This window comes from Salinicoccus sediminis (genome assembly GCF_000986795.1).
Taxonomy (GTDB): Bacteria; Bacillota; Bacilli; order Staphylococcales; family Salinicoccaceae; genus Salinicoccus; species Salinicoccus sediminis.
Map to the genome: position 1 here is coordinate 287041 of NZ_LAYZ01000024.1, position 57671 is coordinate 344711.

45 protein-coding genes, 2 pseudogenes and 1 riboswitch (2 of these 48 only partly in view) are annotated in these 57671 nt (G+C 43.7%); of the genes and pseudogenes, 14 read left to right on the plus strand and 33 right to left on the minus strand.

What is annotated here, in order from left to right; genetic code table 11:
* On the plus strand, positions 1-926 hold the 3' portion of the coding sequence (locus tag WN59_RS13330; RefSeq protein WP_052747396.1) for a LysM peptidoglycan-binding domain-containing protein. It extends 1345 nt beyond the left edge of the window; only the last 926 of its 2271 coding nucleotides appear in the window; its start codon lies off the left edge, out of view; it ends in the stop codon at positions 924-926.
* 111 nt (positions 927-1037) lie between these two features.
* Here the strand turns inward: WN59_RS13330 and WN59_RS10015 are convergent, their stop codons facing one another.
* The gene (locus tag WN59_RS10015; RefSeq protein WP_046516693.1) at positions 1038-2201 is read right to left on the minus strand and encodes a CDP-glycerol glycerophosphotransferase family protein; all 1164 of its coding nucleotides are present in this window, start codon (positions 2199-2201) and stop codon (positions 1038-1040) included.
* On the minus strand, positions 2194-2598 hold the full coding sequence (gene tagD / locus WN59_RS10020; RefSeq protein ID WP_046517273.1) for a glycerol-3-phosphate cytidylyltransferase: 405 nt from the start codon (positions 2596-2598) through the stop codon (positions 2194-2196). Before tagD ends, WN59_RS10015 begins: the two co-directional genes overlap by 8 nt.
* 172 nt (positions 2599-2770) lie before the next feature.
* Here tagD and WN59_RS10025 point away from each other — a divergent pair, with 172 nt between their 5' ends.
* The 4 genes from WN59_RS10025 to WN59_RS10040 are packed head-to-tail and all read left to right on the plus strand — an operon-like array spanning position 2771 to position 7043.
* The gene (locus WN59_RS10025; RefSeq protein WP_046516697.1) at positions 2771-3952 is read left to right on the plus strand and encodes a CDP-glycerol glycerophosphotransferase family protein; all 1182 of its coding nucleotides are present in this window, start codon (positions 2771-2773) and stop codon (positions 3950-3952) included.
* Positions 3953-3988: 36 nt separating this feature from the next.
* Positions 3989-4810: an ABC transporter permease gene (locus tag WN59_RS10030; protein ID WP_046516701.1), complete on the plus strand. Its 822-nt coding sequence runs from the start codon at positions 3989-3991 to the stop codon at positions 4808-4810.
* 12 nt (positions 4811-4822) lie between these two features.
* Entirely contained in the window at positions 4823-6169 is a 1347-nt protein-coding gene (gene tagH / locus WN59_RS13920; RefSeq protein ID WP_046516704.1) for a teichoic acids export ABC transporter ATP-binding subunit TagH, read from the plus strand.
* Positions 6170-6215: 46 nt separating this feature from the next.
* Positions 6216-7043: a WecB/TagA/CpsF family glycosyltransferase gene (locus WN59_RS10040; protein ID WP_231577208.1), complete on the plus strand. Its 828-nt coding sequence runs from the start codon at positions 6216-6218 to the stop codon at positions 7041-7043.
* Between the two features lie 742 nt (positions 7044-7785).
* Here WN59_RS10040 and WN59_RS10045 read toward each other — a convergent pair.
* Positions 7786-9408: a sigma 54-interacting transcriptional regulator gene (locus WN59_RS10045; RefSeq protein ID WP_046516712.1), complete on the minus strand. Its 1623-nt coding sequence runs from the start codon at positions 9406-9408 to the stop codon at positions 7786-7788.
* 215 nt (positions 9409-9623) lie between these two features.
* Between WN59_RS10045 and iadA the strand changes: the two genes are divergently transcribed.
* Together iadA and nhaC are read left to right on the plus strand one after the other, a co-directional pair.
* Positions 9624-10772, plus strand: coding sequence for a beta-aspartyl-peptidase (iadA, locus tag WN59_RS10050; RefSeq protein ID WP_046516715.1), 1149 nt, complete (start codon positions 9624-9626; stop codon positions 10770-10772).
* An 18-nt stretch (positions 10773-10790) separates the two neighbouring features.
* Entirely contained in the window at positions 10791-12209 is a 1419-nt protein-coding gene (gene nhaC / locus WN59_RS10055) for a Na+/H+ antiporter NhaC (protein WP_046516718.1), read from the plus strand.
* A 109-nt stretch (positions 12210-12318) separates the two neighbouring features.
* On the opposite strand, the gene WN59_RS10060 is transcribed toward nhaC, so the two are convergent.
* The 5 genes from WN59_RS10060 to WN59_RS10080 all read right to left on the minus strand — a co-directional run bounded on the left by WN59_RS10060 (position 12319) and on the right by WN59_RS10080 (position 16592).
* Positions 12319-12714: a hypothetical protein gene (locus WN59_RS10060; RefSeq protein WP_046516721.1), complete on the minus strand. Its 396-nt coding sequence runs from the start codon at positions 12712-12714 to the stop codon at positions 12319-12321.
* A gap of 21 nt (positions 12715-12735) precedes the next feature.
* The gene (locus WN59_RS10065) at positions 12736-13476 is read right to left on the minus strand and encodes a tyrosine-protein phosphatase (protein WP_046516725.1); all 741 of its coding nucleotides are present in this window, start codon (positions 13474-13476) and stop codon (positions 12736-12738) included.
* A gap of 213 nt (positions 13477-13689) precedes the next feature.
* Entirely contained in the window at positions 13690-14358 is a 669-nt protein-coding gene (locus WN59_RS10070; protein ID WP_046516728.1) for a hypothetical protein, read from the minus strand.
* Positions 14359-14449: 91 nt separating this feature from the next.
* A complete protein-coding gene (locus WN59_RS10075; RefSeq protein WP_046517275.1) occupies positions 14450-15637 on the minus strand; it encodes a Bcr/CflA family efflux MFS transporter in 1188 nt (395 codons plus the stop codon).
* Between the two features lie 220 nt (positions 15638-15857).
* Positions 15858-16592: an MBL fold metallo-hydrolase gene (locus WN59_RS10080; protein WP_046516731.1), complete on the minus strand. Its 735-nt coding sequence runs from the start codon at positions 16590-16592 to the stop codon at positions 15858-15860.
* Positions 16593-16729: 137 nt separating this feature from the next.
* On the opposite strand from WN59_RS10080, the gene WN59_RS10085 reads away from it, so the two are divergent.
* Positions 16730-17209, plus strand: a complete 480-nt coding sequence (locus WN59_RS10085) for a pyrimidine dimer DNA glycosylase/endonuclease V (RefSeq protein WP_046516736.1) — start codon at positions 16730-16732, stop codon at positions 17207-17209.
* Positions 17210-17428: 219 nt separating this feature from the next.
* On the opposite strand, the gene WN59_RS10095 is transcribed toward WN59_RS10085, so the two are convergent.
* The gene (locus WN59_RS10095; protein ID WP_046516743.1) at positions 17429-17857 is read right to left on the minus strand and encodes a hypothetical protein; all 429 of its coding nucleotides are present in this window, start codon (positions 17855-17857) and stop codon (positions 17429-17431) included.
* 183 nt (positions 17858-18040) lie between these two features.
* Between WN59_RS10095 and WN59_RS10100 the strand changes: the two genes are divergently transcribed.
* The gene (locus WN59_RS10100; protein WP_046516746.1) at positions 18041-18988 is read left to right on the plus strand and encodes a hypothetical protein; all 948 of its coding nucleotides are present in this window, start codon (positions 18041-18043) and stop codon (positions 18986-18988) included.
* Here WN59_RS10100 and WN59_RS10105 read toward each other — a convergent pair.
* Together WN59_RS10105 and WN59_RS10110 are read right to left on the minus strand one after the other, a co-directional pair.
* Complete coding sequence (locus tag WN59_RS10105) at positions 18979-19776, minus strand: cytochrome c oxidase assembly protein (RefSeq protein WP_046516753.1); 798 nt, start codon at positions 19774-19776, stop codon at positions 18979-18981. The genes WN59_RS10100 and WN59_RS10105 overlap by 10 nt on opposite strands.
* A 3-nt stretch (positions 19777-19779) precedes the next feature.
* Entirely contained in the window at positions 19780-20247 is a 468-nt protein-coding gene (locus WN59_RS10110; protein WP_046516757.1) for a DUF2243 domain-containing protein, read from the minus strand.
* A 233-nt stretch (positions 20248-20480) separates the two neighbouring features.
* Here WN59_RS10110 and WN59_RS10115 point away from each other — a divergent pair, with 233 nt between their 5' ends.
* Both WN59_RS10115 and WN59_RS10120 read left to right on the plus strand, forming a co-directional pair.
* Positions 20481-22361, plus strand: coding sequence for a glycosyltransferase family 2 protein (locus tag WN59_RS10115; protein ID WP_046516759.1), 1881 nt, complete (start codon positions 20481-20483; stop codon positions 22359-22361).
* 114 nt (positions 22362-22475) lie between these two features.
* On the plus strand, positions 22476-23309 hold the full coding sequence (locus WN59_RS10120) for a hypothetical protein (RefSeq protein WP_046516761.1): 834 nt from the start codon (positions 22476-22478) through the stop codon (positions 23307-23309).
* Between the two features lie 76 nt (positions 23310-23385).
* On the opposite strand, the gene WN59_RS10125 is transcribed toward WN59_RS10120, so the two are convergent.
* The 6 genes from WN59_RS10125 to WN59_RS10150 form a co-directional block, all read right to left on the minus strand.
* A complete protein-coding gene (locus WN59_RS10125) occupies positions 23386-24717 on the minus strand; it encodes an LLM class flavin-dependent oxidoreductase (protein ID WP_046516764.1) in 1332 nt (443 codons plus the stop codon).
* 71 nt (positions 24718-24788) lie between these two features.
* Positions 24789-25541 (minus strand): 3-oxoacyl-ACP reductase, encoded by a 753-nt coding sequence (locus WN59_RS10130; protein ID WP_046516767.1) that lies wholly within the window; start codon positions 25539-25541, stop codon positions 24789-24791.
* Between the two features lie 143 nt (positions 25542-25684).
* A riboswitch (TPP riboswitch) is annotated at positions 25685-25787 on the minus strand.
* A 128-nt stretch (positions 25788-25915) separates the two neighbouring features.
* On the minus strand, positions 25916-26905 hold the full coding sequence (bioB, locus tag WN59_RS10135) for a biotin synthase BioB (protein WP_046516770.1): 990 nt from the start codon (positions 26903-26905) through the stop codon (positions 25916-25918).
* Positions 26906-27146: 241 nt separating this feature from the next.
* A complete protein-coding gene (locus WN59_RS10140) occupies positions 27147-28769 on the minus strand; it encodes an amidohydrolase (protein ID WP_046516774.1) in 1623 nt (540 codons plus the stop codon).
* Positions 28766-30205, minus strand: coding sequence for a sodium:solute symporter family protein (locus WN59_RS10145; RefSeq protein ID WP_046516777.1), 1440 nt, complete (start codon positions 30203-30205; stop codon positions 28766-28768). Before WN59_RS10145 ends, WN59_RS10140 begins: the two co-directional genes overlap by 4 nt.
* Positions 30206-30339: 134 nt before the next feature.
* Positions 30340-30717 (minus strand): hypothetical protein, encoded by a 378-nt coding sequence (locus tag WN59_RS10150; RefSeq protein ID WP_052747397.1) that lies wholly within the window; start codon positions 30715-30717, stop codon positions 30340-30342.
* Positions 30718-30835: 118 nt separating this feature from the next.
* On the opposite strand from WN59_RS10150, the gene WN59_RS10155 reads away from it, so the two are divergent.
* Positions 30836-31918 carry a glycosyltransferase family 4 protein gene (locus tag WN59_RS10155; protein WP_046516780.1) on the plus strand — a complete coding sequence of 361 codons (1083 nt, stop codon included), beginning with the start codon at positions 30836-30838 and terminating at the stop codon, positions 31916-31918.
* 44 nt (positions 31919-31962) lie between these two features.
* Here WN59_RS10155 and WN59_RS10160 read toward each other — a convergent pair whose 3' ends face one another.
* Together WN59_RS10160 and WN59_RS10165 are read right to left on the minus strand one after the other, a co-directional pair.
* Positions 31963-34260 (minus strand): acyltransferase family protein, encoded by a 2298-nt coding sequence (locus WN59_RS10160; protein WP_046516783.1) that lies wholly within the window; start codon positions 34258-34260, stop codon positions 31963-31965.
* Between the two features lie 146 nt (positions 34261-34406).
* The gene (locus WN59_RS10165) at positions 34407-34844 is read right to left on the minus strand and encodes a hypothetical protein (RefSeq protein WP_046516787.1); all 438 of its coding nucleotides are present in this window, start codon (positions 34842-34844) and stop codon (positions 34407-34409) included.
* Between the two features lie 215 nt (positions 34845-35059).
* Here WN59_RS10165 and WN59_RS10170 point away from each other — a divergent pair, with 215 nt between their 5' ends.
* Positions 35060-37000 carry a hypothetical protein gene (locus WN59_RS10170; RefSeq protein WP_046516790.1) on the plus strand — a complete coding sequence of 647 codons (1941 nt, stop codon included), beginning with the start codon at positions 35060-35062 and terminating at the stop codon, positions 36998-37000.
* Between the two features lie 212 nt (positions 37001-37212).
* Here WN59_RS10170 and WN59_RS10175 read toward each other — a convergent pair whose 3' ends face one another.
* The 14 genes and pseudogenes from WN59_RS10175 to WN59_RS10235 form a co-directional block, all read right to left on the minus strand.
* A complete protein-coding gene (locus WN59_RS10175) occupies positions 37213-38670 on the minus strand; it encodes a hypothetical protein (protein WP_046516794.1) in 1458 nt (485 codons plus the stop codon).
* 499 nt (positions 38671-39169) lie between these two features.
* Positions 39170-40236: pseudogene (locus WN59_RS10180) on the minus strand (IS30 family transposase).
* A 204-nt stretch (positions 40237-40440) separates the two neighbouring features.
* Positions 40441-42396 (minus strand): hypothetical protein, encoded by a 1956-nt coding sequence (locus WN59_RS10185; protein ID WP_046516797.1) that lies wholly within the window; start codon positions 42394-42396, stop codon positions 40441-40443.
* 503 nt (positions 42397-42899) lie between these two features.
* Positions 42900-43964, minus strand: a pseudogene (locus WN59_RS13555) (IS3 family transposase).
* 171 nt (positions 43965-44135) lie between these two features.
* A complete protein-coding gene (locus WN59_RS13335; protein WP_052747399.1) occupies positions 44136-46286 on the minus strand; it encodes a glycosyltransferase family 2 protein in 2151 nt (716 codons plus the stop codon).
* On the minus strand, positions 46273-47130 hold the full coding sequence (locus WN59_RS10195) for a GW dipeptide domain-containing protein (RefSeq protein WP_046516802.1): 858 nt from the start codon (positions 47128-47130) through the stop codon (positions 46273-46275). Before WN59_RS10195 ends, WN59_RS13335 begins: the two co-directional genes overlap by 14 nt.
* Before the next feature lie 15 nt (positions 47131-47145).
* Positions 47146-47670 carry a hypothetical protein gene (locus WN59_RS10200; RefSeq protein WP_046516807.1) on the minus strand — a complete coding sequence of 175 codons (525 nt, stop codon included), beginning with the start codon at positions 47668-47670 and terminating at the stop codon, positions 47146-47148.
* Positions 47671-47684: 14 nt separating this feature from the next.
* Positions 47685-48491, minus strand: a complete 807-nt coding sequence (locus WN59_RS10205; protein ID WP_046516812.1) for a hypothetical protein — start codon at positions 48489-48491, stop codon at positions 47685-47687.
* 37 nt (positions 48492-48528) lie between these two features.
* A complete protein-coding gene (locus WN59_RS10210; RefSeq protein WP_046516815.1) occupies positions 48529-51144 on the minus strand; it encodes a glycosyltransferase in 2616 nt (871 codons plus the stop codon).
* Between the two features lie 51 nt (positions 51145-51195).
* Positions 51196-52296: a hypothetical protein gene (locus WN59_RS10215; RefSeq protein WP_046516818.1), complete on the minus strand. Its 1101-nt coding sequence runs from the start codon at positions 52294-52296 to the stop codon at positions 51196-51198.
* Positions 52297-52329: 33 nt separating this feature from the next.
* Positions 52330-54018 (minus strand): heparinase II/III domain-containing protein, encoded by a 1689-nt coding sequence (locus WN59_RS10220; RefSeq protein WP_231577211.1) that lies wholly within the window; start codon positions 54016-54018, stop codon positions 52330-52332.
* 111 nt (positions 54019-54129) lie between these two features.
* Entirely contained in the window at positions 54130-55383 is a 1254-nt protein-coding gene (locus WN59_RS10225; RefSeq protein WP_046516821.1) for a nucleotide sugar dehydrogenase, read from the minus strand.
* A 25-nt stretch (positions 55384-55408) separates the two neighbouring features.
* Positions 55409-56047 (minus strand): AAA family ATPase, encoded by a 639-nt coding sequence (locus WN59_RS10230; RefSeq protein WP_046516824.1) that lies wholly within the window; start codon positions 56045-56047, stop codon positions 55409-55411.
* 11 nt (positions 56048-56058) lie between these two features.
* On the minus strand, positions 56059-56577 hold the full coding sequence (locus WN59_RS10235) for a hypothetical protein (RefSeq protein ID WP_046516827.1): 519 nt from the start codon (positions 56575-56577) through the stop codon (positions 56059-56061).
* A 90-nt stretch (positions 56578-56667) separates the two neighbouring features.
* Between WN59_RS10235 and WN59_RS10240 the strand changes: the two genes are divergently transcribed.
* On the plus strand, positions 56668-57671 hold the 5' portion of the coding sequence (locus WN59_RS10240; RefSeq protein WP_046516831.1) for a DUF6270 domain-containing protein. It continues 199 nt past the right edge of the window; only the first 1004 of its 1203 coding nucleotides appear in the window; the start codon lies at positions 56668-56670; its stop codon lies beyond the right edge, outside the window.

Below are 57671 nucleotides of genomic sequence, written 5' to 3' on the forward strand. Positions count from 1 at the left end.
CAGCTCAGGAAGCCGCCGAGCAGCGTGAAGCTGAAGAAGCGGAAGCACAGCGTCAGGCTGAGCAGGAAGCGGCGGAACAACGCGCGGCTGAAGAAGCGGAAGCGCAGCGTCAGGCCGAGCAGGAGGCTGCCGAACAACGCGCGGCCGAAGAAGCGGAAGCACAGCGTCAGGCTGAGCAGGAAGCGGCCGAGCAACGTGAAGCTGAAGAAGCAGAGGCGCAGCGTCAGGCTGAGCAGGAAGCGGCGGAACAACGTGCGGCCGAAGAAGCGGAGGCACAGCGTCAAGCTGAACAGGAAGCGGCGGAACAACGTGAAGCCGAAGAAGCAGAAGCGCAGCGTCAGGCCGAGCAGGAGGCTGCCGAACAACGCGCGGCTGAAGAAGCAGAGGCACAGCGTCAGGCTGAGCAGGAAGCGGCGGAACAACGCGCGGCTGAAGAAGCGGAAGCACAGCGCCAGGCTGAGCAGGAAGCGGCGGAACAACGCGCAGCTGAAGAAGCGGAGGCGCAGCGCCAGGCTGAACAGGAAGCGGCTGAAGAGGAAGAAGCTGAAGAGGAAGCTCAGGCACCGGCACCTGCATCATACGGTGAGAACTGGTACCTCGACGGCGACTGCACTTGGTACGTATATGAGCGTCGTCAGCAAATGGGCAAACCTGTCAGCAATCAGTGGGGCAATGCTTCCAACTGGGCAAGTGCTGCCAGAAGCCAGGGGCTTAATGTCAACAACTCCCCTTCTGTCGGTGCCATCGTACAGTCCAATGCATGGACTAACGGCGCCTGGGGCCAAGGTCATGTTGCTGTAGTTGAAAAGGTCAACTCCGACGGCTCGATTCTCGTTTCTGAAATGAACTGGAGCGGCGGCCCTGGTCAAAAGACAATGAGAACCATCGATGCCTACGAAGTTTCTTCACATAACTTCATCCATTAATATCAGATATATAAAAAGGGAATCACTTTGGCGTGATTCCCTTTTGCATGGTCCCAGGTCTCGTCCACGAAACCTTCGCACATCATGCCACAAAAAAGCAGCCCTGAGACTCTATCTCGGGGCTGCATCTTTGTATAGTGTGGTCACCAGTTTTTCTGTGGATCTGCCGTCGGCGTATTTGTTCCATGTTTCGTCGAAAAGAAGGACTTTCTCCAGCCGGAATGCTTCGCGGCGGATGACGTCGATCATTTCGCTGGAATGGTAGACGACGGGCCCGGGGACGAACGTTTCGTAGTCGAACCAGATGCCGCGGGTGGTGACGTATTCCTCGAGGTCGTACGGATAGAAGATCATCGGCCGGCCGAGTATTGCGAACTCGAACGGGATGGATGAGTAGTCCGTGACGAGGATGTCTGTGATGGCGAGCAGTTCGAAGATGTCGTATCCGCGGGAGACGTCGGTGACGAAGTCGTCGTCCCATTCGCCGCCTGATGTCACGGCGGGATGGAGTCTCAGCAGCAGGTGATGGTCTTCGGACAGCCCTTTTTTGAGGTTCTTGATGTTCAGCCTGAGCTCATCGACTTTGAAGCGCCCTTCCCTGAATGTCGGTGCGTACAGGATGACCTCTTTGCCCTTCAGGTGCGGCAGCTGCCGGTGGAGTTTGTCCGTGGCGCGCTGCATCCTGTCTTCATTATAGAAGAAATCGGTCCGGGGCATGCCGGTCTTGAGCAGGTTCTCGTGGCTGATGTCGAATGCCTCTTCGAAGATCCAGCCCATGTCATCGGAGCTGACGACGACTTTATGGAAGTTTTCATAAACTTGTTTGAACCGCTTCTGTGCGGACGGTGTGCGTTCGATGGTGGCCTTGTCCTTGAAACCGAACAGTTTGACCGCCCCGTCTGCGTGCCAGAGCTGGATGCATGTCTGCTCTTCCCTGAAATCGCATGAAGCGAGCACGACCTGGTAGTTGTCGACGAAGATGTGCTTGGCGGTGGCGAGATGATAGAGCCCCCTGATGCTCCCCGGGATATTCACGGGCACGAAGCGGATGGTGTTCTTGTCATCTGCGTTCCTGAAGGTATAGGTGCACCTGGAATCTTTCAGTAAAACAATTTTGGATGAAGTGCGCTCATGCACTTCATCCAAAACGTACTGAATATTATCGCCGAAAGATGCAATCATCACTGTCTTCTTCTGTACCGGAAGTGACCTGAACAGATTGAAGATCACTTTCGTTATGACCAGATACAGATTGATTGCCGCTTCCCTAACCATGCTTCTTGGACAGCTCTTGCTTCGTCTTCGTTGTGGATACGCCGCTTGTTCTTGCGAGGTATACGACTTCACAGTATTCCTTCAGGAAGTCAAATTCGCCTTTCCAGTCGTCGCCCATGACGAACACGTCGATATCGTGCTTCTGGACGTCTTTGACCTTCTGGCCCCAGTTGTGCTCAGGAATGACTTCGTCCACGTACTTGATCGCTTCAAGGATCGCTTTTCTGTCTTCATATGAGTAATAAGCTTCTTTATGCTTGAGTTTGTTGAATTCGTCGGATGATACAGCGACTACCAGGTAGTCCCCGCGTTCTTTGGCACGGCGAAGGATATTGATGTGTCCCATATGGAGCAGATCGAATGTGCCGTAAGTGATCACTTTTCTTTGTGGTTTCATTTCTCTTACATTTTGGTTTTTCATTTCTATTCCTCCCAATATACCTCTCTACCTTTGGTATAATGTCCCTGTGGACATGGTATAATTGTAAAGATAAAGTTAATCTTTTGTAAAGATTATTAATGATTATAACATAAAATCAGAAAAAGTATAAATCTTAGGTGTGATTCAAGTGAAATATTTAAAAAAAGCAGCATTTTTTCTCTATCGTAAACTGTTCGCATTGTGCGGCAGGACAGTAAAAAAAGACCATAGGCTCATCATGTTCGAAAGCTTCCTCGGCAAGCAGTACAGCGACAACCCGCGGGCGCTCTACGAATACATGTCACTCACCCATCCGGAGTACACGCTCGTCTGGAGCGCGGACAGGAACAATACCCATGTGTTCGAGGAAGCGGATGTTCCCTATATCAAACGCTTCTCTCTGCCGTGGATGATCCAGATGAATAAAGCCACCCTATGGATTACGAACAGCCGCCTGCCGCTGTGGATACCAAAACCCCATGGTACAACATATCTGCAGACATGGCACGGTACACCCCTTAAAAAACTGGGTACGGATATAGAGACGGTCCATATGCCGGGGACGGATACAGAAAGCTACCGCAGGAACTTTACAAAGGAAGCGTCCAAATGGGACTACCTCGTCTCCCCCAACCGCTATTCATCGGATATATTCCGCCGCGCATTCGGCTTCGGCGGGAAAATGCTCGAGACGGGCTATCCGCGCAATGATTTTTTATTCTCGGGTAATGATGCCGGAGTTACAGACAATATAAAGAAGGCGCTCGGCCTGCCGGCGGACAAGAAGATCATCCTGTACGCGCCGACGTGGCGGGATGACAGCTTCCACACCCGCGGGAAATACAAGTTCGACCTGCAGTTCGATGTGGAAAAGATGCAGCGTGAACTCGGCGATGACTACATCATCATCCTGCGCCTGCATTACCTTGTAAGTGAAAATCTCGACATAAAGCAGTATAATGGATTCTTGCATGATTTCTCAAAGCATGGGGACATCCGCGACCTGTATGTCATCTCCGACATGCTGGTCACTGACTACTCGTCCGTGTTCTTCGACTATGCGAATCTCAAGCGCCCGATGATCTTCTATACGTATGACATCGACCAGTACCGCGACAAGCTCCGCGGCTTCTACTTCGATTTCGAACGGCTGGCACCGGGGCCGCTCGTCAAGACGACGGACGCATTGATACGGGAGATAAAACACCCGGATCCGGACAGGTTTGATACGGAGGAATTCCGGGAAAGGTTCAGCTATCTCGAGGACGGCGCGTCTTCACAGCGCGTGATGGAGGATGTCATTTGTCATTTGAAAAAGAAAATTGTATAATTCAACAACGATGAATGGAATGGTTGTGAGAAAAGAATGAAATCCTTATGGATCGTCCTGCAGGAACAGATCAAAAACTTCTACCTTATAAGAAGGATGTCCCTGTACGACATGAAAAGTAAAAACCAGAATAACTACCTCGGCATTGTGTGGGAAGTGCTCACACCGGTGATCAGCATCATGATCTACTGGTTCGTCTTCGGGACGCTGCGCCAGCGGGAACCGATTGAAATGGGCGGTACGGAAGTACCGTTCTTCTACTGGCTCGCCATCGGCTTCATCGTCTGGACGTTCTTCTTCCAGGGGAGCATCGAGGCATCGAAGTCCATATACCGGCGGCTCAAGATGCTGTCCAAGATGAGTTTCCCGCTCAGTGCCATACCGAACATTACGATATTCTCCAAGTTCTATACGCACGTCATCATGCTGTTCCTGGCGTTCCTGGTGTTCCAGCTGGCAGGCTACTACGTCAACATATACTACCTGCAGCTGATCTATTTTGTAATCGGGACCTATGCCCTGATATTCGCCTTTTCACTGATCACATCGACACTGTCGACGCTCGTGCGTGATGTGCACCTGCTGCTTAACTCACTGCTGCGCATGCTGCTCTATGTATCGGGCGTCCTGTGGCCGCTGTCGCTGCTGTCGGATTTCCCGCTGATCATGAAGCTCATGCAGCTGAATCCGCTGCTGTACCTGATCGAAGGGTACCGTTCCGTGTTCTTCGGGACCGAGTGGTATATCGTGACGCACTGGGAACAGTCACTCTACTTCTGGGGTGTCATCTTCCTCATGATGCTCATCGGCGCCACGCTCCATGTGATGTTCAGACGGAATTTCATTGACTATCTATAAGAGGGGATTCGTATGACTAAAGCAATCGTAGCGAAAGATGTCGCTAAAAAATATAAAGTGTATGACAGCCAGAAAGAGCGCATACTGGATCTCGTCAGCCCGAAAGCCCACGGCAGGGAGTTCTTCGCCTTGAACGGCGTCGACTTCGAAGCGGAGAAAGGTGATGTCGTCGGCTTCATCGGCATCAACGGCTCCGGCAAGTCGACCCTGTCCAACATACTGGCAGGCATCGTACCCGAATCGCGGGGCGATGTACAGGTCAACGGCCAGACAGCGCTGATCGCGGTCGCCGCCGGGCTGAATGAAGACCTGACGGGCCGCGACAACATCGAACTCAAATGTCTGATGCTCGGCTTCTCAAAGGATGAGATCAAGGAGCTCGAGCCCGACATCATCGAGTTCTCCGAGCTCGAGAACTTCATCGACATGCCGGTCAAGTCCTACTCCAGCGGGATGAAGTCACGTCTCGGATTCGCCATCAGCGTCAACATCGATCCGGATGTCCTCATCATCGACGAGGCGCTGTCCGTCGGGGACAAGGCATTCGCCGAGAAGAGTCTGAAAAAGATGATGGAATTCAAGGACCAGGGCAAGACGATGATTTTCGTCAGCCACTCCATCGGCCAGATGAAGCGGTTCTGCAACAAGATACTGTGGCTCGAATTCGGCCGGGTGAAGGCATTCGGCGAAGTGCGCGATGTCCTGCCGCTCTATGAATCCTTCCTGTCCAAGTGGCGTTCCATGACCAAAGAGGAGCGGAACGACTACCGCCAGAAAGTGATGGACCGTGACCCGGCGGATGCCGAGTACAAGAAATACGGCAACCTGACGCTGCTCGATGACGACCAGGACCTGGAGGGCTCCCACGGCTACACCATCCGGCCCGTCAGCCGCCTCGCCCACCTCAAGGGCGACAGCACGGACATCTTCGAATCTCCGGACAGCGACGACCGTAAAGAGCATGCACATAAATACAAAAAACGTGTGTACTATGTCAAACGCGAAGCAACGTATCATTTCGAAGTCTTCTACCTGCTCAGCACGAAACCGAGCGGAGAAGATGGTGTCATCGGCTGGATCCGGGCGGATGAGACATCGTCACATGCGCTGACATTCGTGGATCGGGACAAAAAGGAATTCATGCTGAACGATACCGGATTTGCCGCAAGCGAACCGTGGGGCGGCCCGGCCCAGTACATCCATGAAACTTTGGAACACCACGCCGGCATGAAATTCCATGTGGATCAGACGGTGCTCGTCGGGAACAACGTCTGGTACAGAGGTCTGATCGAAGGCGACGAAGCGCCCGTGTGGACACACATGGACAACGTCGTGGCGGAAGATGAAGAGAATCTATAAGGGACACCGGTTTTTATTATTAAAAATATAGATATAAAAGGAAAAGATGAACGTTTACATGTTCACGGAAGGAAGCGAGGTGAACGCGATGGGCAGAACCTATAAGACGGTGACAGTGATGGATATCGACTTTTTCAACACGTCGATGAATTCATTCCTCAGGCACATCGTCTACCCTGACCTGGCGAATGAAAGCAAAAATTTCATCGTCACGGCCAATCCCGAATTCGTCATTGAGACGCGGGATCATCCCGAATTCAAGAAAGTTGTGCAGTCGGCCGATTACGTGCTTGCTGACGGTGTGGGCATCGTCAATGCGGCGATGCTGATGGGCCGGCCGCTGCCCGAGCGGGTCAGCGGCATCGATGTGATGTACCGTATGCTCGACCATGCCGCGAAGAACGGCTACAGCGTATTCTTCCTCGGCGCATCGGAGGATTCGAACAAAAAAGCTGTGGCGAACGCCGAGAAACTCTACCCGGGGCTCAAAGTGGCCGGGCGCCACGACGGTTATTTCGATCCGGCCGACACGGAAATCGCCGATATGGTCGTGGAAAGCGACCCCGATATCGTATTTGTCGCACTCGGCATGCAGCGCCAGGAAAAGTGGATCGCAGACAATATCGACCGCTTCGACAAGGGCGTGTTCATGGGCGTCGGCGGCAGCTTCGACGTCCTGAGCGGTAAAGCCCAGCGCGCACCGAAAATCTGGATCAGACTCCAGCTCGAGTGGCTGTACCGGCTGATCCAGGAACCCAAACGCATCAAACGCGTCATGCGCGTATTCGAATTCATGCTCCTGCACACGCCGGTCATCAAGCATCTGTTGCGGATGTTCGGCTACAGCAAGACGCGGCCGCGGGGTAAGTCGTGATTTCGTTGAAAATATGTGAGAGTGGCACCTGCCCAGTTGCGGACAGGTGCTTTTTTGTGCGGATTTGGGTATTTTGTGCGGGTTGGGGAGGTACGGATTTTATTCGTAGATGAGAAACGGGCGTTTCACGTACACGGAATGATTTCGTAGATGTGATACTGCACTTTCACGTACACGAAACGGTTCCGTAGATGTGATACTGCACTTTCACGTACACGGAATGATTTCGTAGATGTGATACTGCACTTTCACGTACACGAAACGATTCCGTAAATGCGATACTGCACTTTCACGTACACGGAATGATTTCGTAGATGTGATACGGGCGTTTCGCGTACACGAAATGATTCCGTAGATGCGATACTGCACTTTCACGTACACGAAATGATTCCGTAGATGTGATACGGGCGTTTCACGTACACGAAACGATTCCGTAGATGTGATACGGGCGTTTCACGTACACGAAACGATTCCGTAGATGCGATACGCCTCTTTCACGTACACGAAACGATTCCGTAGATGTGATACGGGCGTTTCACGTACACGAAACGATTCCGTAGATGCGATACGCCTCTTTCACGTACACGAAATGATTTCGTAGATGCGATACGCCTCTTTCACGTACACGAAACGATTCCGTAAATGCGATACGCACCTCCCGGGACGTCGATTCCGAACCCATGTCCCGAGAACTCACAAAAAAGACCAGGCATTCTCATATCTGGTCCCTTCTAAAAACTGTTTATTTTTCACTCATCAATTCCAGGAACTTCTCACCTTTTTCTGAGATGGTCGTACCTGCTCTCCCGATTCTTACATTCAAAAGGGCAAGTTCGTCTAAAATTTCAATTCGGAGCCTGAGCTGCTGATCGGTCATTTTTATATCGTCTTCCAGCAGCAGTCTCCTCACTTTCCTCCTGCCGTAAGAGGCGTTTTCTTTCTTACCTTCGAGATATATCTCAAGCAATTTGATACTCTCGGACAGAAATCCGTGCTTCTCTATTTTATCAATTACCGCTTCAGTGTCCAGGAAGTCAGAATCTTTTTGCGGATTGTCAAAGTTCCTCGTAATACCGCTGAAGAAGATGGGCAACGAATCGAGTTCTATATACTTCCGGTTAAGGCAGACACAGTATGAGATAAGGTTATAGAGTTCCCTTACATTGCCGGGCCAGTCATACTGTATGAACGCCTCCTCCACCCTGGCCGAGAATTCCATATCTTCCCTTTTGAAATGACTCTTGAAATCATTGATCAAAATGAGTATATCTTCTTTCCTCTCTGCAATGGACGGCACCTTCAGAATGTGCGATGAAAGATATGAGTATAGTTTCTGGCTGATGATTTCCTCTTTGTACAGTTTCATAAGATCATCAATCGATGAAGTGATGAATCTTACCGCAGAACATCCTGTTTTTTCATCAAAATGGTCAGCGAGCCTGTTCTGAAGCTGATACGGCAAACTGTCGATATTTTTGATATACATCGTTCCTCTGCTGATTTCTGCCATGATTCCCGGATGCCCCTCTTCCTTGTCACCGAACAGCTCCGCTTCGATCAACTGCGGATCTTTGGACGCTGCATTATAAATATGAAAAGGGCTATCTTTGAGAACCGATTCATTATGGATCATTTCTGCCAGCATCTGCTTCCCAGTACCTGTTTCACCAATAATATGTATGTTGTTGTTCGACGAGTTTGCCATCTGCCGGGCAAAGTTGACCGTCGCTTCCATCGCCCTCGATTCAGTCGGGATTTCAGAAAAAGTCCGGTGTTTGTTCTGGTCAATTATGTTTTCCGGTTCTTTCTCATTGTTTTTGGCCGTCATGTGCACCATGGTCTTGATATAGTACTGCATCAGCAATGCATCAGTTACCTGCAGTTTGAAGCGCCGCTTCAGATCAAGGACTGTTTCAATCGAAATGACACGCGGTCCAATATCAAAAGTCTGGTAGACCTCTGACGGAATCAGCCTGTCTTCACCGGGAGTGATGATAAAGTCAAACTCCTCGGGAATGGGCTCGTTCACCAGGTAAGGGATGAATTCATGTTCGCTCAGCACATTTTTCAAGTCTTTGACTGTCTCCTCAGTCGTACCTGGATTATCATTGACCACAAGGAACCTTGACCTTTCCCTCATGGTTATGACCTGTTCCAGCCTGACTATATTGATGGTCCTCCTGGAAATGATCACTTCACATGAATCCGGCAGGAATGGTTTCACAATTTCCCTGATTTCATGTGAAGATAACAGAACCAGACCTCCCTCTGAAACTTCTGAATATGTCATATCCTTAAGGGTGATACCTTTAACGGCGATATTTCCTCCGAATATGTATTCCATCTGCTTTTTGAGTGAATTCATATTCTCTTCCTGAATACCAATTATGTATAGTTTCTTCTCCAATTGACGCACGCCCCCATAAAATCCGGTGTTACCCTATTTTACACTGTATGGAATAAAAGTCATATTCCTTTTAATCAAATTAATAGGTTGTATTAGGTTGTATTATTCCATGGAAAGGTGTACAATCCTATTATTCAAACAATTTTGATGATTTTAACAACTAGGAGGATACCATGTTTACATTGATTAAAAACGGAGATATCTATGCACCTGAACACTTTGGAAAGACATCTTTGCTGCTGAGCGGTAAAACCATCCTGAAGATTGGGGAGATTGATGAGGAGAAACTCTTTTCTTTATTCGACGTGGAAGTGGTTGATGCATCGGGCATGATCGTCACTCCCGGTGTCATTGATCCGCATGTTCATCTAATCGGCGGCGGAGGTGAAGGGGGATTTGCCACCCGCACACCTGAACTCCAACTCAGCAATGTTATAAAAGCAGGGGTCACCACAGTGGTCGGCTGTCTTGGCACGGATGGGACAACGCGTCACATGACTTCCCTTCTTGCCAAAGCACGCGGGCTCGAAGAAGAAGGTATCACAGCCTACATATATACCGGTAATTACCATATTCCCACTCCAACAATCACCTCTTCTGTCAAAGATGATGTCATTTTGATAGACAAGGTAATCGGGGCAGGAGAAATTGCGATTTCAGATTCCAGATCTGCGCAGCCTTCTGTGCACGAAGTCGCCAGGCTGGCAGCTGAAGCACGGATTGGCGGGCTGCTAAGTAAAAAGGCCGGGGTCACCCATTTTCATGTGGGCATCGGGAAGGACCGTCTCAAATTTCTGAGGACACTGATTGAAGACTATGAAATCCCGCCGGCCAATATTTATGCGACACACATCACGCGCAGCACTGAACTGGTTGATGAAGCGATAGACCTGTCACACAAAGGGGCATACGTAGATATCACAGCAGACGGGCAGACAGCGGAATGGATCGAATACTTCAAGAACAACGATGGTGACTTCACGCACCTCACCGTTTCATCAGATGGCAACGGCAGCCTTCCCGTCTTCAATGACAAAGGGGAAATGACCGGATTCGGCGTTGCATCACAGGAACTTTTATTCAAACAGATTACCGCTTCTGTAAAAGATCTCGGAATCCCGCTGCCGGAAGCCCTATCCCTGGTCACAGCGAATACTGCGAGTGCTCTCCGACTGGAGCATAAAGGGCGTGTGCAGGAAGGGATGGATGCCGATATCCTTGTTCTGGATGAAGACACACTTGAAATTGTTCATGTGTTCGCCAATGGCCGGCACATGCTCAAAGATGGTGAAGTGATTGTGAAAGGAACTTTTGAACAGTAAACACTGGGGGAAAATATTATGAAGAGAAAACCGACCTTATTGGAATCGTTTCTGCCTATTATTGTCATGCTGCTGCTTTTGGCCATCGGCTATGGGGTATATGGACTGAGCCCGGAACCGCTCCTCATCCTGTCGTCCATATTCGCCGGATTCATTGCAATGCGCCTCGGCGTCAATTGGGAGGAGATGCTGAAAGGAATCCGAGAAAAACTGGATATGGCAATGCCGGCAATTCTCGTATTGATCTCGATCGGGATACTGATCGGGACATGGATGACTGCAGGCACCATCCCAATGATGATCTACTACGGGCTTGAACTGATCAATCCACAGTTCATCGTTCTAATCGCATTCATCGTTTCGGCCATCATTTCCATAGTGACCGGCACTTCCTGGGGATCCGCTGGAACAGTCGGTGTCGCCCTAATGGGAATCGCCACCGGCCTCGGCGTCTCGCTCCCTGCTACAGCCGGGGCGGTTGTAGCGGGGGCTTACTTCGGTGATAAGCTTTCACCTTTGTCAGATACCACCAACCTCGCGCCGATTGCAGCAGGCAGTAAACTGTACGAGCATATCAGGCACATGTTCTACACCACCTTTCCCGCTGCCATCATCTCAATGATCATCTACCTGATTGTCGGATTCAATATATCAGCAGACGATGCCACTGCTCCTGAAGAGATGACCAGCATGCTGACTACATTGGATGATATGTTCAAATGGAATATACTGCTGTTGCTGCCGGCAGTCATGGTACTGTATGGATCCATCAGGAAAAAGCCAACACTGCCGACAATCATCTTTTCATCTATAGTGGCAGGTGCAATCGCAATCTTCTACCAAGGCTTGTCATTCTCTGATGTATTCGCTTCTACGGTAACAGGATTTGATGTATCGATGATAACTAAAGAGGGCTTCAATCCCGATGCAGTTCCCACCCAGGTCACCGAACTCGTCACCCAGGGCGGCATGCAGTCCATGACCAGCGTCATACTCATCGCATTCAGTGCGTTCGCTTTCGCAGGAATCATCACAAAATCCGGCGCGCTTGATGTCATCATGGCGACGCTGCTTAAAATCGTCAAACGGACTGGCGACCTTATACTGTCCACGGTACTCTCCTGTATTACAATGGCACTCGTCACAGGTAATTCCTATCTGTCCATCATTGTACCGGGCGAATTGTTCAAAGATACTTATACGGATAAAAAACTGCATCCAAAGAACCTCTCCCGGACACTTGAAGATTCCGGCACAGTGATTGTCCCTCTGATTCCATGGTCATCCGCCGGGGTATACATGGCCGGTGTACTCGGCGTTTCCACGCTAAGTTATGCACCATGGGCCATCCTCTGCTATACAGGCTTCATCTTTGCAATCATCCTGGGCTACACCGGAATCGGTATCGAAAAACTCAAAACAGAAACTAATGATTAAATTTATCCGGAATAAAAGGAGCAGGACTCATTCATCAAATTGAGTTCTGCTCCTTTATGGCTCGGCTTACGTGTAGACGAAACAATTCCGTAGATGTGATACGCTCCTTTCACGTACTCGAAATGATTCCGTAGATGTGAGACGGGCGTTTCGCGTACTCGAAATGATTCCGAAGATGTGATACCGCACCTCCCGGGACGTCGATCTCAAACCCATGTCCCAAGAACACCTCTCCCGGGACGTCGATCTCGAACCCATGTCCCGGGGACACCTCGCCCGGGACGTCGATCTCAAATCCATGTCCCAAGAACACCTCTCCCGGGACGTCGATCTCAAACCCATGTCCCGAGAACACCTCTCCCGGGACGTCGATCTCGAATCCATGTCCAGAGAACACCTCTCCCGGGACGTCGATCTCAAATCCATGTCCAGAGAAGACCTCTCCACGGACGTCGATCTCAAACCGATGTCCCGGGAGCTCACAAAAAAGACCAGGCATTCTCATGCCTGGTCCTCAACACAATATTTATCTGATCCGCTCGGGGTCTTCGACCACAACGGGTTCATCCGCAAAAATTTTACGGGCGTTGTCCTTCAGTTTTTCGGACACCTGTTCACCCAGGCGTCCGTCGATGGTTTCGAATGCTTTCCTGAGCATGAACGGCCGCACTTCTGCGTGATGGGCATCGCTTGCGACGATATGGATCAGTCCGTTTTCGATCATCTTGAAGGCTGTTTCCTGCAGCTCTTCCCCGAAGTCTCCTGTGACGGAAGCGGCGGTCACCTGGGCGAGTGCGCCTTTATTCACCAGTTCCAATAAAATCCCCGGGTCACTCACGATCTCCGCACACCTTTCCGGATGGGCGATGACCGGCGTATAGCCGTTCTCAACCAGCTCATCGATGACCGTTTCGTAGAACGGCGGCAGCTCGGTGAACGGCATTTCGACCAGTATATACCGGGAGTCGTTGAGCGACGTGTCGAAACCGGTTGTGAGATCTGCGATGATATTCTCGTTGATGCGGATCTCCTGGCCGTGATGCACCTCGATGTCGAGATCATTGTCGTCAATCAGCTTCTGGATTTCCGCAAGCTTCTCGATGACCGTACTTTTCGGTGTCATGTACGGTCCGGCATAATGGTGCGGCGTCAGCATGACATTCGTGATCCCCTGGTCGATCGCCTGGTGAAGCAGATCCAGTACCTCCCGCTCGCTCGCAGGACCGTCATCCACGTTCATCAGCAGATGGTTATGAATATCTATCATTAAAGTCAGCTCCAAAATTATATTATTACACATTATATGATAACATTTTGTGATATAAAGTTAAGCTAAACGCACTGTTAAGATATTGTAAAGCCCATCGGACCGCTATATCGGGTTAACATGGTCAAACTCTCGGTTTGCCATACAATCTAACATATAGGCAATCCAAAACACCGCCACTCGAAAAGTGGCGGTGCCATTAAATTCAATACATTATCCATTCTCCAGCAGCTCATATATCTGATTCCAGTCCTGGTTCAGGTATTCCCGCATGAGATAGATGGTGCTCAGGATCAGTTCAGTACCTTCGGACTGTTCGAATTCAACATCATATTCTTCCATGAAGCGGTTGATTTCCCCGATGAATGGATCGTATTCCTCATTGTCCAAAATCCCTGACCGGTATACCCTCTCCTTCTCGGCATACAGAAATACCAGGAGCCTGTTCGTGGACAGCGGGAAATCGTCCTGTGAATCATCATATTCCAGGGCGTAGAAGCCGGTGGATAAGGTATTCGCAATCGATTCATTCTTAATCGAGGACGTTTCTTTGAGCGGGATTTCATATAACTTCTCGCTAACTTCTTCGATATTTCTGAGCTTCTGATTCTCGAATTCATGTATGAAGACGTGAGTCTCCTCAAATGTAATGACATTTATCGTGAGCATGTAGTCGACATCGACCTGCGTAATACTGCTCAAAATATTTTTGCCGTCCGCTTCAAGTGTAATCACCTTAGGCTCATCGGTGAAAGAGTCGACATGGCCGTCATATGAGGCGAATCCGTCGATCAGAAACATCGCCCGGCAGCTTTTTTCCGTTTCGATATATAGATTATCTTCTTCTCTACTGAGATCAAGCAATAGTCTTAGATCGTTCATGTGTGCCACCTCTGTCTCTTTATTTTATACCTCTTCCTCCATACCCTCTTTTACAAAACTTCATCTGAATGAAATACATCCGTGTACAAGTCTATTTGATCAATTTGAAATATGCGATCAGACCGATCGATGAAGTACTGAACAAAATGACGCCCATCGGTACTGCGGAGGCCTCATTGACACCTGCCAGCGGGGAAAACAGAGCACCGAGCAATAAGGGCAGCATACCCAGAACGGCACTGGCGCTCCCCGCCCGGTGTCCCTGTTCGGACATGCCGAGCGTAAATGTACTGGTGATCGTCATCCCCATCGTCGTCATATAGATGAAGATCAGTATCACAATGGCCGCCAGGGGTCCTTCTATAATCGTCATGATAAGCAGAATAAAAGTTGCGCTGACCGCAATGATGACCGCAGTCTTGAGCAACTTTTTCTCATGGATGACACCGCCCAGGCGTCCGATGAGGAAACTGCCGATAATGATGGCGATGCCGTTTATTCCAAACAGTATGCTGAAAGCCTGTGGTGAGACGCCGTAAATCCCCTGGTAGATGAAAGGCGTGCCGGACACATATGCAAAGCTTCCGCCGTGGACGAATCCGACGAGCACTGCGTAGCCGATGAATGAGCGGTCTGTAATAAGTCCGCCCATTGTGCGGAGAGTGGCAGCTCCTGAACTTGGTATCCGTTGCGCGTGAGGCAGCGTCTCCCTGAGGCTCACGGCCACAATGATCACAATCAGGATTCCCAGAACAGCCAAAAACAGGAATATAGTATGCCAGCTGGCAAACGGCAGCAGTAATATGCCGCCGCCCGCTATCGGTGCAGCCATCGGTGCAACGGCATTGATGACCATCAGGAGAGAGAAGAACTTTGACAGTTCCCTGCCGCTGAATACATCACGGACCACCGCCCGGGAGAGCACGACTCCGGCTGACGCTGTGAATCCCTGCAGGAACCGTGCAGCAATCAGTACATGGATGTTCGGTGCCAGTGCACAGATCAGCGAGGCGACCACAAACAGCGAGGTGGAGACGAGCAGGGGCCGCTTCCGCCCCTGTGCATCACTGAGCGGCCCGATGACGACCTGCCCGAATGCGAGACCGAGCAGACAGGCAGTCAGACTGACCTGTACAAGTGATGGACTGGTTCCCAGATCCTGTGCAATGCCCGGAAAACTCGGCAGATACATATCAATATTGAGCGGTCCCATGATGGCAAGCAGCCCGAGGAGTAAAGCAAGACCCATCCGTTTCTTTCCGGTGGGGTTATGTAGTATATAGTCATTATTCTGTTTGTTCATTGTATCGCCTCCGAATCAATTCTATGATACGGGGCAGTTTAGCACAATAAAGAAGTTTATCTGTAAAAAATTAAAAGTGAATGTCCCTCCACTTCACTTTGTATAGAAACATATTTTCAGATGTACCTATAGAACTTTCAGTTACATAAAAGTTCCGACCTGGAATCTGCCAAATTCCGGACGGAACGATACTTATTCACACCTCTATCTCCATGCCCGCTTCGGCCAGCACCGCTTCCCCGGCACCCGATTTGCGGAATGAGTCCGCCAGTTCCTCCAGATTGCCGTAATGCGGCAGATGGGAAAGCACGACTTTGCCTGCGCCGGACCGCTCTGACAGTATACCGACATCTTCAGAATTCATGTGCCCGATCCTTTCGCCCTCCTCATCTTCGTACAGACTGCATTCGGTAATCAGCACATCCGCACCTTCGGCAAACTTCGCGAGACTCTTCCTGTAGTTCGTATCCGCCGTGTACACCAGGCACTTCCCGTCATCATCCGTGATCCGCAGGGCATATGTCTCTACCGAATGCGCATTTCTATGGAACACGATACAAAACGGCCCGATCTGGAAAGTACTGTCCTCCCCGTACGGGCGGAACGTATTGTGCTTCACTTTATCCACCTGGCGCTCCACATCATCATCTGCCGGACCGTATACATTCAGATTCCTGTCGACCCTGCCCAGCTGGGTATTGATCATGCGCGCGAACAGGAAAGACCCAAGATCACACGAATGGTCATAATGGTAATGCGAGATGAACACATGGTGCAGGTCGTTCAGATCCACATAGTTCTGCACATGCGCCGCCACCCCGCTCCCGGCATCCAGCAGTATGCAGAAGCCGTCCTTCTCCACCAGATAGCCCGAAGTCGGCTCGTTCCGCTTCGGAAAACCGCCCCACATGCCGACGATCGTACACTTCATATCAATCCGCTCCTTTTTACCGTTTACTGGTCAGTACCCTTATTCCGTGGAATAAATGTCATATTTCCATCTGAAAGATAATCTGTTGTCGATAAATTTCCGTTGCTATAGAATGGAGGGAACGAGGAGGAAGGACCATGCAGATATTCAGAGTCTCACCCGATCACGGGACAAGCGCCCGGCACCTCGATAACAGACGGCTGTCCAAACAGGTGCTCGAGCTGTACCAGATCATCCGTGTCAACCTCAGCCTGATCGGTGTGCTGGATACGAACACGCAGTATCAGCACCACCCGATTGTAAAGCACGTCTACAACTCCGGCATGCCCTATATAACCGACACCGCCCGGCTGCTCCACGCCTGCGACAGCGAGCACCGGCGGCGTGGCGGAAAACGCAGTGCGCAGTTCAGAGCGGATCTGGATGCGCTGAAAGCGCTCGTTGAGACCCGGGCCCCGGAAAATATTTGGAGCCACGACCCGCTTCCGCCCTTCTACGCCTACGGGGATGCGCGCATATACGGCGAAGCGGCATACGGGCACTACAGGGAGCTTCTATGTGAAAAATGGGAGAAAGACAAAGTCGCTCCGAGATGCAGCGTAAGGTATGACCCATAAAAAATACTCCAACAGGACCTCATTTAGTCTTATTGAAGTATTCTTCCGTTACTTTCAATTGTTTTTTCAATATCTCTTTCCACAGATGTCCTTTGACTTCCCCTGTCCCCCTGGACACTTTCGTTCTTTTGACTTCCCCATTGTCCATTTGCTTCCTGAAGTACCAATGATGGGTTTTAGTTTTATATTCTTCCCATCCATCTCTCCGACAAAACCTTTCTATTTCTTTCCAGGTCGGCACTGAATCAGGGATTTTACTCCTTCTTTATTATCTTGAGACAAGACTTTCAAGATATAGGGAAAATGGGAGCGCCTGTTGGGGGAGTTAAAGTACATATTGAAATTATCTTGATACTCTTCAGCATAATCCATCAGCTCTCCAGTCAAGAAATCCAATGCCTCTGATTTTGTCTGACCGTTCTCTACCAGGTCGAATCCAGACAAAGAGGCAGTGACAGAACCATCATTCTCTGTATAAAGTTCAGCTTCAAAATCAAAAGCTTCTAATATCGAATCAAGATGATCTGTGTTCAAAGCTGCCCATTCATCCCTATTCCTTTTTACAAAACGGGGGCCGTAACGGATAACCTCATCATTGAAGCGGCTCCATTCCTTCCTGACATCAGTAGCATTCAAAGTTTTCTGCATGGTAATCACTCCTCTCACACTTATCATACCACCAAAAGCACATAATGTACATTACGTACGTTTTTGGAGTATCATGCAATTTCTTAATGAAGAGTGACTGCCTGAATCGTCTGTTTCCCTCCAATGCATATACAGATATCATTGAGGTAAGACGACAAACGGTCTAGACAAGGAGGCAGTGTCATGAACAAGATTATCGGCATCATCATTGTATTACTGCTGATTGCAGGCGGCGTATATTTCTTTGTGGCGGGTCCGGCAGACGACAGTGAAGAACATGTTGAAAATGACACCGGTGAGACGGATGAACCGGCTGGGGAAGAATCCTCGGAAGAGACAACAGAACGGGACACTGCGAAAACAGCTGAGGAGGCATCCTCAGAAGAGGACACTCATGAGAGAACGGAGGAGGGAACAGAGGAAGAGCCCTCCGAAGAGGACAGCACTGAACCCGGGGCTGACCGGAACACTTCCGGCAACAACTACACAGCCGCAGAACAATGCATCATGTCGGAGCTGACAGAATGTGAGGGTGTAGCCACCGCCGACCGGTTCCAGGCATACAAAGATCTCGTTGCCGACAGCACACTGCCCCAGGCACCGGGAAGCGGATGTCTCCCATGTGCCGTGAAGTATTCATTCGAAGTGAAATACGGTGAGTCACGGGACATCGAGGCGGAACCGGCTGAAGAACCGCAGGACGACCAGACCTACACAGGCAGCCCTGAATCTCTCATCATCACCTACCTGTTTTCACTCCCGGAGTATTATAACGGGGCGAATGAAAGGACGCTTGACTATCTGCTCCCGGGTTCCGATGCATACAACCAGCTCGTCGACAACAAGGCATCAGGAATCTTCAGCGACCACATGACCTACTCCGTCTTCATCGAAGAGACGGAGACAGTATCGAATGGCAGGTACAACGTCTATGCCTCCAGGGAATATTCACACGAAAATTCCGGCGGCGTCTATGAAGCATACGTAACATACGAAGTCGTCGGACGTGACGGGCAATACTACATCAGCAACTACAGTGAGCTGGATAACGTCCCGGTCGAACAGGCGCAAACTTCATCAATAATCAAAAAGAAGCGCCCGGCATTAACTAGGTGCTTCTTTCAACCCTGAACATCCTCACGCATAACTTTTCCCTCCCGCGGTGCAGTACGCCTATACCATTGGTAACACAGTATGATGATTAGAGCCAGGTCGACAATATCGCCGCCGTAGTACATTACCATCGCTCCGGTCTCTCCATCCTGTCTGATGACATCTTCCGGTGGAGAGGCATAGATGAGTTTGGATAGAATCTTGTGGAAGCCGAGTGCGAGTACGAGGATTACTGCCCTGTAAAGGAAACTGTGCCGGCGGGATGTGAGGTCTATATAGACGATCGAAATGGTAAACAGATAGCCGGCAAGGAATACATGGATGTGGACAAGCGCGTAAAGCCATAGAGCACTGTGCATCAAAGTGAACAGACCGGTCATATACAAGATATACAGACCGCCGATATTCAATATGGCTGCAACAAGCGGGTTGGTGATGAATTGGACATAACGACTTTTCAGCAGTCTGCTCAGATTTCTTGCTGCAGGTACACTGATTGTGCGCATGAGCAACGTTACCGGCTTACTGAAGACGAGCAGGAGCGGTGCAAGCATGCCAAGCAGCAAGTGGCCGATCATGTGTCCGGTAAAACTCTCATGCGCCATATGTGCAAGCGGTCCTGTAAGTGTCGCAGCAGCAACGATGATTCCTAAAAACCAGAATAGGTAACGGAACTTCGGCCATTTTTTATGCTTTCTGCCGGATATGAAAGCAGCAACCGGGTACAGCAGCAGTGCTGAGAGCACCAGTATGAGAACCAAAGCTTCAAGACTCGTAAAATCGACCGTTCCCATATGGACATGCATGTTCTATTCACCCTCCCGCCTGTTTGACCTCGCAAATAAAATAATACCGCATACAAGTAGAATGACACCCGTCACTGTCCACCCAAGGTCATAGGGCCATATGTCATCAACCCCATACCGGACCTGATGGACCCGGAGCAGCTTATGGTTGACGACGCCGTCGGCCAGCTGGAAACTGCCGGCACCGATCAGTACTGAACTGATGAACCGCCGCAGGCGAAGGGTGTATCGCCTGCGCAGATCGGCAAACATGAACAATCCGGCAACGATGGCGAATAAGGCGAACGCATTAAGCAGCCCATCGCTGAAAATCCCGACCTGGGTCGTAGAATGATCATAGAAATGGTGCCACTGCAGAAGCTGGTGAAAAATGATCTCGTCGATAAGTGCCATCAGACCCACCCCGAAAAACACACCCGACCACGTATTTGTGGATGCACCGGGGCCATTTGAAGCATGACGGTCAGCCATTATACCATTCCTCTCCCTGAACATCGTGTTTAATAAAATTTACCCGCATTGCATATATGTTAAAAGCGAAATGTGCATTTGCACACTTCCCCCTCCATTTACCACCTGCTGCTGCATGATTATCCCCGGAATTCATATGCAATTTTCATATTTATAGTGTGAACATTCTTTGACACGGGTATAAAGACTAATATCTTAATATGATATGGAAAATCCAAGGAAGGAGACAAATCATGGAAAAGAAGGTCAGTATCATCATCCCCGTCTATAACAAAGAAAAATATCTGGACCGGTGCATGCAGTCCCTGATAGACCTTGATATGGATAAGGATACAATGGAAGTGATCTGTATAGATGACCTGTCGACGGACGGCTCCCTTCAGATCATCAACAGATATGCCGAAAATCATGATTTCATCAGAGTGATCGCCCTTGACGAGAACTCCGGCAGCCCCGCCCGGCCGAGGAATATCGGCATGTCAGAAGCCCGCGGCACCTATCTCGCCCTGCTCGACGCGGATGACTGGCTGGACAGTGTTGGATTCCCTGCACTTCTCCAGCAGATGGCAGACAATGATGCAGACATCGGGTTCGGTCAAAGTTACAAGCATACCAGCAAAAGTGTCAGCAGAATCGCCCGCTTTGCATCCCACAAGGAGGCTGACGGCCTCGTACCCCACAAGATAGAAAAGATATTCAGGGCCGTCGGGCCACCCGGAAAGATTTTCAGGAAGTCCGTGGTGCGGGAATACAATATCGGCTTCGAAGATTTGAAATTCGGCGAGGATAAACTGTTTTTTGTCAATCTCATCGCGAGATGCCGTAACGCCTCCATGACACGGACACCGGTATACCATGTGGACCGCCAGTCTGACAATGCGTCACTGGTCAAAGAAACAAGCGCCCTCGATAAGGCATCCATAAATATTGAAATACTTAAGAAAATACTGGAAATGGACATTCCCGAGCCGGCAAGGAAGGATGCAATCACCCGCATAGTGGAAGTCGATATGATACGCCGCTTTTTCCATACCCGGACGTTCCTCAAAAGCTTCGAGAAGGAAAGATTCTTTGAGCTGTTCGATGAATTCGAGCGTTTATTCCCAGAGAATGGTCTTGATATCAGAGATCATATCCAGATGGACCGCTTCAAAAATATCTACCACCTGTACAAAAATGCAGAGCGTGACGACTTCATCGAATACATTGAATATCTGGTAGATGATAAAAAGAGGAGCCGGTATATCAAAGACAACGTCGTGCATGCCCGGCTCCCCGGCAAATTCTCCGGCCTCATTCCAATCACAGAAGAGTGTCATGCGGTGTACGGTGGCACCCATCAGATGGACGGGGAATACTATGATATCATCCAGATTTACAGACGGCCGGACGTCACGATCAACAATGTATATATGACACGGATATCCGACGAAACCGTGGAACAGGCAATCGATTTCGAACTGCGGGACGATAAGATCCTTATCAAAACGGAAGATATGGTAATGGACGGCACTGATATCAATCTCCGCCTCATATTCGACGGCTATAAATCCGCATTGGTCCATGCCACCCCGCCTAACGGAAGTGGACATTACCTGCAGAACAGGCAGAATTTTAAGACAGAATTCAAAGAAGTGAAATCCGGATCAATTGTGCCGTCTGAAGACTATATCACAGTACTCCCGGAAAGTGTCGTGAACGTGAAAACCATCAATTCCTACGGAGACGAAGAATTCGAAACGGTCATCACTGAGAACATCACAGCCGGCACCAGGTTCGATATCGCTGGAGTGAGCCAATCCAAAAACGGGACGCCCCGCCTTAAAACCACAGACGGAACATTAATCACCGCGAACAGGAAATTCGTGAAAAAACTGGACGGGACCCACACTGCCGGATACCTCACAGACAGACCGGAGAAAGTGAGGATCATAAAAAAATGCAGGATGTATGATTCCAAAGCCTTTAGTAACGCCCCGGTCAAAACACTGGAGGTTGGGGAAGAATTATTCGTCTCCGGTATCGTCTACACAAACAGTCTGACCCCCCGGCTGAAAATCAGGGACAGCTACTTTGTGACTGCAAACCTGGATTATGTGCAGGCAGTGCGGTAGACAGCCGTTCCATTACAGAAAATACCAATGGGTTTTCATTTCATAAGTCAATGAACCATGTGTTAGTATATCTCCATAACTGAAACCGACATCACCGGGTAAAGGAGAATATACATGGCTGAATCGCAGAAAAACATCGAATATGAATCCCTTGAGAATATTGAATTCCGAAATGATGAGATACAGGAACTGAAGATCAGAAAAGGAAACCACACCTACTGCCTGAAAATCCATCCAAAATCATCACACGACAAATGTATGATTTTCAGCAACGGTGCAGTGGACCCGAAAAAGAATGAACCACCGATCTACATGCGAAGCAGCTGGACAGAAGACATTGATGCATCGACGGTATTCATCGATGATCCGACGCTTCACGGTACGAAGCTGAGGCTCGGATGGGGACAGGGCAGCCGGGAAGTATTCCATCTGGAGGAAATTGCGGATATATTGAAAATCCTGTTAAGTAAGATGGCTGTGACGGCTGAAGACACATACTTCTTCGGTTCATCCGCAGGAGGATTCATGTCACTCTACTACTCCATTTTGATGAAGGGCTCGACTGCCGTCGTGAACAATCCGCAGACGAAGGTGCTCAATTATTTGAGGCCGTTTGCCAAAAGTGTGATCAGGCACTCATACGGCATCGATGAGATTGAGAAAATGGAAGAGTCCCTGCTCTACAGGCTGGATATCGCGGAAGCAATCAGACACCATGGGTACTTCCCCGAAAAGATCTACTACTTCCAGAACCAGAGCTGTGAGGGAGATATTGAAAAGCAGCTCAATCCGTTTTTGGACACACTGAAGGGATACGGAATCGATCCTAAAGGGCTCAACATCATCAGCTATTTCGATGAAAAGCTCGGGCATAACCCGATCCGTAAAAATGATACGGTGAATATCATCAACAAAATATTGAACGGGGAACTTGCCCTTCCAATCTAAAAGGCCGGTTCCCCGTAGAAACTTGTCCGTCAGCCCACCCGGCTGCCGGACTTTTTTCGACAGCAAATGGCTGCCTTCATTGTCGTTTTAAAGTGCGGGGGCATGGCAATCCTAAATGTTCACGCAAAGTATCACCTTCATACTCTGTCCTGAATAAGCCCCTTTTTTGCAGTTCAGGTACAACGAGACTCACAAAATCTTCCAGACTGCCGGGGAGTTCAGGCGGCATAAGGTTAAATCCGTCAGCCACACCGGCATCATACCACTCCTGCATCTGATCCACGATCTCTTCAGGTGTGCCGATCAGTGTGAAGTGGCCGCCCCCTGCATTGAGATACCCCAGCAGATTCCTTACAGTAGGCTGTGTATCGTTGATGATTTCAAGTATCGTTTCATAACGGCCGACAGGGCCGCTAAAGGCCTCGACCGGAGGCAGCTTGGGTACCGGTTCGTCCAGTTCCCAATTTGAGCAGTCCTGCTGCAGGAAGAAACCCAGTTGTTTCAAAGCTGTTTCAACGGGGAGTTTCTCATCCAATGCCGCCTTTTTGGCCAGGGCTTCCCCATGGGTACGGCCAACGAATGTGACCAGTCCCGGGAATACTTTGATATGTCTGTCACCCATTCCGCTCCGCCTGATTCTATCGTCCAATTTTTCACGGAATCTTCGGGCCTGTTTTAAATTCCAGGAGACAGAATAGACGGCATCAGCATATTTCACGGCTAATGAAATACCTTGTCCGGATGCCCCTGCCTGCATTGATACAGGCTTCCCCTGCGGACTTTTCGGCGTAGTGGATGGCCCGCGCACTTTAAAATACTTGCCCTCGTGATGAAAAGGATGGATGTTTGAAGCATCTATCAGCTTTCTTTCATCCCGCTGATGCAGAAACCCGCGACTGTCCCACGAAAGAAACAGCTTGTCCATCAGGGCCGCGAATTCATCTGCCTTTTCGTACCGTCTGTCATGGCACGGCAGATTTTCCATGCTATGATTTAATGCTTCTGCGTCCGTCATTGACGTCACAAGATTCCATCCCACACGCCCGCCTGTCATATGGTCCAGGCTTAAAAGCTGACGGGAAGCTGTGAAAGGATTGGAAAAAGTGCTTGAAATCGTTGAAACCAGACCCACATGACGGGTCACTTGGGAAATGGCGGTCAGATTGACTATAGGGTCAAACCAAAACGCCGGCATATCACTGGCGCTTTTACCCTGGAATGACTGGCTGTCGGCAAAGAACACCGCATCAAAGCAGCCTTTCTCCGCCAACCGGGCCAGATACTGGTAATAGGAAACATCCCCAATGCGCTCAATGCTGGAATCCGGCATCAGCCAGGCTGCCTGATGATGCCCGCACCCATACAGCAAAACACCTAGATGCAATTTCTGTTCTTTGGCCTCTGTCATCTATCTACACCTCAATATATTGTTTATGATCACTGCTCTTCCTAAAGGCTTATACACGGCAATCCAGCCGGTCAGTTCATTGTCAGACCGCCATCCACAGTAATATTCTGACCTGTAATACCGCTCGCATCTTCCGAAGCCAGATGGACGACCATATTGGCCACATCCTGCGGGGTCGTAACCCTCTGCAACGGCGTTGAGCGGGCAATGAGATCGAACACTTCCGGTGTCGTAACAGCGCTGGCATCCGTCTCCTTCAATAATCCGCCTGAAACTACATTCGCTTTTATGCCGTACGCACCGAGTTCAGAAGCAATATTACGCGTGAAGCCGATCAGTCCGGCCTTGGCAGTCGTGTATTCATGATAGGGTACGACGGGATTCTGATATAAATTGGTGCCGATACTTATAATGTCTCCGCTCTGTCTGCTGATGAATTGCGGCATGACACTCTGGACAACATTGAACGCCGCTTTTAACGTACCGTCCAGCTGTTTCTGATAATCATCCCAGGTGAGTTCTGTGAAGGCCTTTTGTTCGTCCGGATTAAATTTGAAGCCCACCAGGGCATTGTTGACGACGACATCAATTTGACCGAAATATTCCGTCCCCTTGGCTATGAGCCCCTCTGCTTCCTCCCGGTCTGTTACATCAGCCTGGATTGCAACAGCATTCTCCCGGCCAATCTCATGAACAAGCTTTTCAGCAGCTTCTTCACTTTTGTAGTAATTGATGACCACCCGGAATCCTTTTTCGGCCAACGTCTTTGCGACAACTGCTCCCAGACCCCTGCTGCTGCCCGTTACCAATACTGTCCTACTCATCATAACAACTCCTATGTCTCTGATTTTGATGACACTCGCATAAAAAGCGCCAGAGAATATAAAAAACGCAACCTTCCCCAGGGAAAGCTGCGTATAAACAAATAGTTACATATTAAGAACAGGGTACCACCATTCTTCGAGTATGTATCAGTGCCGCACTTTCCTACGCTAGTTTTAGCTAGTTCAGGTTCAAAGGGTCCGGGCTTTGCCCGTCTCAGCCTGCAATCGGCTCCCCCAGCGATATTTTATTGTCTCTTCTCCCCAGACATTATCATAATACCGGGGGCGTTACAAATAAGTGCCTTGAATGACGGCCGGCCTTTCACGGATTAAACCGCTGGATGATATATCCCCGGTATGCTTTACCCGAAACGTTAAATCGGCCTGCCACTGCCCACATAGTCAATTTCAAACCCCAGATCCTTCAGCATCTGGTGATCTTTCGTCCCTTCCTGCCCGGCTGTGGTCAGATAGTCCCCGATAAAGACGGAGTTTGCTGCATACAGGCCAAGTGGCTGCAGACTGCGCAGGTTCACTTCCCTGCCCCCTGAAATGCGGATCTCCTTAGTTGGATTGATGAAGCGGAAAAGACTCAGCACTTTCAAACAATACACCGGGGTCAATTCATCAGTCCCCTCGAGCAGGGTCCCTTCCATCGCATGAAGGAAGTTCACAGGTATGGAATCGGCATCCAATTCTTTCAGTGCCAAAGCCATCTGTATGACGTCCTGCTTCGTCTCCTTCATCCCAACAATCACGCCGGAGCACGGTGAGATGCCTGCTTCTTTCACTTTCCCGACTGTTCCAACACGGTCCTGATAGCTGTGACTGGTTGTAATCGCATCGTGGTGGTTCTCTGATGTGTTGATATTGTGATTGTAACGATCGACACCGGCTTCCATGAGCTGCTCCGCCTGACCAGGCTTGAGTATTCCCAGACAGGCACATATTTTCAAATCATACTTTTCCTTTATCTCTTTGACGGCACTTGTGACCTGGTGCAGTTCACGGGTGGTTGGACCCCGGCCGCTGGCAACGATGCAGTAAGTGCCTGACTGCAGCTGATATGCTCTTTTAGCCCCTTCTACAATTTCATCTTTCTGCATCATCCGATACTTCTCGATAGGATTGGTAGAATCCCTTGATTGGGCACAGTATCCACAATTTTCCTGACATGCCCCGGATTTCGTATTGATTATCATATTCAATTTGACTTCATTTCCATAATAATGCTTCCGGATTATGTACGCACTGTTCAGCAGCTCCAGAATTTCTTCATCCGGACATTCCAGAATCTGCATCGCTTCTTCATTTGTAATATCATACCCTTGTATCACTTCTTCTGCCAATGCTTTAAAGTCCAATGCTATGCGCCCCCTGTCCAGGGAATATTCTCCCTGCTTATTGTCAACCATACAATTATTAAGGTTAACAATAAGATGGTGGACCGTCAATGATTATGTGCAAAAGGATGCACAGCCCATCCTGTGATATGCATTGCACGCTAACCCTTTCACCTTTGTGCCTAAATGCAGACTTAAAAAAAGGCACCCCCTGAAAGCAGTTTACATTTCAGCCGCCTGCTTCGGGAAGTGCACATCATGTTCAGGACCGGGGAGCCCCCTGGTCGCCGCTTCTGCTGCCGTATACGATTTTCCCGTTCACGATCGTCATCTCGACCAGATCATCGGTCAGCTCTACATCATATCCAAGCGGATTGTCATTCAATACGACAAAATCTGCATATTTGCCCGCTTCCACACTGCCCTCTTCATCCTCCGTGCCATTCAGACGTGCGGCGTCCAGTGTCATTTTCCGGTAGGCTTCGAGGCGTGTCAGCTTCTGGTGTGCACCGAGCACGTCACCCTTGCGTGTCTTCCGCTCCACCGCAAAACGGATGGATGCAAGCGGTGATATATCGGTGACGGGACAGTCGGAGTGGATGGTGAACGTCATGCCGGCATCTTCCGCCCATTTTACCGGGTCCAGGTTCTGCACTCTTTCAGGACCCAAAAAGTACTTCTTATGGATATCGCCGAAATGATATACATGGTTGATGAAGAATGAACCGCCGATGCCGTTATCCACCATTTCCCTGATGTCTTCCCGATTGACTGTCTGGAGATGCTCGACCCGGTTCATGGCTTCGGCCGTCTTTGAACCTTCGGTATTTTTGTATGCCTCAATCACTGTCCGCGCGGCAAAGTCGCCGTTCGCATGGGTAATCAGCGGATAGCCCAGACGCTGGAAATGTCCAAACAGTTTCTCGAGTTCCGCCTGCTCAAGCTGCAGATCGTCTGACGGGGTACCATCATGATACTCTCCCCTGATTGAAGCCGTATGCAGCTGTATGGAGCCGTCACTGAAGAACTTCGCCCCTTCAAGCGTGCTGAATCCGCCGCCCAGGTCTTCCAGCCGCCCTTTCAGCTCATCGGCGGATATGCCTTCCTGCTCCAATAACTGGTACAGGACCGCCCAGCGGGTACGCATCTTCTGCGGCCGCTCCAGGAACTTGAGCATCGCCCTGTAGTCATCCATGCCGGCAAGTATCCCGACACCCATCTCGGTCGAGTTGGTGATGCCGCGAGCGAGATATTCATCCACCCCGGCCTCGATATCATCCGCCAGCGTCCCCGGATCGATTTCAGGGACCACGGCCTTCACTTTCTCCATCGCGGGGAATTCGTATAAAACACCGTTCAGCAGGCCATCTTCATCCCTGCCGTATCTTCCCCCCTTCGGATCCGGGTCGTCGAGGGCGACACCCATCAGCCCGAGCGCCTTCGTATTCACCGCCCCCATATGCAGCGAGCTGTGCTTGATGTAGATCGGAACATCCCCTGATATCCGATCGAGGTCGAAGCGGTCCGGATGGCGCTGTTCCAGAAGGTCATATTCACTGTAGCCGTAGCCCTGTAGCCAGCCGTCAGTAAGCAGCTCATCCTTACGCGCCTTAAACTGCGCCACTATATCCTCGATGCTCCCCACATTATCGGCCGAACAGTTCAGCTGACGGCGGAAACTGGAAAACATGATCAGGTGGCTGTGCGTATCGATGAACCCGGGGGACAGGTATCCTCCTTCCAAGTCAAGCGCATCTTCATCATGGACGGTACCCGTCTGCCGCTCTACCTTCCGTATCCGTCCGCCGGATACTTCAACGGTCGCCGTATACGTGCCGCCTGCATCCACATCCACTACATTCGCATTGATTATCTTTTCATTCATTCTTTTGCCTCCACATCCTGTATGTCTTTTACCAGTCTATGCCTCATCGCAGTCCTGACCACTTCCGATTCACCGTGTTTTGTCAGCAGGCTGACTGCCACCACTACAACGAGAGAGAATACATAGCCCGCCAGTGCCTGGTCGAACGGCAGCCCGAGGAACGGGTAGACCAGTATGAACACGAGGGACGCCAGCATGCTTGTGATGACGCCCTTTTTCGTCACCCGGCGCCAGAACATGATCGCAAGGAACGGGAACACGAGGATCACGCCGTTGACCATCAGCGCCCAGCGGTACGCATCATTGATGTTGGTGATGAAGGCCGCCGCCCCGGTGCCGAGTACCGTGATGATGACAACCGAAACCCTTGAGACAAGGAGCATGCGCTCGTTAGTCGCCCCCGGATTGACCATCACCTGGTACAAGTCACGCGTCAGGTTGCTTGCCCCCTGCAGGTTGAAACTGGTCGCCCCCGTCATCAGTGCCGCAAGCAATGCCACGAAGATGATGCCCGCCACCGGCGCCGGCAGCAGCTCATTCGTCACGTAGGAAAACACCAGATCCTGCTGCATATCGAGGTCGACGAACTGTCTGGCAGATACGCCGATCAGAAACGGCAGAACCGCCACGACAGCCACGATCACATGTCCCGTAATCCCCGCATAGAGTGCCGTCTTCTCGTCTTTCGCTGCAAATATCCGCTGCCACGTCGACTGCCAGACCAGATAGAACGGCCCGACAGACAGGGCATAGAGCAATGTGTCCCCTACCCCTTCTGCACTCACAGGGCTCAAGTATTCAAACGGTGTATTGGCAAAAAGCTCACCCAGTCCTCCTACATGCATCACAATCGTCGCTGTCAGGATGATCAGTCCGAAGATGATGATCAGTGCCTGGACCGCATCCGTAATAATTGTCGCCGGCAGCCCGCCCATAATCGAGAACGCCAGGATCAACAGCGTACTCACGATGAGACCGGTATTGAGGCCCCAGCCCAGAGTGATGTTGAACACGGTCGACATGCCGATCAGCTGCAGCGCCAGCGTCGGCACGGAGTATACCAATGCCGAAATCAGCGATGGCACCATCCCCGTCCGGCCGCCGAAGCGTGCCGTGAACAGATCAGCCAGCGTAAACAGCTTCTGCCGCCTCAACGGTTTCGCAAACAGTATCACCAGCAGCAGGCTGAAGAAATACGCAACCAGCGCAAACTTGAAATAGCCCGAGAACCCGACCGTGAACCCGAGCCCCATCCACCCGATGAACACAGCCGCACCCGCATTCGTGCTGATGATGGTCCCCGTTATCTTCCAGAATCCCGTGCTCCAGGAACTGATCATATAATCCTCAAACGTCTTGATCTTGAAATAATAATACGCCGCGACACCGAACATCGCGCCGAAGTATAAGATGAAATATGTAATGTACCAGTACATCGAATTGTTCCTTTCCAGTTGGGTATGGTATTCATTATACCCTTAGTTCCACCTATATATAAACAGAAAATACTGAAAACTTAAAAGGCTGTAAAAATACCACAAAGCCCCAATGTGACTTTGTGGTGCCGGGACTATTTTTCCACCAGCTCAATCGCATCACTGTTGTACTGGTTGAAGCTCACTTTGATACCGTCCGCCTCTTCAACCGGGTCAATCGTCAGTGGCAGGTCCTCCCCGTATAACTTCGTTTCAATGAACTCGTCACCGTTGAAATAGGAAACATAGCTGGAACGGTTGATTTCGTAGCCAGCATCCGGATCGTAGGGAATCAGTTCAGACGTCACCATCTCCTCATCCTCCACATCATCACCGTTGTACCCCACCCAGCTGCCCTCTGTCACATTTCCGGTATCAATGAGATTGTCAGAGTTGCCATTTCCGTTGCCGCATGCCGCCAGGACAGAGACAGATAGAACTGCAATCATGAAACGCTTCAAAAATTTATCCATAGTTGCCTCCCGTATGTATGAGTACTTTACGGTTTCATGATAACACATCATCGTTTAGTTTTATTTGAATTGCATTAACTGTATAATCAAGGGCAAATAACCACTCGGGGGGATCATGATGAACCTGCTGTATATCGTTAACTTCCATGCGCCGATGGGCGGCCTGCACGAGAATGTCTATGCTTCGGCAATATATATGAAAAAGCAGGGCTGTACCGTCCATGTTGTATTGAAGCCGGGACGTCTCGAGCAGCGCATGAAAGCAGAAGGCATACACACAATCACCACAGACTTTTCCGATGCAGACCAGGCACTCGAAAGCATAGAGAATGTGGATGTTGCATTCGACCTCGTCCATTTCCATCCGGGACCTTCCAAATACCCTGCACTCAAATACGCTGAAAAGTACAGCGTCCCCCTGATAGAGACCTATCACGGAATATGGCTCGACGGACTCGGAGCACATATAGACAGGCTGGATGCCATCGTCACAGTATCAGAGGGGATAAAGAACCACCTGCAGAGCCGGATTGATGCACACTATGAAAAGTACTACGTGATGCCCAACGGGTACGACAGCAGCCTGTTCGATCAGCCGAAGTATCATGACAGGGACTCCGAAGAGATCACCGTCGGATTCGTCACACGCCTTGACAGGGACAAGCAATTCATCCTGGACATACTGCTCCTCGCCGTGAACCATATTAAAACCAGACCAGATATTAAGATCAATATACACATGATCGGCGACGGCACACACAGAGACGAATTCATGGAACTTTGTCAAAATATGCTTGAAGACACCGGTCATACCATCCAATTCAAAGGCTGGCTCGTCGATGAAGAACTGAAAAATGCCTATCTGGACTGCGACATCATCATCGCCCCGGGAAGATCCGCCATCGAAGGCATGGCATGCGGCAAACCCGTCATTGCGGTAGGCAGCAAGATATACATCGGCCTGATCACACAAAAGAACTGGCAGTCAGCTGTTTACAGCAACTTCGGCGGTGCAGGGAAAAAATTCGCAGATTATGAGCTGGACAGCGTAGGAGAAGATTTGAATCATCTGCTGGATGACCAGGCCAATATAAATCGCCTCGGCAGGTTTGGTCATGAGATTGCAAAACAGTTTTTTGATGGGGATAGGATAAATCAGGAGTTGTACGATCTGTATAGTATACTCCATCTGAGTGAGTAAATATTATGACCACAAAGGTTTTTAAATCTTTGTGGTCATTCTCATTACTTCTCTACAAGTTCAATTTCATTCATATTGTATTCATTAAAACTCACTTTCACACTATCCGCTTCCTCCACTGTATCAATGGTCTTCGGAAGTCCTTCCTCATACAGCTTCGTTTCGATGAACTCGTCTCCGTTGAAATAGGAAACATAACTGGAACGGTTGATTTCGTAACTTTTGTCAGGATCATAAGGTATTGAACGGGTTGTCCTCATTTCTTCGTCTTCAACCGTTTCACCGTTATAACCTATCCAGCTGCCGCTGATAAGGCTACCGGAATCTATCAGATTCTCATTGTTCATACTTTTCTCTTTCGCGGGGATATTATCCAGTATTTGCATAACGTCCTTACGGATTATCGGTCCGAATGTCTCGTTGAATGTTGCTGTCATATGGCTTTTATCCAGATAAACAACCACATTCCCGATGACCACGGGACATTCCTCTTCTCCGCAAATATAGTCGGTATAGTCAGCATAGTGCACATTGGACGGCGGATTCTCCAGTCTCTCCCATGCTGATGGATCGGGGTATGTTTCATCTCTATCCACATTACATTTATCCGTATCCATCCCATTGGCGCTCAGACATTCTGAAGCATCTTCCGAAAGATATGGAGTGTCCCTTATTGCCATTACAGGAATACCGTATTCATCCGCCTTTTCAAACTGTTCCAGGAACCCTCCAGGTACTTTTTCCGGCTTATTGGCATTGTCGGCCAGCGTAATCAGCAGATCCGGGTCTTCCTTACTCACTTGATCCACCACATTTTTGTTCCATTCCATACAGTCTTCAGCTTTGACTTCGTCTAAAGTGAAACGGCAGCCACTTTTAGTTACATTCAACACCCGTACCGCTTCTTCCTCAGCAAAAGATTGGAGACTTGGCAGCCAGTGTGTGGATTTTGAACCACCGACAAGTGCTACAGTATAGTCATAATCATCAGTTTCACCATATTCACATATTTTCACCTCTGAATCCCCTGGTGAAACATGGCAGCCATCTTCATAAGGTTCAGCTTTGTCATTTTTGATACCCTCCAAGCCAGGTATGGGATCTCGAGGTTCGGGACTTTCCACTGCTTCTGTATTCGCCATGACACCCGGATAATCCTCATTCCCTGCAAAATTCATAGAGTATGAGCCTTTAAATTGGCTGTATGCCAGCCAGCCGCAAGTTATGATTACCAGTAAACCTGCCATGGCAATAATGGGAGTGAAAGATCTAAGTGTAAGTTTTCTGCTTGTTATAAACCCGTTTATCGGCTTTTCTATAAAATTGGTCGTTAAAAAACTCAGTAGCAGTGAAAGAAGTATTATGCTTACCCCGTGCACGACACCCACATCTGTTGTATCAAAAATAACATAGTAAAAGCTCAGAATCGGCCAATGCCATAAGTATAATCCATAGCTAAGACCACCTAAGTAAACCATGGGCCTGCTTCCAAGGAACTTCTCCACTCCGAACGATGTTGGATTCTGTCCCGCTAACATGACGAACACAGCAGCGGTCACTGGCCATAGCGCTATGTAACTCGGAAAACTGGCACCCACATCCATGATGAAGCCTGTGATAGTCAAACCGATTAGGCCACCCCATCCCAAAATCGTGCTGAGAATTGCTGGGAGCTTCGCTTTGAATATGAAGATCATAAGTATACCACCGACAGCAAACTCCCATACCCGGGTGCGTGTATCAAAATACGCCCAAGGCTGATTCACTTCGGTCAAATATACGGAGTATGCCAAAGAAATGAAAAACAGAACCGAGAGTATAGCCAGAAGGATATTTTTCATCTCAAATTTTGTTTTAGTATAAATGATTACTGTTGCAGAAATAATCAAAAACCATATGAGATAAAATTGTCCCTGGATCGACATTGCCCAGAAATGCTGTACCGGGCTCTTTGCATTATTCTGATCAAGATAATCCGTACCTGTAATGGCCAACTGCCAGTTCTCGTAATAGAACAATGAAGCGAAAATCTCCTTGATCGTATCTATGTGCCTCACTTCCGGCAGGATAAAATAACTCATGACAGTTACAAAGATCAGGACTGTAACAGCCTGAGGCAGCAGCCTTTTCAAAAGGCCGCCAATAAAATTGAAAAATTGTATATATCCATCCCGTGCATACTTGGAAAGGAGTGATGTAGTGATAAGAAAACCAGATACAACAAAAAATACATCGACTCCCCCTGACACACGCATCATCCAAATATGGTAAATGGCTACGAGCAGCGCAGCAACAAACCTCAGCCCTTCTATTTCAGGGCGATATTGTTTTTTTATCTCCAATGTGTACACCTCTTTTACTTCGAGGATTCAAAGTATAAAAGACCAGACAAAGTCGTCTGGTCTTTTATACTTTGAATCCTATCATACTTGAAAATTGAGTATCTTAAAAATATTAACTTAGGACCATGAATATTCCTGGTCCCTTCCTACTTCTCTTTCAATTCTATCATATCTATAAAATCTTTATGAAAACTCAGTTGGATACTGTCCGCTTCATCGACTGTTTCAATTGGCCCAGGCAAATTATCCTGGATCAGTTTTGTTTCAATAAATTCTTCCCCGTTGAAGTATGTAACGTATGCCCCGGAATTGAGCTCATATTCTTTGGATGGGTCATATGGAATGCTTTCCGTATTCATCATCCCCTCCTGCTCTTTTACATTGCCTTCAAAATTAATCCAGCCACCATCATTCAAACTTTCTTTGTCAATCAGATTTGCACTTTGAGTATTATCAGCATTCTCTTCATTGGAAGTTTCAGCATTAGAGCCTGAGGCTTCTGTCTCCTCTCCATTTTCACCTGTACCGCAAGCAGTTAATAGAAGAATACTTGACCCCAGAACAAATAACGGTTTTAATTTCATGATTGTTCCCCCAAACAATTTTATAATCCAAAACTACACTTCTATAATAGCACATAAATAATATATGCTATATATAATTCGAAATTATTCATTGTCTGACACTTATGGTATTATTGCTATTAAAGTAATTGTATATAAGACAGTATGGGGCCAGTCACAAAAACTCTGTCTGCGCACATTTTCACTGCCACTAATACAAAAAGGAAGTATAAAGAATGAACGATAAAATAAGAGTATTCCCAAATGGATTTCTGTTTACAGCAGAAGAAGATATAGAAAATCTACCGTCTCATTACGAACATTCGGTAATTCAAGGGAAGTATCATTATTATTATGACAAAGATTCACGGATGAAGGTATACAATGATGACGAAAGCTTCATCATCATTCATGGACTGTTCGTTCACATTGATCCGGAATCAGGGGATATTACAGAAGAGTCACCCAAATTATTGCTCAGTCTGTTCAGTAATAATTATGAGCAATTTCTGGAAAAGCTCGATTATCTTGGAGGCCGTTTCGTAATAATAATAGGTGACAGAGATAATGTGTATGTTTACCCAGATGCCACCGGCTCAAGAACAGCCTACTATTCCAAAGACTTCAACAGCATAGCTTCTCACAGTAAACTGTTAAAAGAAGTGTTCAAAATACCAAATGACCCTTTATCCTCTACTACATATGACTATAGAATCTTTTTTGATTACAGCTTGTTTATGAATGTTGAAAGCCTGCTGCCAAATTTTTATTTGAATTTAAATGACGGTAAGAAAATCAGATTTTTCCCACGAGAGAACAACAGGTACAGGAATACTGACGAAGCTGATAAATTCAAAGCAATCGAGTTTTTATGGAAAGAACAGCTGAAACACTTTGTTAACAATAATGAAAAATTGATTTTTTCGTTGACAGGGGGTGCAGATAGCCGTCTGTCGCTTGCAATGGCAAAAGATTATATGGAAGATATCGAATCATTCACATACACACCATATGAGGATGATATAAAACCTGAAACGACTAAAGATGAATTACTGTATCTGGATAAACAAATCGTCAATCAAATATTGGATAACTATAAACTGAATCATGAATTTATGTATTTCAGGGATGACAATATTTCTTTGAATACATTCCAAAACCGCATTATATTGACAAACACAGTAAGAAATCATGGAAAGGGCCTTCTACCACATTATCTGAAGCATTTTAAAGAAAAAGATATAATTCATATCCGGGCCAATCTTTTGGAGATAGGGCGTGCCTATTATATAACTCACAGAAGTACAAACTCCAGTAATTCTATTAGGAATCATGCGAGACATAAACTGCTTAAAGGTTTAAAATCCAGTGATGCCAAATACAAAAAGATAGAAGGGCTGATCAATAGCAGCATAGAAAAAATGGGGTATAACGAACCGCTTTTCGATTACCATCTCTTAGACCTCTATTATTGGGAGAATCGTATGGGGAGATGGATGCCAGAGGTGTTAAACGAAACTGACGTGGCATTTGAAACATTTCTGCCATTCAATATGCGGGCAATCATTGACGCCTCCCTGTCCTTCAGTTTGAAGCAGAGAAAAACTGACTATCTGTTTAATGAGTTGATAAACAGAAATCATCCTCTTCTGAATTTTTTTGGAAAAAATGAAACGCAAAACCTTTACGAGCAGACTAAACGAAATGAAGAAGATCATTTTAACTCATTTGGTATTTATGATTCAAATAGCAACTTGATAGATGTAAGAGATTCTATTAATAATCTTGTCTACCTCCCAAAGGATTATATACAGAAAAATTATTATGCTGAGTCAAAACCTTATTTCTATAATAGTGATAAAGGAATAGTAAACTTATCGGTATTGAATGAATATTTCAATCCTAAAGGAACAAAAATCTTGAAATATTCAATATTACTTAATAATAATGTGATTCTCAGCGAAGATCTCGCACTATGGAAGGAAGTAAATAATATTTCAATTACTGGGTTAACTAGAGATGATGAAATTAAGATTAGAATCACAGCTTTAAAAGATATTAAAAGCATTTCTTGGGAAAATGCGTCCAAAACTTATATAAATAACATAGTAGAAACACCCATGAAAAATAATATTAAATTTATAGTGAGTTCCAACAGCCCATATTCTAATTACTAATATAAAAACCGTGATTTCAAGGCTCCCAATAAATTTATACCAGGATTGCTTTGAAACACGGTTCTTTTATTAGCACATTTCAATAATCTATTAGAAGCAATTTAAAATGATAGGCATAACCATCAAGTAGAACTCATCAACTATACACAAATACTGCTCAGCATTTTTCCAACAAAGATACATACTCAATTTTAGTTACTGGTAATCAAGTTTTATATGTTTTTTGTTTCTTCTAACTTATCTTCCAAAGTATCAAAACTGTTTGAAACAAAGTAATTTAAAGCCGGCCAAAATCTTTTAACTAATTCAGTGAGATACTTTTTTTCCTTTTTATCTTCCAATTTCAACGTTAGCAGTTGGTCAATCATGTATCTGTTATTTATAAAAATAAATGTTTCCATTACAGTATCCGTTTCTTGAGTCAGGCTTCCATGCCAATTCCCCATCCGATATTCCCAGTAAATAATCATTGGTAGATTATGGCCTTTATCAATGACTTCCTGTAACTTATTCCTTCTAAAGTAAGCCTGATACATGTCATTCAATGTACTTTCATCTTCTCTGATTTCTTTAGGAGCCCAATGCTTGATTGCTCTTATCATCCAATTATCTTCTATTTTCATCTCAGCATGCCCTGTATAAGGCTGTTTTGCCAATTCATAAAGTGTTGATTTAACGTGAATTGACCCTTTAGGAAATTCTTCATGAGTTAAATAACTTAAAATATACGAATGATGTGAACTCACATGTGATGATATTTTCTCATGGTACTCCTTTGGCATTTTATAATCTCCAAAAAATAAATACTTATGTCTCAAGTTAAAATTGTATATTAACTGGTCTACGATGTACTTATCTTTATAGTAGATTTTTTTAAATTGACTTAGTTCATCGTAAGGATCATCTTCATTGAACCTATACATATAAGTGAAGAAATTGAGCTTACTTAATATGGGCTTATTAATGGCTAATGATAATTTTGCATCAAAACCACCTGTCAACGATTGTTGGATTGTGCTAAAGTTTTTATCCAGCCATTCAACCTGAGGTAAAAAATAGTCTTCTGTATTTTCTAAAACTTTTTCCAATGTTTGGTTTCCAAAATTATCTTTAGGATAATAACGTATAAATTCTTGATTTTTGAAAGAAAAATATAAGTTAGGGTTAAATTTATATATAGAATTTGTATTAGAATAATCTAAGAAATTTTTCATTTCAAATGAACTTATTTCTAGTTCAATATTTAGTTCTTCGAGTACAGCTTCTCTGATAATAATCTCATGTGATGAAACAATATCATTTTCCCAATAGAAAAGAGGACGCAACACTGTTGCATCAGAATACACACATGTATCATCTTCACTATCAAAAATAAGGACAAACCTCCCATTAAGGTATGATAAATTTTCATAAAACAAGTTATTATTTTTTGAATATAGATCCAATAAAGATTTGGTGATTGAGTCGGATGTTTGTAAGGAATCACGAATGTCTAATATATATCCTATCAATATTAATTTTACTCCATTTTTTTCAAAAATTTTATATTTGGTTTCGTCATTATAATAAAAATATGCATGATTTAATGACATACTGTCGTCCAGTAAACTTTTATTCTCAAATTCCTTTTTCGTTAAGCTAAACGGATTACTTAAGTATGATCTGTCCATACAAACAACACCTCTTTTTAGTTATTCCTAACATGATTATTTAATTTTCAGTACATAAAGTTTTAGAAAAATTTCCATAGCATATGATTTTGGATGATTTAAGTTTTGCTAAATCACTTATTTTCCATGCATGTTTATCTTTATCAAAACCACGGAAAATACAAAAATCATAATGAGGATTGGCAAATAACTGCCTGATTTTGTTTTATTCTTTTAACCGGACTACGTCTTTATCCAAATCTTTAAAAAAATACATTTTTAGCAAAACAGTTTTACAAACTAATGAAGCCGCCATAACTAAGTCAACATATTTATAATATTCTTCTGATAAACTATTAATTATTCGATTTTTTGGTTTTAAATGCCTAACAGTATAAAAATACAATCTCGCGAATTTCAAGTTTAAGTTAGCCACTAGGGTGTGACCCGAATCCAGAGTTTGTGAAAGCCCTCTAATGGCCGGGCTTCTCCTCCCCCGAGGGGGGGAGGAGATCTTACACTAGGCGCTATGTGTCGGTTGTGTATGTTGCATTGCCTGGGCAAAACGCTCATGCGGTGTCCGGTATCTCAGGATTTTACGGGGATAGTCATTCATCCATCGTTGAATGCGCTGAATCTGTCGGTCACTGATTGATGAAATCGACTGACCTTTCGGGATGAACCGGTGAATGCGCTTATGCTGGTTCTCGCTGGGCCCGCGTTCATATGAAGCGAATGGCCGGGCAAAATAGACGTCTGTCACATGCTTCAAGGTGGCATGCAGTGCACTGAATTCAGAGCCATTATCTGATGTGATGGTCTTGAATAACGATGACATGTGATGACCGGCGCATTCAACGAGTGATTCGATGGCCTCTGTGACCGGTTGATCGTTCTTGCCATCAATTTTCAAAAGCACTTCAAACCGGGGCTGTCGCTCCGCCAGTGTCAGCAGCACCGCATCATCCTTGTGTTTTGAACCAATGCCGGTGTCGATTTCCCAGTGACCGAATGTTTCCCAGGATTCGAGAGCTTCCGGCCGTTCAGCGATGTACGGCCCCAAATCACGTTTATGTTTGCGGTCCTTGTGTGTTTTTGATTTTGTGTTGCGGCTGAGCTTCTCCGATAGATGGATATTCTTTGTGCGCATGATATGCCGGTCAATCCAGTTGTAGAGCGTCGTCGTACACGGTATCAGTTCATCCGGGCACATATCCCTTTGCTTCGCAGCACCAATCACGGCATCAGGCGACCAGTGGTGGTCCAGCATCTGTGTATCTGCCCAGTCGACAAATGCATTGGATTGGCGCCATTTCGGCCGCGGTTTTCATAACGCGTTTAAGCGTAGCCTGGATCATAGACATGATACTCATAATCATATGTTTTTCCATTCTGTTTCTGACGGCGGGTTTGGCGGATGATCCCGCGTTTGATTTCGTTATTGATGGTCTGGGGAGCGCGTCCTAAACGCGCCGCAATGGCACGGTTTGCGTAATTCTCCTGCTTTAAAATCTCAATTTGGGCCCGTTCATCTTGGGTCAGGTGTTTTCCTTTGATGGATTCAGTGGTATCATGAGGTTGCGTCATGTGATTTCATTCCTTTATTGAGTGTTGTAGTTAACTTTCAATATAACATGAAATTCACATGGTGTTTTTTGTATCAGAGGTGGCTAAGTTCATTATAAAATCCACCAATATTCCTTTATATGATAGAATTAAATTATAAAGTATACAAAAATAGCGTTCATGATAAAAGCCGCTCTACGGGAAGATAGTGCGGCTTTATTGTACTTAGAAATTTAATAAAGAGAAAGGACTTGTACAAGAAATTTCTATTTCATTTTCTTTATTAGTTCTAAATTCTCGATAACTATTAATATATAATCTAGATGCATTTTCCCATGACTTTGCCTTTGAATTCTTTAGTGATTTTATTCGTATTGAAATTACATCACCTTTTTTCATGTTCATAACATTAATTTGATTTGGTATATTCCACTCTGCAATATCCTCGTTCAGCAATAATTCTTCATTTTTAAACACTTCGTAATTTAAATAATTCTTCCCTCTAGCAGATAAGTATTTACTATATATTTCAATAATTGCGATCCCTTGATCTAATTTAAAATTAAAATTGATTTCAGAGTAATTATCTTTTGCTAGATGAGATTCCGGTATATAAATCGTATTTTCATTTTCTTTTACAGTAGTTTTTATTTCATTTTCAACGTCGACTACTGTAAAACTATCAAAGAATATAGGCATTTTGCTTTCTTCTGAACTTATTTGGTCTCTCTGTTGTTCATATAGATTAGCCTTTTCGTTTCGTCCATAAAAGTTAAGTATAGGATGGTTCCTATTTACTAGTTCTTTAAACATATAATCGGAACGGCGTTCAGAAACAGGGAATGATAATGATATATCAATAATTGCCCTCATGTTGAATGGAAGTAGAGTGTCGAATGCTGCATCAGTTTCATTTAGTACCTCTGAGTGCCATCCTCCCATTCTGTCTTCCCAATAAAATAAATCTAAAATATGATAATCAAATAAATTTTGCCCATAACTAAGATTTTCTAAAGAAGTGCTTAGTTTATTGTCTACAACAGATTCTCCAACTTCTTCATAAAACTTTCTAAAACCAAACTTGAATGTTGATATCACAGATGAAACGTCATTGGCGCGATTCCTTTGATAAAAGTAACTTCTAGCTATTTCTAATAAGTTCCCTCTGATATGCATAACCCTGTCTCCAGGAAAAGTATCTAAATAGTAAGGAAGTATATAACGCCCATGTTGTAAAATAGTGTTTTTTTCTAAGTTCATTTTGTCTTCTTTAGTTAGTTTTTTTCTCTTTTCATTAAAAAAGAAAAATGTATGGTTAAGTGAGATATCACATAATATTTGCTTAACAAGATATTGGTCTACCGATAATACTTCCGCAAATCGCCCACTTTTTTCATCTTCTCCTTCTTTAGTAGAGTAAGTGAAGAATTTAATATCTTGGTTATGCTCTCTGGCCATCGCTAGAGAAATTCGACTATCGTTACCTCCAGTTAGTGATAATACTAATTCGTTAGATGTACTTTGATAGTAGTCAATTTGCGATCTCCAAAGTCTTTCGACCATTTCAAATTTTTGTGATTCATCGTAAGATGTATATTTATTATTTTCTCTTGGAAAGAAGCGAGTAGATTTATTAGTTTTTAAATCTACATAATAGTTTGGAACAGAACTTCTAATATTAACATAAGGGCTATTATCAAAGGAATAACTCATTTTAGGCATCTTCTGATTAAAATGATCGTGTTCATACTCAAAATTATCTGCTATTAAGTTAGCATGCGATGAGATAACAAGTTTATCAGTTGTATAATATGATGATCTAGAATTAGTTGCATCTGGGTAGATTCGAATAGAGGTTTCATTACCGATGATTATGACATATCTTCCAGCAATAAAATCAAGTGTATCTAGAAATTCATTGTAGTCATGAGTAAATAAATTTAATAACTTATTAGCTAGATTATTGATATTAATATTTTCTTCTAATCCGATATGAACGAAATGACCATGAAGTATTATGAAAGAATTACCAGTTTCATAAACGCTAGGATTATAGATGTTATCAAAATAGTAATTGTATTTATCAAGAATTTTTAAGTGGGAATATTGATCCGGAACACTTCTGATTAATTCATCAGAAAAGATAAAGCCATATGGATATAATTTTATTTCTTTACTCATTAAATTACCGCCTTTACGTAATGACCGTGAGTTTAATATAATTATAATTCTAATCAAATATAGCAATTAGTGGATTTATAGGCAATAAGATTAATTGTATTTATACTTGTCCAATTCTCGACCAAACGTTCTATTTTATTCTCATTACAATAACGACTAAAAACCTGATTCTACGCTATTCTCATCCATTCTCGGTTTAAAAGTAATCTCTCCATCACCGTTAGAAACCTCATCACCCCTGTGGTTATGGGGTTTCTTTTTGCGTGGCCACGCAGTGACCCCTTAATGACCATGAAGAATGACCCAATCGCCTTGCCAGAGTTTCCACAGTCCTATGTGTATACTTATATTAAGGAGTGATCACATGGAATTAAAAACTAAAGTGGACCCGGTTGTCAAGACACGAATTTTATAAAAGTAAGGTGGGTCCTTAGTTCTGTTCTTTCCCCTCTTGCAGCCCCCGCTTTCCGATGTCAGGTTCTGAACATCGGAAAGATAATTGTTCAAGGAGGGAACGGGTGGGCATCTAATGAATATGAATGGTGCCTGGCGTCTGATAGTCCAATGCACTCGTGGTTGTAGAATGCCATATAGTTACGGATATGCTGCCTTGCCTCCCTGGGCGTCCTATACCTTCAAATATATCTCTTTATACTCGAGACTTCGTCAGAAACGCTCAATCATGATGTTATCCAATGCACGTCCTCTGCTGTCCATACTGAGCTGGATGCTTGGCTGTGCTTTCAAGAGATCGATGTATCTGGGACTGGTGAAATGACTACCCAGGTCACTGTTGAATATCTCGGTGTCCCGCTGGCCAGCACCCGTTACACAGTATCCAGAACAAAGTCCATTTCCATTGTCTGGTCCAGTTCCCAGCTGTCGACATAGCGGGAATACCAGTCGATGATAGCGGTGAGATACATCCAATGATTTTAAAGTCGAATAGTCGAATATATGTAATATCAATATTCCAAACCTGATTGGGCCGGGTAATTGGTAGGCTTTTCAACAGATAGGGATAGATACGATGCTGCAGATTGCGTTTGCTCAGGTTGGCCCCGCTTACGGTTGATGGCCCCACCTTCATGCTTCATTTTTTCGGTAATACAGCGTGACCCATAGAATGGAAAGCGCGTATAGATCTCATCAATCCGGTGTTTAATAGCTAGCTCTTCCGGTGAGGGCGTCACCGGTTTGTAGTAAAGACTGGATTGATTGAGCCCAACAGTCCGGCCTGTTCCGAGATGGCAAAATCAGTGGCTGCCCAGTCCACCATTTCTATGCGTTCCTGTCTTGTCGTGGTAGATGCCAGATTTATTTGACCCACGACAATTGCGTGGCGAGCTTTCCACCTTCTCTTCATAGTAGTCTTTCATTCTGTCCAGATCTTTGGATCGGCTGTCAAAAATCCGCGGCATCTCCTGTAGGAACTTGTTTTTTCCAATTATGCAGCTGGTTCACATGGACGTCACGTTCCGAAGCGATCTGATTCATTGTTTTTCTTCCTTCAAGGCTTCCAACACAACTTGGGATTTGAATTCCAGTGTATATCTTTTACGTTTCATATACCTACCTTAACATCTCCTTCTTTCGTGTCTAAAATTCTGGGGCCATTATAATTATCACGATTCTAAATATATTATGTTTGCCATTTTTAATATATTAGCATATCCTATTTTTATTATTTTCCATTTATTCAAAATTATAATCATATAAATATTACAGTTATATAAAAGTTAGTATTTTATATCATCAAAATATTCTTTATAAGGCTCATACAACTTAATAATTTTATCCAAATAATCTTTGGATTTATTTTTTTCGCTTACACTATTAATAGTTTCGTATTTTTTTAAATACCAGTTTTTAAAGTAAAAATTAAATTTAATATCCATATAAACATCAATCAAGTTTTCTTCTTCTAAAAATTTGATTCTTTCCAATTCCACCTTGTAAAACTTTTCGAAAAATCTATGAGTTACTGTATTTGTTACAGAGCCTTCAACATATGCATAATAGGAATGTACCATTTGATTTAAAACTTTAACTTTTTTACACTTTAACATCAGTTGTTGGAAAAATAATGTATCTTGCCCCGCTGCGCCTTCTACCATTTTTAAGTTATTATCTATTAATATTTCTCGTTTAACTATTAATGCTTGAATGCTCTGCACGGTTAATCGAGTCTTAATGAGAACATCTCGGGTATTTTCAATAACGTCATTTACATTTTCTTTTATTACTTTACTATAATAATTTATTTCGTTTCTCTTCAGATTATCCTCTCGAACAATATTACCTACTATCATATCTATTTCATCGTTTTGTAAAATTTTATCCAAAAGTATAGAAAATCCATCATCTATAGCTTCGTTATCTGGATCAAGAAATGTAATATAATCAGTCGTAGCCAAATCTATACCGACATTACGAGGTCTTGAAGCACTCCCTGAGCCTTTTTCAAACCTTTTGTATATGATTTCTGAGTTTTCATTACATATATCTTCAACTATTCTTAGTGTTTCGTAATCTGTACTACCGTCATCTATAAAAATAATTTCCAATTCATTAAAACAACTTAACTTTTTTATGCTATTATAACATTTAAATTTTAAATATTTTCCATTATTATGAATCGGTATAATAATACTTAATTTTTTTTCTTTTATAATTTTTTCAGAGATAGATGAATTTTTTTTAATAGTTAAACCATTGTTGTATTCAATATAACGCATATAATTATCATTAAAGTTTACTGCTTTTTCGCTTAAAAATAATAATGGGAAAAATAATGTTTGTTCAATATCATATTTTTTACTATTACAAAAGGCGTCGAATGTACTATTTTCATCCACTGAAAGTTTAAAAAAGGTATTAGAAGTATGATATTTTCTTCTTAAATTAAAAACTACTTTACTAATTAACTGTTCTCCGTATATATCTTCATAAATCTTAGATAATACATTTATCAATGTGTTATCATACATAACTTTATTTCTATTTTCGTTAATGATGTCAAATGCATCTTTCTCATTTAAAGGTGAAATCTCATAATCATTTTTACTAAGATTTAATATTACTGAAGGTATTATATTATTCAAGCTATAATTATAATTGGTAAACACAACTTTAGAATTTGCTGCATAATATAATATTCTGGAGACAATTTCGTTACTGTATGGTCTATTAGTGTATATAAAAACATTTGTATATGTAAAGATCTCATTGCTATTTAAATCATCAGTAACTTTTATTTTATCATTTTCAAACTGTGGAAAATAATCTCCAGGTTTTACCAACAATAAAATATTATTAAATTTCATTGCTTTATATATTAATTTTTGAAAATCTAATGAGTAATTTTTATTGTTTAAATCTGCGAATGTCAAATCAATTATAATTGATTTATTAATGTCATTAGAATAATGATGAAATTCACTCGGCATAATATACTCTTCTAAAATTTTAATTTTTTCATTGTTTTTCACTTTATCCATTTTTTCATAATCGCTTTTAGATACATAAATTTCTATTCCATTTTGATTTATAATATCTTCGAATAATCGAAACCATTTAATATTAGTTATTAAATGAACAATGGGTACTTCTTCCCTTTGTGCCTTGGATACTTCTTGTCTATAGTTTTCAATAAAATGTAATAAATCTTCTTCCACTAAGAAAGAAGATTTAGGTTCACTCAGCATCAAGATCTCATTATCTAGATCAGAATGAATATTCAAAATTTTTAATTCTTGAAGTAAAGAAGTATTCTCTAATGTTTTGATTTTATGATTTATAACTTTTTCCATAAATTTAATAATAGGCTTAGCATCAGGTATCCTATTATTAAATTTAGTATCTAGAGAAATCACTTTATTCAGATTCATAAATATCACCTACATATTTCTTCAGATAAAATTTTTGTAAATCATTTGATATTTCTATATTAGACTCTATATTTTTTAATTTATTATTCTGATTGTGAATTAAAATATTATTTTTTTTGTTCAATTCTTTTAAATATACTAACATGTCTACTAATTCATAATTAATATCTTCAATTTCCGAATGGCTTTTCGTAATTCGATGATTCTTTTTTATCCAATATAATTTACCATTTAGTTGAATTCGTAGTTCATTTAAATTTTCGAAATAAAGGATCACTTTGCAAACTGTGTTCTTTTCTAACTGTTTGACACTGCGGCTAAATTGACTATCCTTATATAGCATTGTATTTCTGTCAATACTTATATTTAAATTGGTACCAGGCATTTGAGCTCTATAAAAATCATTAGCATGAAGTTTTCCATACATATTTGAACCAATTTTATTGACTAACAAAATCGGTTCATTTTCTTCAAAAAAGATATAACTAGCTTTAATAATTCCATTGACAAGATTTTTTAAATTCTCATCCGTATCGATGGGTTTTGATATATTATTAAATTTACCCTGCACATTAGGCAACCTAAATAATTTTTTGGAATTCTTTAAATGAACCCAACCTATATCTTCTCCATTTCTACTAATAAATGACATATTTTTTTTGTTAAACAATTTCTGTTTCTTTACTTCTACGATAGAATCATTAAGCGAATTTGCAAGAGCAATAACTTTATTATTAGCAAGACTATTGTAAATAAATTTATTGCCTTGTTCTTCAAAATAATATTTTTTAGGAACCTTTAATAATAAATCTCTTTCATTTAATTTCAAAAAATTATTCTCCATAATTGATACACCACCTTAACGCAGTTTTAAAACTTTAATATTTTCAATTGAAAAGTCTCCACTACCTTCTATTTTAAAAGTTAATCTACATTTATCTTCATCATTTGAAAAATTCAATAGCTGATTTTTATCAATTATTTTAGTAAGTTTTGTTTTTTTTCCTCTTGAATAATGAATAATAATTGGTGTTACAATTATATTTTTACTTTGACTTACAGAGATATCAATATAGTACACTTCGTTTTCTTCAATATTAAAAAAGCTTTCATCTGGTGAATAGGCAAAGTTATTATTAAGTGTTAAATAAGAAATGTAGAGCATTTTAATGTTGTTTTTTTCAACGTTCCAACTGGGGAAATCGTTACTGTTAGGGACGAAAACATTCTTTGAATAATAGAAAAGATCTCTTTTTAATGAATAATTTCGAATCGTCAAATTCTTTGAATTAAATAATTTGATAGACTTAAATATAGTTGTTTTTGATAAACCTTGCTTTTTAAATTCTTTATTGAATGCTTTACGATATTGCCTCAGATTCATCAATCTTCCCCACCTTATTTATTCAATTCACGATTGAGCAACTTATTATAATAAATATGGTAATTTTCCAATTTCTCATTATATTGATTCAGAATAGCATCTATAATAAGGTCATTAATATCATTAGGTTGATAATAACTAATTGTATAGTTAATGTTTATATGTTCTTCAGAAATCCAAATATCTTTATTATTATATCTAAATTTTACTTTCTTTTCGTTTGGAATAATATATTTTGAAGAATAAATTTTTTCGCCAGCTTTAATTAAATTACTCTTTTTAGTCATCTCGCTATTATAAAAGGTCATCGCATCGGTTTCGACAGTAAAATGCTTCGCTATTTTATGAAGATTATTAATTTCATCGGATCTCAGGAAACATAGTATCTCATCTATAAGAACTATTGTTTCATATATTTTCCCCTCAAAAATCGCATAAAATTTTGAGAATGCCACATTGGATTTATTAGATTCGAAGTGTTCTTTCTCAAGAAGGAGATATTCATTCAATGCATTTTCAAACTCAGTACTTTGTTTTATTTTTATTTGTCTATTCATTTTTGGTATCAGAAAAATACTTTTAACGGGTTTAAATAAACCAATTTTTTTACCTTTATATTCAGCTTTATAGTATAACTCTTTATCTATTTTAAGGATTTCTCTTACAGTCAGGATTTTAAAATTATAATCCTGACTCCTAGCGGTTATAAATCCTTTATCGATATCAGAATAAATATTCTGGTTTTCTGGTTCTACAACTAAAATATTTATGATACCTTCATGTTCATTAAATTTTTGTATAGTAAAGTCATTTATTTCCATTAATACCCAACTCTCATCACCGTACTCTAATATTTATCTATACCTCGAATTCTCTATACAGGGAGTCCAAATACTCCTGAACTTCCAATTCATATTCCGGTTCATATTTTTCGTACAGTTCAATAATATCCAGGAATCTTCTCACTGCTTCACTTCGCTGCTCTGGATTAACGCGTTCAAGACGTGGCATATACCACTTCCTGATGTAGAAACTATATCTTTCTTTTAAATAGACATTCATAAGATCATACTTTTCCAGATATGGTATGCGTTCTATCTCCAGCTTATAATATTTATCAAAGAATGATTTGGAAATTGTGTTTGTAACACTGCCGGCGACTGCGGCATAGTAGATATGGATGAATTTATCTATTCCTTGTATCTTATCGCAGTTCAACACAAGTTCCTGGAAGAACATCGTATCCTGTCCAGCCGCACCTTCAACCATGATAATGTCATTATCTACAATAACGGATTTTTTGACTATGAGTGCCTGGATACTCTGCACCCTCATCGCTGCTCTAATCAGATACTCCCGTGGATCTGATATATACAATTTGTTGAAGTTATACTTCTTGATTGTACCACTGTATTTACCGGCAGTTCTTTTCTGATTATCTTCTTTGATGATATTTCCAACTACCATATCAACATCCTGCTTTTTCATCACTTCAAGCATTCGATGATAACCATCACCAGAAGCTTCATTATCAGGGTCAAGATACGTTATTAGTTCCGTAGTCGCCAAATGCACACCTTTGTTACGCGGCCTGGATGCACTTCCTGAACCGCTGTCGAACTCGAAGTAGACAATATCCGGGTGCCTTCTTCTCAGCCTGTCGATTATTTTTATAGTGGTGTCGTCTGTGCTTCCATCATTTACAAAGATGATTTCCATTTTGTCAAAACTGCTGGACCTTTTCAAACTCGCAAAACATTTTTCTTCGAGATAAGTTCCATTATTATGAATAGGTACAATTACGCTGAGTTCTTTTGTTCCGAAAGTCTTGTTTTGGAGCATCTTGTTTTCCTGGGATGAGACTATCTCCACACTATCGAGATTATAACCGTTGGTAAGATTTTTAATTTCATCCAAAGAACTGATGCTCTCTATGTCGATTAGTGAACGGTCAGCATTACTCAGATGGTTTATGAAGTTATGCTCTTCAGCATCTGAATCCTTTGTCACAAAATCCACATCAGTATACTTGAATGCACTGATCATGTCTTCCAGGTAATATTCCTCATATACATAGTCCCCAGAGAAGAACGTGATGAAATCATAGTCGGACATCGTGATACTTTCAAGTTCGTCTTTGGACACTGCAGTTTTGTTATGATAAATCTGCCTGTCGAAGCTTTTCCTGGTCTCTTCCAAATGATCATGCAGCACAACCAGAATCTTGTTTTTGTCTTCCTTGACTTCCAAACCAAGATCGCCTGCAATCGTCTGTATTCTTTCATAGGTCGTGTGCCCGTTCATAACTGACCTGATGCCTTGTGCCTGTAAATCTTTCAAGTCTTTTTCTTCGGTGTTATAGATCACTTTGAAATCATCAGGCGCATGCACCATTCTCACATTAGGGAATTGGTTATTGATGCCCGTATTGTAATTTGATAGCAGAATATTGCCGAATGCCTGCAGTTCGTAGACTCTGTTTGCGAACATGGTCTCCGAGTATTTCACAGAGTTCATATTGATACTCCAACGGATTATCTTATGAAGCTTCATCAGGAAATCATGGCTTACAGGTGGTGTCAGGTTCTCTATAAACTGTGACGGAAACTGATATCTTGGGTCTTTTAACTCCAGGTTCCTGTCAATAATAGTAAGCGGCGCACTCTCTGTAAGAATTGAATCAAAGAGCCGTTTTGTCTCACTCATTCTCACAGGATATTTGGACAGCCAACTTCCTGCAAACAGAATATTATCCTTATATTTTTCAGCATACTTTGTCCTGCTCCCCACTGGATTGTGAATTTTGGGATTGACACCGAACTGCAGCACTTTTACATTCTCGTTCCCTGTATACTCTTTATACAACGGAACCACTTCCTGGGCTGTTGTATATATGTACTTACAATGTTTTGCCAGGCTCTTAAAGAGGTTATAGTTGACCGGGTCCTCTTTTGAGTAGAACACAGTCGGGATGCCCCGTTTGTTATACTCCTCGGCCAATAGAATCATCTGCCGTCTGATTGGACCATTTGGTGTGGCAGCCCCCATCCACGACTGATCGATGCCCTTCCAGGTCGTTGCAAAGATGACAAAATCATAATCTTTAATGTTATCCCTGTCATGCCTGTTAATATATTCGACATCCGCTACATCCTTGAAAGATTCATAAAGGAATTGATCTGAGATGATTCCGATTTTATAATCCAGCTTTTTATAGAATCTGCTGCCGTTGCTTGCGGGAATCTCATCAATGATTTCTTTAAATTCATCAAGAGCTTGATGTCGCTTCAACTCTTCCACTTTCATATAGTAGAAAGGATCGGAATCCTGTTTGAACAGATAGTTTGGACTGTATTCGTGAATATTGATGCTGGGGTTCAGGTCATTGATCATCTCATTTAAAGTGACTGAAAAATTATCATCCAGATTTTTGTTATATTGTTTCAGTTTAGCTTTTAATTGTTTTCTATCCAATATCGTTCATCACCTTTAAATATAATTGTTTGAATTGATTAACGATAGCTGCTATTTCTGTGTCGTTTTTTCCTTCAGCTCTTTGTATTTGGCATCGAGGTTCTTCAACTTTTCCTCTACCGTTTCCATACGTTTTTTATATTTATCTTTCTGGGCTTCCAGTCGTGAACTATAGTCTTTCTGTTGATCCAGCCTTTTTTCAGCAAGTTTCAGGTCACCTGTAGTTTTTCTGAGCAATTTACCTTGTTCCTGATGCTCTTTCTTCAACTCATTATATTTACTATTCAGTTCCTCATCACTGTGTGAAGATGCCCTCAGCTGATCGCTACTGATTTTTTTGTTTTTCTTATCGTTTAAAAAGTCTTTGGCGTTCAGAACGGTTTTAACTATTTCCTTACTTTTCTTTCTCTCAGAATTTATGCTATAGAAAATATCATCCAGTTTTAATTCCTCTATTGATTTCTGCCCTTCTTCTCCTAAATCCAGCGTTAGATTCTCGATACTCGCTAAATCTATCCAGAAGTTATCCTGCTGGTTCACTCTTGCTTTACCTACTTTCGCTTCCTGGAAAACTGAAATCAGCTTCAAGGCTTCAATATCATACTCACCTTCGACTGGCTTTGTTAAGTTACTCACTTTGTATAACTGAATATTATCATCCAACCGATCCTTATCTATTTCAATATCGCATTCTCTCATTGGATCTAACACACTATGATGGTGAAAGCCATGGAACTTGTCCTTTATAAATACGCTGTAGTATATTTCGTCATTATATATTATTTGAGATTTAATATTCAGAAGTTTGCCTTTGAAATGTGAGATAAAGTCTTTCTCAATATTCATATTGCTGTTAATTTCGTTATTGTTGAATCTTTCCTCTATGACTTTGTAGTGTTGTGCCGGGAATCTGAGTATTTGTATGGAATCTTCAAGTTCGATCCATCCCAGTTTCTTATCTTCATGCTGTATCAGATGATACATCTTTCCTTCAAAGCTTTGCATTGAGATTGTCGTTATAACTTTCCAAAGATAATCATCGATATCAATAAGTTCCACGTCAGAGTTTACTCTTTTTCTGATCTTTTTATCCTGGTCTTCAACCAGTATAAATTGTCTGGAGTAATTGTATGTGTCTAAAGTATTATTCATGGTTTTGCTCCTTTATCCATAGTTTTGTTTTTGTTACAGATGAATTTGATATATCCTACCATCAATGTCAACATTAATTACATCATTTTCTATCGTTATGTTAAGATTTTTAACCACGCGATCATCATATATTGCAGTACAGTAGACATTGCCTTTGTTTGATGCTCTTTCAAATCTTAGCTGGTTCGTCTTTTCAGCTTTACCAAAACCTGTCGTGTTGATTGCCACCGGCTTTTCAAAATCACCTGCAACAATTTCATTGGTATCAATTGCATTAAACTGTTTGATGGTAAGAGCTTCCTCTTTGTTGGTCAACCTGTAGCCTTCATCCGACTCCTCGATGCTCACGCTTGAGGCCAGATTAAAATTCTGAACAAATTTCAACTCATGCCTGACACTTGTATCCACATCATCCACCAATATGATAACCGGAGCAGACTTAAAGAGTATGGTTTTCCTTGATAGAACTGCACTGCTTCCATCATAGTCTCCATTCTCCCCCTGGACAAGAGAGTAAGATTTATTATCATAGTATCCTGTCAATTTAACTTTTCTGTCGAACCGGTTTTCCGGTTTGATAGTGTAATCGAATTGCTTCATGAAAAAGCTGCTGTGTGCCCTTCTGGATATCATATACTTGCGTTCTTTTGATTTGCTGTAATTATACTTTCCCGGGTCTTCAAAAAAGTCGACACCATTATAATTCAATGTAATACTCAGGTCGTCCTTATGTTTATGCACCCTGCTGCTGTAACCACAGACAAAACTCATATAGATCGGTTTAGGATCTCTATATTGCAGTATGGAAATACCTGCTTCTTCATCATATAGATTATTATAAACCTTGTGTGATTTTCTCTTTATACTGCCTGAATCTCCAATTGCAGGGAGCGTCCTGTCAGGTTTCAGAAGAATTTCAGGGTATTTTTTAGCCAAATTCAAATATCCATTCACATTTGCACCAAAAGTCCTACCTGAACTTTTCAGGTAAGTTTCAATTTCTTCATACATTCTCACTACCATATTATGATAATCCGGAGAATTCTCTATATGTATGCCACAGTAACTGAAACTATACCAGAACGTGTCTATAGCCCGGTAGTAACCTTTACTGAATAAGTGCAAATCACCCAGAACATTGCCTAGTACCATTAGCGCTTTGTCCATCATCAAACCATGGTTATTATTATTATATTTCGCGTCGTTGCTCAAGACTTCTCCATGTTTCTTCAACACCGATTTATATAGTTCTTCATCAATCTCTAAACCTGCATTTTTAGCCAGATACAGGAATTGAATAATGACCTGTGTACGGTTGGCTGTTGGGTGATCATACCAGACCATTTTTTCTTTTGTTCCTTTGCTCACAAAATTGATCCATGATTGAATAATTTCTTCTGCTTTTTTCAGATAATCTATATTTTTCGACTGTGTATATTCATTCAGAAGTTCGGCGCATACTCTCATTGATTGAAGATACAACTGATAACTGTCCCCATATTTTTTCTTTTTATCTGTATACCAATAATTTTCATCAAACTTTACTGAATCAAAATTGGGAAAAGGGACTATAGTATTTTCTAATGCCTTATCAGCGATATTTTTTGTACCTTTCCTGTATTTAAGTAACGGAAACACATCTTTTTCTGTAATTTCCAATTCTTTTTTTTCTATCGTTTGTTCATTACTAATATCATTCATTTCAAAAATATTTTGCGTCATTTTTTCAAAAGACCCCTCTCAGTTATTTGCTCGTAATAAAAAAACTGCAGACATGTTTTGCGAGACCATGTCTACAGTCCTAGCAACATGCTATCAGGCTGTAATTCCCAATTAAAGTTTTTGTATGTTGCCGTAGTTGTAGTATTGAACTTCTTTGAAGTCTTTTTTCATCACATTCTTCGTGTCAAAGATATTTTTGTCTTTCATAGTTGAGAAGTCAGAGTCATCCATTTCCTTGAATTCACTGTGATCGCTCAGCACGAGTACGAGTGAACTGTCAGCGACTGCTTTCTTGACATCCTTCTCCACCCAGTCAAGTTTGACATGCGGGTCATATGCCACGACATTCATGCTGCCATCTTTTCTGAGCAGTTCATAAATATCAAATGCAGGAGATTCACGGATATCATCAACATCACCTTTATACGTGAGACCGAAGACCGTCACTTTATCCCCTTCAAGCTTATCAAGGATTTCCTTAGTGTAATCCACAACGTATTGCGGCATTGAAACGTTGATATCCCGTGCAAGCCGGATGAGCGGTGATTTCTCCGGTGCCTCCGCGATGATGAAGTATGGATCGACTGCGAGGCAGTGTCCGCCGACTCCAGGTCCCGGTGTATGGAGGTTTACACGCGGATGCTTGTTTGCCATTTCGATGACATCATGAACATTGATATCCAGTTCGTTACAGATTTTAGCCAATTCATTGGCCAGGGCGATATTCACATCACGGTATGTGTTCTCCATCAATTTGGACATTTCTGCGGTTTTGGCATTTGTTTCGATCATTTCACCCTGTACGAAAGTGCCGTATACTTTCTTGCCGGCTTCGACACAGGCAGGTGTCATTCCGCCAACTATGCGGTTATTGTAGATCAGCTCATGCATGATCTGTCCCGGAAGCACACGTTCCGGACAATGCACGAGGAAGATGTCTTCTCCAATTTTGAAACCCTGCTCTTCAAGATACGGTGCAACATGATCATCCATCGTTCTTGGGGCGATTGTCGACTCGACGATGACAGTATCTCCTTTTTTGAGCAGCGGAACAATACTTTTCACGCCGGACATAACGATTGATATATCGCATGACTTGAATTCATCGTCCTTGTTTGGGGTAGGTACTGCGATGATGTATGCATCAGCTTCTTCAGGCTCGGTTGCAGCTTTGAATGTACCTTTCCCGATCACTTCCTCCAATGCTTCCTGCAGACCAGGTTCTTCGATATGGATTTTGCCGCTGTTAAGACTGTCGACAGCTTCCTGTTTGATATCGACACCAAGTACATCTACACCATGTTTGGCAAACATGATTGAAGTTGGAAGACCTATGTAGCCAAGACCAATAGTAGTTAGTTTCACTTAAAGACACCTTGCTTTCTGAATATTATTTGCTGTTTCTAATTATACCAAAAGACACTATATTAAAAAGCCCCAATTTATCGATATGGCGCTTCAGGGCCTTATAATCACTTGTTTTATCCTTTGAAACCGTTACCGTTCCATCAGCAAGTTCGAAAATATTTGAATAGTGCTCGAACCTTTCTGCCTCCGGTCCGATGACCAGCACCAGATCATAATAGTTTTTGAGGGGATTCAATTTCGTTTTGATATCCTTCGTATTCAATACTTCAATGAATTCCGGCTCACCCACCTCTTCTAGCGCAATGACATCGAGGTTCTCATATTGCGTCTGCTGGATGGCCTCACTCAAATAGTAGGAGTTGGACACTGTTTCAACCAGCGTTTTTGCACCACCAGTCTCGAAATAGGTACCCAGCCCGTCAACATGTCCCAAGTCCAGATTTACAAGCAGGACTTTCTTCTCAAGTTGTGTCAGTATATAGCTGATGTGGCTCGCAGCCTTGAATGTTCCTTCTGCATCATTGACGGAACTGAACAACACAGTGCCCAGGCCTTTCTTTTCGCTTGTGTTGAGGATTGACTTGGCAGAATTGTATAAAGCATCCAGGGCTCTGGCATCCAGATCACGGCCTTCTCCTGTCATAGCATCTGTTCTTTTCATCCATCTGCCTCCTAGAATATTCCCAGTGTCTTTTCGTTCAGGTAATACCTGACGTCTTCATCAGTTTCAACCCGCCGGTTCCTCGTTCCGTGGATCACGCCAAGGATAACACCCACCAGCAGTGAAACTCCAATGATAACAAGTTTGAAAACAGCATTTGAGACGGCAGTGATTGTTACATCCACCCCGTCCTCGTACTGAATCCCCATCTCTTCCAGCATGGAATCGAATTGGGTTTTAATAGTTGAAAGTTCACTCTGTGACATCGAATCCACATCAAGTGATAAATATTGTGATTCAGATGAATACCCGATAGAAGCCGCCTCTCCCTCGTACTGGGAATTGATTTCCTGGTTCAGCCCTATCGAAAGTTCGTCTTCCTGTGTAGTCGTAAGCGGCTCCGATAGCGAATAGTATTCTTCATAGTCATATGTACTGCCAGCCAGAAAATACGCAACCAGTGTGCCTGCTGTACCCAGGATCAGCATGTAAAGTACGATTGTTTTGAAGTTCCTTTTCAGAAAGTGCATATTATTTCTCCCCTAGTCATCATTCATAATATATTATACTATTATATGTGTCATTTTAAAATTCGTATTCGATAAATAAGAGGTGCAAATATGAAAGTGGATATTATCGGGAGCGCTTTGGTCAAAAAGCTTACCGAATTCAAAAATTTCCCATATAAGATAAATAACTTTGTCAGCGGGCAGAGTCTGCTGTCCCTTATTTCCGCTCCCCACCCTGTAGATATGGTGGATCTTGAAACGGACGACATACACATCATTTCAACCGCATACCGGGACTTCAACAAGTCTCAGTTCAATGCTTTCAGAACTTCTGAATCAGAAGTGTTGATCCTTGACCTGCTGAGTGAACTCAATACTGTGTGCCGGTTCAACCAGGGCTATTTCAACGAGACATCGATGGAGCTGTTAAGGGATGTACCCGACTACACCAATCTATCACACATCGAGAAATTCCGTGCGCTTCAGGATAACCAGGATGAAATTTTCAGTTTTCTTGGCAAGTATGAAAGGCTCATCATCATCAAGCCGGATATCATTGATGATATTGAAGCAGATTTCCTGAATGCACTCTACGGGATGATACAGGAGGAGTTCCATAACCATCTCGTACTGACTCTGCCCGCCCCGCCTGAAGGGAAAGACTATTTCAATGCACCGATCGAATACTATGATTCCGTCAACTTCAACCTGAAGAAATTCACTTCAGATAATTATTATGATCAGATGCTGTTTGATGAGAAGCTGGAAGACGATGAACTCTCTGTTTTCATCAACCATATTGAACCAAGGGAGTATGTCTACGAGCTCTACAAAGACGGGCAGTCCTGGAAAATGTCAGATCCGACGACATCGCGGTTTTATAAGTTCAACTTAAAAGAAAAAGGCAGATACCGCATTCGTGTCAATCTGACGGATGAGTCGGTAAATCCAAGATTTACCCAGACGTATAAATTCAACCCATTTTCGTCCCTTGGGGATAGAAAGATAAACTTTGCCGAGATGCCGCCTGCCTATGATCAATGGCTTCTGGACTACGTATTGGAACATGAGGCAATTGAAGCCATAATAGGCAATCCATTCAGATTTCCGGACGG

Excerpts from the sequence above, each read along its gene's own strand:
- WN59_RS10015 (WP_046516693.1), bottom strand. The coding sequence starts at position 2,201 with ATGGTTAGGGAAGCGGCAATCAATCTGTATCTGGTCATAACGAAAGTG.
- tagD (WP_046517273.1), bottom strand. The coding sequence starts at position 2,598 with ATGAAACCACAAAGAAAAGTGATCACTTACGGCACATTCGATCTGCTC.
- WN59_RS10030 (WP_046516701.1), top strand. The coding sequence starts at position 3,989 with ATGAAATCCTTATGGATCGTCCTGCAGGAACAGATCAAAAACTTCTAC.
- tagH (WP_046516704.1), top strand. The coding sequence starts at position 4,823 with ATGACTAAAGCAATCGTAGCGAAAGATGTCGCTAAAAAATATAAAGTG.
- WN59_RS10040 (WP_231577208.1), top strand. The coding sequence starts at position 6,216 with ATGAACGTTTACATGTTCACGGAAGGAAGCGAGGTGAACGCGATGGGC.
- WN59_RS10045 (WP_046516712.1), bottom strand. The coding sequence starts at position 9,408 with ATGAATTCACTCAAAAAGCAGATGGAATACATATTCGGAGGAAATATC.
- iadA (WP_046516715.1), top strand. The coding sequence starts at position 9,624 with ATGTTTACATTGATTAAAAACGGAGATATCTATGCACCTGAACACTTT.
- nhaC (WP_046516718.1), top strand. The coding sequence starts at position 10,791 with ATGAAGAGAAAACCGACCTTATTGGAATCGTTTCTGCCTATTATTGTC.
- WN59_RS10060 (WP_046516721.1), bottom strand. The coding sequence starts at position 12,714 with ATGAGAATGCCTGGTCTTTTTTGTGAGCTCCCGGGACATCGGTTTGAG.
- WN59_RS10065 (WP_046516725.1), bottom strand. The coding sequence starts at position 13,476 with ATGATAGATATTCATAACCATCTGCTGATGAACGTGGATGACGGTCCT.
- WN59_RS10070 (WP_046516728.1), bottom strand. The coding sequence starts at position 14,358 with ATGAACGATCTAAGACTATTGCTTGATCTCAGTAGAGAAGAAGATAAT.
- WN59_RS10080 (WP_046516731.1), bottom strand. The coding sequence starts at position 16,592 with ATGAAGTGTACGATCGTCGGCATGTGGGGCGGTTTTCCGAAGCGGAAC.
- WN59_RS10085 (WP_046516736.1), top strand. The coding sequence starts at position 16,730 with ATGCAGATATTCAGAGTCTCACCCGATCACGGGACAAGCGCCCGGCAC.
- WN59_RS10095 (WP_046516743.1), bottom strand. The coding sequence starts at position 17,857 with ATGCAGAAAACTTTGAATGCTACTGATGTCAGGAAGGAATGGAGCCGC.
- WN59_RS10100 (WP_046516746.1), top strand. The coding sequence starts at position 18,041 with ATGAACAAGATTATCGGCATCATCATTGTATTACTGCTGATTGCAGGC.
- WN59_RS10105 (WP_046516753.1), bottom strand. The coding sequence starts at position 19,776 with ATGCATGTCCATATGGGAACGGTCGATTTTACGAGTCTTGAAGCTTTG.
- WN59_RS10110 (WP_046516757.1), bottom strand. The coding sequence starts at position 20,247 with ATGGCTGACCGTCATGCTTCAAATGGCCCCGGTGCATCCACAAATACG.
- WN59_RS10115 (WP_046516759.1), top strand. The coding sequence starts at position 20,481 with ATGGAAAAGAAGGTCAGTATCATCATCCCCGTCTATAACAAAGAAAAA.
- WN59_RS10120 (WP_046516761.1), top strand. The coding sequence starts at position 22,476 with ATGGCTGAATCGCAGAAAAACATCGAATATGAATCCCTTGAGAATATT.
- WN59_RS10125 (WP_046516764.1), bottom strand. The coding sequence starts at position 24,717 with ATGACAGAGGCCAAAGAACAGAAATTGCATCTAGGTGTTTTGCTGTAT.
- WN59_RS10130 (WP_046516767.1), bottom strand. The coding sequence starts at position 25,541 with ATGAGTAGGACAGTATTGGTAACGGGCAGCAGCAGGGGTCTGGGAGCA.
- WN59_RS10140 (WP_046516774.1), bottom strand. The coding sequence starts at position 28,769 with ATGAATGAAAAGATAATCAATGCGAATGTAGTGGATGTGGATGCAGGC.
- WN59_RS10145 (WP_046516777.1), bottom strand. The coding sequence starts at position 30,205 with ATGTACTGGTACATTACATATTTCATCTTATACTTCGGCGCGATGTTC.
- WN59_RS10150 (WP_052747397.1), bottom strand. The coding sequence starts at position 30,717 with ATGGATAAATTTTTGAAGCGTTTCATGATTGCAGTTCTATCTGTCTCT.
- WN59_RS10155 (WP_046516780.1), top strand. The coding sequence starts at position 30,836 with ATGAACCTGCTGTATATCGTTAACTTCCATGCGCCGATGGGCGGCCTG.
- WN59_RS10165 (WP_046516787.1), bottom strand. The coding sequence starts at position 34,844 with ATGAAATTAAAACCGTTATTTGTTCTGGGGTCAAGTATTCTTCTATTA.
- WN59_RS10170 (WP_046516790.1), top strand. The coding sequence starts at position 35,060 with ATGAACGATAAAATAAGAGTATTCCCAAATGGATTTCTGTTTACAGCA.
- WN59_RS10175 (WP_046516794.1), bottom strand. The coding sequence starts at position 38,670 with ATGGACAGATCATACTTAAGTAATCCGTTTAGCTTAACGAAAAAGGAA.
- WN59_RS10185 (WP_046516797.1), bottom strand. The coding sequence starts at position 42,396 with ATGAGTAAAGAAATAAAATTATATCCATATGGCTTTATCTTTTCTGAT.
- WN59_RS13335 (WP_052747399.1), bottom strand. The coding sequence starts at position 46,286 with ATGAATCTGAATAAAGTGATTTCTCTAGATACTAAATTTAATAATAGG.
- WN59_RS10195 (WP_046516802.1), bottom strand. The coding sequence starts at position 47,130 with ATGGAGAATAATTTTTTGAAATTAAATGAAAGAGATTTATTATTAAAG.
- WN59_RS10200 (WP_046516807.1), bottom strand. The coding sequence starts at position 47,670 with ATGAATCTGAGGCAATATCGTAAAGCATTCAATAAAGAATTTAAAAAG.
- WN59_RS10205 (WP_046516812.1), bottom strand. The coding sequence starts at position 48,491 with ATGGAAATAAATGACTTTACTATACAAAAATTTAATGAACATGAAGGT.
- WN59_RS10215 (WP_046516818.1), bottom strand. The coding sequence starts at position 52,296 with ATGAATAATACTTTAGACACATACAATTACTCCAGACAATTTATACTG.
- WN59_RS10220 (WP_231577211.1), bottom strand. The coding sequence starts at position 54,018 with ATGACGCAAAATATTTTTGAAATGAATGATATTAGTAATGAACAAACG.
- WN59_RS10230 (WP_046516824.1), bottom strand. The coding sequence starts at position 56,047 with ATGAAAAGAACAGATGCTATGACAGGAGAAGGCCGTGATCTGGATGCC.
- WN59_RS10235 (WP_046516827.1), bottom strand. The coding sequence starts at position 56,577 with ATGCACTTTCTGAAAAGGAACTTCAAAACAATCGTACTTTACATGCTG.